This is a genomic window from Paenibacillus sp. FSL W8-0186, from assembly GCF_037969765.1.
Lineage (GTDB): Bacteria > Bacillota > Bacilli > Paenibacillales > Paenibacillaceae > Fontibacillus > Fontibacillus woosongensis.
The window spans coordinates 1,731,934-1,789,604 of the sequence record NZ_CP150207.1 but is presented as its reverse complement, the minus strand read 5'-3'; the positions used below and the strand labels follow the sequence as shown (position 1 = coordinate 1,789,604).

At 50.0% G+C, this 57,671-nt stretch carries 51 protein-coding genes, 2 tRNA genes and 1 riboswitch (2 of these 54 only partly in view); of the genes, 20 read left to right on the top strand and 33 right to left on the bottom strand.

What is annotated here, in order from left to right; all coding sequences use genetic code 11:
- From MKX50_RS07755 to MKX50_RS07745, 3 genes are all read right to left on the bottom strand, one after another.
- Positions 1-520, bottom strand: partial view of a hypothetical protein gene (locus MKX50_RS07755; protein ID WP_155609356.1) — the 5' portion only. It extends 8 nt beyond the left edge of the window; 520 of the gene's 528 nt are visible here — the first part of the coding sequence; its start codon is at positions 518-520; the stop codon falls past the left edge of the window.
- Positions 521-648: 128 nt separating this feature from the next.
- Positions 649-1,065 carry a DUF350 domain-containing protein gene (locus MKX50_RS07750; protein WP_196427048.1) on the bottom strand — a complete coding sequence of 139 codons (417 nt, stop codon included), beginning with the start codon at positions 1,063-1,065 and terminating at the stop codon, positions 649-651.
- Between the two features lie 20 nt (positions 1,066-1,085).
- Positions 1,086-3,452, bottom strand: a complete 2,367-nt coding sequence (locus MKX50_RS07745; RefSeq protein WP_213589081.1) for an endonuclease MutS2 — start codon at positions 3,450-3,452, stop codon at positions 1,086-1,088.
- Positions 3,453-3,647: 195 nt separating this feature from the next.
- On the opposite strand from MKX50_RS07745, the gene MKX50_RS07740 reads away from it, so the two are divergent.
- Both MKX50_RS07740 and MKX50_RS07735 read left to right on the top strand, forming a co-directional pair.
- The gene (locus MKX50_RS07740; RefSeq protein ID WP_213589082.1) at positions 3,648-4,010 is read left to right on the top strand and encodes a phage holin family protein; all 363 of its coding nucleotides are present in this window, start codon (positions 3,648-3,650) and stop codon (positions 4,008-4,010) included.
- A gap of 176 nt (positions 4,011-4,186) precedes the next feature.
- Positions 4,187-4,558 carry a cytochrome C oxidase subunit II gene (locus MKX50_RS07735; protein WP_213589083.1) on the top strand — a complete coding sequence of 124 codons (372 nt, stop codon included), beginning with the start codon at positions 4,187-4,189 and terminating at the stop codon, positions 4,556-4,558.
- Positions 4,559-4,606: 48 nt separating this feature from the next.
- Here MKX50_RS07735 and MKX50_RS07730 read toward each other — a convergent pair whose 3' ends face one another.
- The 3 genes from MKX50_RS07730 to pheS all read right to left on the bottom strand — a co-directional run bounded on the left by MKX50_RS07730 (position 4,607) and on the right by pheS (position 9,782).
- Positions 4,607-6,157: a hypothetical protein gene (locus MKX50_RS07730; protein WP_213589084.1), complete on the bottom strand. Its 1,551-nt coding sequence runs from the start codon at positions 6,155-6,157 to the stop codon at positions 4,607-4,609.
- A gap of 112 nt (positions 6,158-6,269) precedes the next feature.
- Positions 6,270-8,720 (bottom strand): phenylalanine--tRNA ligase subunit beta, encoded by a 2,451-nt coding sequence (pheT, locus tag MKX50_RS07725; protein WP_339159071.1) that lies wholly within the window; start codon positions 8,718-8,720, stop codon positions 6,270-6,272.
- A gap of 27 nt (positions 8,721-8,747) precedes the next feature.
- On the bottom strand, positions 8,748-9,782 hold the full coding sequence (gene pheS, locus MKX50_RS07720) for a phenylalanine--tRNA ligase subunit alpha (protein ID WP_155609362.1): 1,035 nt from the start codon (positions 9,780-9,782) through the stop codon (positions 8,748-8,750).
- A gap of 565 nt (positions 9,783-10,347) precedes the next feature.
- Between pheS and MKX50_RS07715 the strand changes: the two genes are divergently transcribed.
- Entirely contained in the window at positions 10,348-10,572 is a 225-nt protein-coding gene (locus MKX50_RS07715; RefSeq protein WP_213589086.1) for a YwbE family protein, read from the top strand.
- Positions 10,573-10,657: 85 nt separating this feature from the next.
- Here the strand turns inward: MKX50_RS07715 and MKX50_RS07710 are convergent, their stop codons facing one another.
- The 12 genes from MKX50_RS07710 to ilvB form a co-directional block, all read right to left on the bottom strand.
- Positions 10,658-11,377, bottom strand: a complete 720-nt coding sequence (locus MKX50_RS07710; RefSeq protein WP_213589087.1) for a general stress protein — start codon at positions 11,375-11,377, stop codon at positions 10,658-10,660.
- Positions 11,378-11,725: 348 nt separating this feature from the next.
- A tRNA-Gly gene (locus MKX50_RS07705) sits at positions 11,726-11,799 on the bottom strand.
- Between the two features lie 61 nt (positions 11,800-11,860).
- A tRNA-Pro gene (locus MKX50_RS07700) sits at positions 11,861-11,937 on the bottom strand.
- A gap of 131 nt (positions 11,938-12,068) precedes the next feature.
- Entirely contained in the window at positions 12,069-14,189 is a 2,121-nt protein-coding gene (locus MKX50_RS07695) for an EAL domain-containing protein (protein WP_213589088.1), read from the bottom strand.
- 176 nt (positions 14,190-14,365) lie between these two features.
- Positions 14,366-15,325 carry an aldolase catalytic domain-containing protein gene (locus tag MKX50_RS07690; RefSeq protein WP_155609366.1) on the bottom strand — a complete coding sequence of 320 codons (960 nt, stop codon included), beginning with the start codon at positions 15,323-15,325 and terminating at the stop codon, positions 14,366-14,368.
- 333 nt (positions 15,326-15,658) lie between these two features.
- Entirely contained in the window at positions 15,659-16,780 is a 1,122-nt protein-coding gene (locus tag MKX50_RS07685) for an ATP-binding protein (RefSeq protein ID WP_213589089.1), read from the bottom strand.
- Between the two features lie 287 nt (positions 16,781-17,067).
- Positions 17,068-17,475: a hypothetical protein gene (locus tag MKX50_RS07680; protein WP_155609368.1), complete on the bottom strand. Its 408-nt coding sequence runs from the start codon at positions 17,473-17,475 to the stop codon at positions 17,068-17,070.
- A gap of 282 nt (positions 17,476-17,757) precedes the next feature.
- Positions 17,758-18,837, bottom strand: a complete 1,080-nt coding sequence (gene leuB / locus MKX50_RS07675) for a 3-isopropylmalate dehydrogenase (RefSeq protein WP_155609369.1) — start codon at positions 18,835-18,837, stop codon at positions 17,758-17,760.
- Between the two features lie 190 nt (positions 18,838-19,027).
- Positions 19,028-20,134, bottom strand: a complete 1,107-nt coding sequence (locus MKX50_RS07670; RefSeq protein WP_339159066.1) for a glycerol dehydrogenase — start codon at positions 20,132-20,134, stop codon at positions 19,028-19,030.
- Between the two features lie 152 nt (positions 20,135-20,286).
- On the bottom strand, positions 20,287-21,279 hold the full coding sequence (gene ilvC, locus MKX50_RS07665) for a ketol-acid reductoisomerase (RefSeq protein ID WP_213589091.1): 993 nt from the start codon (positions 21,277-21,279) through the stop codon (positions 20,287-20,289).
- A gap of 165 nt (positions 21,280-21,444) precedes the next feature.
- Positions 21,445-21,939 carry an acetolactate synthase small subunit gene (gene ilvN / locus MKX50_RS07660; RefSeq protein WP_196427049.1) on the bottom strand — a complete coding sequence of 165 codons (495 nt, stop codon included), beginning with the start codon at positions 21,937-21,939 and terminating at the stop codon, positions 21,445-21,447.
- Positions 21,939-23,684 (bottom strand): biosynthetic-type acetolactate synthase large subunit, encoded by a 1,746-nt coding sequence (gene ilvB / locus MKX50_RS07655; protein ID WP_213589092.1) that lies wholly within the window; start codon positions 23,682-23,684, stop codon positions 21,939-21,941. The genes ilvN and ilvB overlap by 1 nt, the downstream gene beginning before the upstream one ends.
- Positions 23,685-24,370: 686 nt before the next feature.
- On the opposite strand from ilvB, the gene MKX50_RS07650 reads away from it, so the two are divergent.
- Positions 24,371-24,826 (top strand): GNAT family N-acetyltransferase, encoded by a 456-nt coding sequence (locus MKX50_RS07650; protein ID WP_213589093.1) that lies wholly within the window; start codon positions 24,371-24,373, stop codon positions 24,824-24,826.
- 21 nt (positions 24,827-24,847) lie between these two features.
- Here MKX50_RS07650 and MKX50_RS07645 read toward each other — a convergent pair whose 3' ends face one another.
- The 5 genes from MKX50_RS07645 to MKX50_RS07625 form a co-directional block, all read right to left on the bottom strand.
- The gene (locus tag MKX50_RS07645; protein WP_213589094.1) at positions 24,848-25,150 is read right to left on the bottom strand and encodes a hypothetical protein; all 303 of its coding nucleotides are present in this window, start codon (positions 25,148-25,150) and stop codon (positions 24,848-24,850) included.
- A 189-nt stretch (positions 25,151-25,339) separates the two neighbouring features.
- Positions 25,340-25,699 (bottom strand): 50S ribosomal protein L20, encoded by a 360-nt coding sequence (gene rplT, locus MKX50_RS07640; RefSeq protein WP_055109039.1) that lies wholly within the window; start codon positions 25,697-25,699, stop codon positions 25,340-25,342.
- Positions 25,700-25,729: 30 nt separating this feature from the next.
- Positions 25,730-25,930 (bottom strand): 50S ribosomal protein L35, encoded by a 201-nt coding sequence (gene rpmI, locus MKX50_RS07635; protein WP_019639356.1) that lies wholly within the window; start codon positions 25,928-25,930, stop codon positions 25,730-25,732.
- Between the two features lie 73 nt (positions 25,931-26,003).
- Positions 26,004-26,498 (bottom strand): translation initiation factor IF-3, encoded by a 495-nt coding sequence (gene infC / locus MKX50_RS07630; protein WP_213589095.1) that lies wholly within the window; start codon positions 26,496-26,498, stop codon positions 26,004-26,006.
- Between the two features lie 262 nt (positions 26,499-26,760).
- On the bottom strand, positions 26,761-27,999 hold the full coding sequence (locus MKX50_RS07625) for a glycosyltransferase family 2 protein (protein WP_155609375.1): 1,239 nt from the start codon (positions 27,997-27,999) through the stop codon (positions 26,761-26,763).
- A 559-nt stretch (positions 28,000-28,558) separates the two neighbouring features.
- On the opposite strand from MKX50_RS07625, the gene MKX50_RS07620 reads away from it, so the two are divergent.
- Both MKX50_RS07620 and MKX50_RS07615 read left to right on the top strand, forming a co-directional pair.
- Positions 28,559-29,086, top strand: coding sequence for a phosphatase PAP2 family protein (locus tag MKX50_RS07620; RefSeq protein ID WP_283927571.1), 528 nt, complete (start codon positions 28,559-28,561; stop codon positions 29,084-29,086).
- 52 nt (positions 29,087-29,138) lie between these two features.
- A complete protein-coding gene (locus MKX50_RS07615) occupies positions 29,139-30,272 on the top strand; it encodes a glycosyltransferase (protein WP_213589096.1) in 1,134 nt (377 codons plus the stop codon).
- Positions 30,273-30,398: 126 nt separating this feature from the next.
- Here the strand turns inward: MKX50_RS07615 and trmB are convergent, their stop codons facing one another.
- Positions 30,399-31,106: a tRNA (guanosine(46)-N7)-methyltransferase TrmB gene (trmB, locus tag MKX50_RS07610; RefSeq protein ID WP_155609377.1), complete on the bottom strand. Its 708-nt coding sequence runs from the start codon at positions 31,104-31,106 to the stop codon at positions 30,399-30,401.
- Between the two features lie 384 nt (positions 31,107-31,490).
- Between trmB and MKX50_RS07605 the strand changes: the two genes are divergently transcribed.
- The 4 genes from MKX50_RS07605 to MKX50_RS07590 all read left to right on the top strand — a co-directional run bounded on the left by MKX50_RS07605 (position 31,491) and on the right by MKX50_RS07590 (position 34,588).
- Positions 31,491-32,441, top strand: a complete 951-nt coding sequence (locus MKX50_RS07605; protein WP_339160048.1) for a TIGR01212 family radical SAM protein — start codon at positions 31,491-31,493, stop codon at positions 32,439-32,441.
- Position 32,442: 1 nt separating this feature from the next.
- Positions 32,443-33,024 (top strand): class I SAM-dependent methyltransferase, encoded by a 582-nt coding sequence (locus tag MKX50_RS07600; RefSeq protein ID WP_339159053.1) that lies wholly within the window; start codon positions 32,443-32,445, stop codon positions 33,022-33,024.
- A gap of 153 nt (positions 33,025-33,177) precedes the next feature.
- Positions 33,178-33,576, top strand: a complete 399-nt coding sequence (locus tag MKX50_RS07595; protein WP_213589099.1) for a VOC family protein — start codon at positions 33,178-33,180, stop codon at positions 33,574-33,576.
- A gap of 22 nt (positions 33,577-33,598) precedes the next feature.
- Complete coding sequence (locus MKX50_RS07590; RefSeq protein WP_339160047.1) at positions 33,599-34,588, top strand: lysophospholipase; 990 nt, start codon at positions 33,599-33,601, stop codon at positions 34,586-34,588.
- 885 nt (positions 34,589-35,473) lie between these two features.
- Here MKX50_RS07590 and MKX50_RS07585 read toward each other — a convergent pair.
- Both MKX50_RS07585 and recQ read right to left on the bottom strand, forming a co-directional pair.
- Positions 35,474-37,381, bottom strand: a complete 1,908-nt coding sequence (locus tag MKX50_RS07585; RefSeq protein WP_339159049.1) for a B12-binding domain-containing radical SAM protein — start codon at positions 37,379-37,381, stop codon at positions 35,474-35,476.
- Between the two features lie 12 nt (positions 37,382-37,393).
- Positions 37,394-39,229, bottom strand: a complete 1,836-nt coding sequence (gene recQ / locus MKX50_RS07580) for a DNA helicase RecQ (protein WP_339159047.1) — start codon at positions 39,227-39,229, stop codon at positions 37,394-37,396.
- Positions 39,230-39,447: 218 nt separating this feature from the next.
- Here recQ and rlmD point away from each other — a divergent pair, with 218 nt between their 5' ends.
- Entirely contained in the window at positions 39,448-41,184 is a 1,737-nt protein-coding gene (gene rlmD / locus MKX50_RS07575) for a 23S rRNA (uracil(1939)-C(5))-methyltransferase RlmD (protein ID WP_339159045.1), read from the top strand.
- Between the two features lie 457 nt (positions 41,185-41,641).
- Here rlmD and MKX50_RS07570 read toward each other — a convergent pair whose 3' ends face one another.
- Positions 41,642-42,436 carry a Cof-type HAD-IIB family hydrolase gene (locus MKX50_RS07570; protein ID WP_213589104.1) on the bottom strand — a complete coding sequence of 265 codons (795 nt, stop codon included), beginning with the start codon at positions 42,434-42,436 and terminating at the stop codon, positions 41,642-41,644.
- A gap of 1,230 nt (positions 42,437-43,666) precedes the next feature.
- Here MKX50_RS07570 and MKX50_RS07565 point away from each other — a divergent pair.
- Together MKX50_RS07565 and MKX50_RS07560 are read left to right on the top strand one after the other, a co-directional pair.
- On the top strand, positions 43,667-44,080 hold the full coding sequence (locus MKX50_RS07565) for a YkvA family protein (RefSeq protein WP_213589105.1): 414 nt from the start codon (positions 43,667-43,669) through the stop codon (positions 44,078-44,080).
- A 25-nt stretch (positions 44,081-44,105) separates the two neighbouring features.
- Entirely contained in the window at positions 44,106-44,687 is a 582-nt protein-coding gene (locus tag MKX50_RS07560; RefSeq protein ID WP_339159042.1) for a DUF4256 domain-containing protein, read from the top strand.
- Between the two features lie 138 nt (positions 44,688-44,825).
- Here the strand turns inward: MKX50_RS07560 and MKX50_RS07555 are convergent, their stop codons facing one another.
- The 4 genes from MKX50_RS07555 to MKX50_RS07540 all read right to left on the bottom strand — a co-directional run bounded on the left by MKX50_RS07555 (position 44,826) and on the right by MKX50_RS07540 (position 47,403).
- Positions 44,826-45,176: a DUF1878 family protein gene (locus MKX50_RS07555; RefSeq protein ID WP_339159040.1), complete on the bottom strand. Its 351-nt coding sequence runs from the start codon at positions 45,174-45,176 to the stop codon at positions 44,826-44,828.
- A gap of 224 nt (positions 45,177-45,400) precedes the next feature.
- Positions 45,401-46,147, bottom strand: a complete 747-nt coding sequence (locus MKX50_RS07550; RefSeq protein WP_339159038.1) for a metal-binding protein ZinT — start codon at positions 46,145-46,147, stop codon at positions 45,401-45,403.
- A gap of 281 nt (positions 46,148-46,428) precedes the next feature.
- Positions 46,429-46,854 (bottom strand): exosporium protein C, encoded by a 426-nt coding sequence (locus MKX50_RS07545; RefSeq protein ID WP_213589108.1) that lies wholly within the window; start codon positions 46,852-46,854, stop codon positions 46,429-46,431.
- Positions 46,855-46,968: 114 nt separating this feature from the next.
- Positions 46,969-47,403, bottom strand: coding sequence for a ferritin-like domain-containing protein (locus tag MKX50_RS07540; protein ID WP_213589109.1), 435 nt, complete (start codon positions 47,401-47,403; stop codon positions 46,969-46,971).
- Positions 47,404-47,554: 151 nt separating this feature from the next.
- Positions 47,555-47,637: riboswitch (ZMP/ZTP riboswitch) on the top strand.
- Between the two features lie 56 nt (positions 47,638-47,693).
- Between MKX50_RS07540 and MKX50_RS07535 the strand changes: the two genes are divergently transcribed.
- The gene (locus MKX50_RS07535) at positions 47,694-48,266 is read left to right on the top strand and encodes a DJ-1/PfpI family protein (protein WP_213589110.1); all 573 of its coding nucleotides are present in this window, start codon (positions 47,694-47,696) and stop codon (positions 48,264-48,266) included.
- Positions 48,267-48,353: 87 nt separating this feature from the next.
- Here MKX50_RS07535 and MKX50_RS07530 read toward each other — a convergent pair whose 3' ends face one another.
- The gene (locus tag MKX50_RS07530) at positions 48,354-48,734 is read right to left on the bottom strand and encodes a VOC family protein (RefSeq protein WP_213589111.1); all 381 of its coding nucleotides are present in this window, start codon (positions 48,732-48,734) and stop codon (positions 48,354-48,356) included.
- 90 nt (positions 48,735-48,824) lie between these two features.
- Here MKX50_RS07530 and MKX50_RS07525 point away from each other — a divergent pair, with 90 nt between their 5' ends.
- From MKX50_RS07525 to MKX50_RS07510, 4 genes are all read left to right on the top strand, one after another.
- A complete protein-coding gene (locus tag MKX50_RS07525) occupies positions 48,825-49,028 on the top strand; it encodes a DUF4269 domain-containing protein (protein WP_280530401.1) in 204 nt (67 codons plus the stop codon).
- Positions 49,029-49,162: 134 nt separating this feature from the next.
- Positions 49,163-49,591 carry a MarR family transcriptional regulator gene (locus tag MKX50_RS07520; protein ID WP_213589112.1) on the top strand — a complete coding sequence of 143 codons (429 nt, stop codon included), beginning with the start codon at positions 49,163-49,165 and terminating at the stop codon, positions 49,589-49,591.
- A gap of 20 nt (positions 49,592-49,611) precedes the next feature.
- The gene (locus MKX50_RS07515) at positions 49,612-50,247 is read left to right on the top strand and encodes a nitroreductase family protein (RefSeq protein WP_213589113.1); all 636 of its coding nucleotides are present in this window, start codon (positions 49,612-49,614) and stop codon (positions 50,245-50,247) included.
- Between the two features lie 25 nt (positions 50,248-50,272).
- A complete protein-coding gene (locus tag MKX50_RS07510) occupies positions 50,273-50,893 on the top strand; it encodes an SDR family oxidoreductase (RefSeq protein ID WP_339159035.1) in 621 nt (206 codons plus the stop codon).
- Positions 50,894-50,992: 99 nt separating this feature from the next.
- On the opposite strand, the gene MKX50_RS07505 is transcribed toward MKX50_RS07510, so the two are convergent.
- Positions 50,993-51,505: a hypothetical protein gene (locus tag MKX50_RS07505; RefSeq protein WP_339159033.1), complete on the bottom strand. Its 513-nt coding sequence runs from the start codon at positions 51,503-51,505 to the stop codon at positions 50,993-50,995.
- A 232-nt stretch (positions 51,506-51,737) separates the two neighbouring features.
- On the opposite strand from MKX50_RS07505, the gene MKX50_RS07500 reads away from it, so the two are divergent.
- Together MKX50_RS07500 and MKX50_RS07495 are read left to right on the top strand one after the other, a co-directional pair.
- A complete protein-coding gene (locus MKX50_RS07500; RefSeq protein ID WP_213589116.1) occupies positions 51,738-52,337 on the top strand; it encodes a metalloregulator ArsR/SmtB family transcription factor in 600 nt (199 codons plus the stop codon).
- A 343-nt stretch (positions 52,338-52,680) separates the two neighbouring features.
- Positions 52,681-57,671: the 5' portion of a DUF5979 domain-containing protein gene (locus MKX50_RS07495; protein WP_339159031.1), read on the top strand. The gene runs 1,384 nt beyond the window's last position; 4,991 of the gene's 6,375 nt are visible here — the first part of the coding sequence; the start codon lies at positions 52,681-52,683; its stop codon lies beyond the right edge, outside the window.

The window sequence follows — 57,671 nt, the reverse complement described above, 5'->3', positions numbered from 1 at the left end:
TTTCACTCACTGTGCGAATAAAGGTGTTGCGCTCTTCCTCGGCCAAAAAGCGGCTTACGCTGAAGCAGGCCGAACATACATACACGTTAAGCTTCAGCGTTCCGGACAGCAGCGGACTCTGCATCCCCTTCGGGACGACCGGTTCAAACGAGCTGCCGCTGATCTCCTGTTGCCCTGCGTGCAGCATGTACTCGCGGCAATGCGGGCATTCCGGGACTTCATCCTGGCCATCCAGCACTTTCTCTACGCCGGATTCATAAGCGAGCAGATCCCCTCCGCCGGCTACAAAGCTCTCAACCCGGCGAATCGCGTCCAGGTGCGTATCGCCCTCTTCCCAATAATCCGCCCCTTCCTCATCACCGTCAGCTTCGTCCTCGAACTCTTCTTCATCTCCAAGCTGAATGTTCAAGGTGCGGTAGCCCTTCAGCTCATTATGGCAATAAGGGCATTGCTCCTCCGCTCCAAGCTCCTCATCCCACACGATTTCCGTTTGACACCAGGGACAAATCGTCGACTCCATATACAGCCCGTCCTTTCTAACTCGATTATGACTTCCACAGAAAAACAATCCCGCCGATCAGGAACAATATGGCGGCCACAAATATGACGCTTGTCAGGTTTTTAATAAAATTTCGCATGACGCCCCCCTTATCCTATGCAGACTCCGATCAAAAAAGATACCGATACCGATACAGACATCGCAATGAATCCAACAGCGACATTGCCCTTGGCGATTTCCTCATCGATGCGGAACACCGGGGTTAAAAATTCAAACAAAATATAAGCTGCAAAGAGCAATACGGCCCCGACCAATGACCAAATCATGAATTCATAAATCGGGGAATGGACTGCAGCATAACGAATGACGTTGCTGATACCGAAGATTTTGCCGCCCGTGGCGATCGATGCCGCCAGGTTGCCCTGCTTGATTTCCTGCCAGCAGCGATACTTGGCCACCAATTCGAAGCAGGACAAAAACACGATCAATTCCATTACAGCGATGGATAGATAGCCGATCATCAGCCCGAACGGCTGCTCCAGCAACGGTTCAATGTTTCCTGTCAATTCGCCTTCGCCCCTCCCGCTTATTTCAGCTCGGCTACCGTAACTCCCGTACCGCCTTCTCCGTAATTGCCCAACCGGTAGCTTTTTATATGTTTATGCTTGCGGAGATACTCCGATATTCCCGTCCGCAAAATTCCCGTTCCTTTACCGTGAATAATGTAAATTTGCCCCAGGTTGCCGAGATATGCCTCGTCAATGAAGCGGTCCACCTCAATCAGCGCTTCCTCCAGGTTAGCGCCCCGCAGATCGAGTTCGCTGCGCACGTTCTCGTCACGAGTACGCTTGATGCTGGCTACAGCCTTTTGAGCTGCCTTCGCCGCAGACGGGGCCGAGGCTGATATAAGCTCCAGATCATCAAGGCTGACCTTCATCTTCATAATTCCGAGCTGAACAAGCGCCTCTTTTCCGGCGAGCTCCACGACATGTCCTTTCTGGTTCAGGCTGTAGACCATAACCTCGTCGCCGGCCTCGATTTTGCGCGGGGCTTTATTCCCTTGGCGAGCCGGCCCGCTCTTCTTCCGCTTCGGCTCGGCCTCCTCCAGTTCCTTCCTGGCGGCAATCAGCTTATGCTCCTTCACAGATGCGCCCTCTTCAAGGGCAAGCTTCCGTAGGTCCTCAATGATCCGCTCGGCTTCGCTGCGCGCCTTGGCTATGATAGCTCTCGCTTCTTCCTCGGCCTTGTCAATCCGCTTGTCGCGTTCACGCGTCAGCTTGTCCAGCTCGGCTTCATGCCGCTTCCGCAGCTCCTCGAGCTCTTTGCGCAGCCGCTGCGCCGTCTCCCGCTCCTGCTCGGCGCCAAGACGGTTCTCTTCCAGCGAAGCAATCATGTGCTCGACCCGCAAATCCTCTTCCTTGACTTCACCGCGGGCAAAATCGAGGATCTGCTCCGACAATCCCAGGCGTTCTGCAATCGCAAACGCGTTGCTTCGCCCAGGCACTCCAACAAGCAGCCGGTAGGTCGGACTCAGCGTGTTCACGTCAAATTCCATGCTCGCATTGATGACACCTTTGCGTTCGTACGCGTAGGCTTTGAGTTCACTGTAATGCGTGCTCGCTACCATCCGGCATCCTAGCGAATGAATATGCTCCAGAATGGCAATGGCGAGCGCCGAGCCCTCTGCCGGATCGGTTCCCGCTCCGACTTCGTCCAGCAGCACCAGGCTCTTGGCCGTCATCCGGCGTAAAATGGAAATAATATTCGTCATATGGCTGGAAAACGTACTGAGACTTTGTTCAATGCTCTGCTCATCGCCGATATCGGCATAGATTGCATCAAACACGCAGAGCTGGCTGCCATCCTCCGCCGGAACAAACAACCCCGACATCGCCATCAGGCTCAGCAGTCCGATCGTTTTCAAAGTTACCGTCTTCCCCCCGGTATTCGGGCCAGTAACGATGATCGAGGTATACTGGTTGCCCAGCTCCACATCAATAGGTACGACTTGATCCGCCGGGATAAGCGGGTGGCGCCCCTTCTTCAGCTTTAGAAAGCCGCGGTCGTTCATGCGCGGCAGCTCAGCCTTCATCTCTCTGGCCAGGCGGGCTTTCGCAAAAATGAAGTCGAGCTGGGCAAGCACGTCGCTATCGTAGCTGAGAAGCTCGGCTTGCTCGCCGACGAGCGCCGTCAGCTTCTGTAAAATCACTTCGATTTCCCGCTCTTCCTTCAGCCTCGTCTCCCGCAGCTTGTTGTTCATGGCTACGATCGATTCAGGCTCGATGAACAAGGTTGCACCGGAGCCGGACTGATCATGGACAATGCCGCCAAAATGCCCGCGGTACTCCGCTTTCACGGGAATGACAAAGCGGTCTCCACGGATTGTGATCAGCTGATCCTGCAGCATCTTCGCAACGCTAGAGGAACGAATCATCGCATCCAGCTTCTCCCGAATCCGCACTTCGCCGCCGCGCAGCTCCCGGCGTATTTGTGCCAGCTCGGGACTGGCCGAATCCAGCACCTCCGCGCTATCGTCGATACAACGTTTGATCTGATCCTCGAGCGGTTTCTGCTCACTGAGCATATCGGTTAGCGTAAACAGCAGCTCTACGGGCTCTTCCTCATGGATGTTGGCAATATACCGCTTCACGCGGCGCGAGCCCTCAAGCGTTGTCGCGATGCCCAGCAGCTCATGCGGATTCAATGTGCCGCCGATCCGCGCCCGCTTTACGGCAGGCATAATATCGACAATCCCGCCGAAGGATGGAGCCCCTTTTAGCCGATCCACCTTAAAGGCTTCGTCTGTTCCCTGCAGCAGCCGTTTGACTTCTTCAAGGTCAGAGACGGGTGCTAGGCGTTCCGCTGCCATCTTGCCCAGCGATGTCTGAGCATATTTCACAAGCATATCTATAATTTTATGATATTCCATCGTTTTCAAAATTTTCTCATCCAAAAACGATCACAACTCCCCTCGGGACTATGTTCTAATACTTTAGCGTGATCAAAATGGAGCTTTTTGAACAACTCCTATTATAGCGAAATCACACATTTTGCGCCATTTTGCAAAGTAACACACATAAGAAACGCACTTACGGAACATTATATACACGTATACGAAACGTTAACTTGACAAAGGAGGCCTTGTGCCATGAATTTCCTGGGACACGTCGTTCGCTTTATCGTATCTGCCCTGGTACTGCTCGTCGTTGGCTGGATCGTCCCGCAATTCAGCGTAGGCGGTTTCGGCAGCGCCCTTCTGCTTGCTCTAGTCATCGCGCTTCTGGGCTGGGCTATTGAAGGGATCTTCGGCAAACGGGTTACCCCTTTCGGCCGCGGTATCGTCGGATTTCTCGCCAGCGCTTTGGTCATCTGGCTTGCGCAGTTTATCATCTCGGGTGTATCCGTATCGATTCTCGGAGCGCTGCTGGCCGCTCTCGTCATTGGGATTATCGACCTGTTCATCCCGATCGGCTCGCCGTTCGATGCAGCGAAGAACAAATCAGACCGTTAGCCCTCTGGCTGCCGGTTTGCAAGCAGCTCCCTGCCTTATAAGCAGGGAGCTGCTTGCATTTAACCCGAGAGTTCATGAATATTTCAAATCCTTGGCAGTCAAGTCCATTTTTTTGCGTTATGATATAAATAAATTCGCGATTTGTCACAAAATACTTTGTATTTAGGGGGATTTTTATGAAAAAAGCCATTGCTATTATGATTAGTTCTATGCTATTGGTTCTCCTGGCTGCATGCGGCGGCGGCTCCAGCAGCGGTGCCGGGGAAAGCAATCTGACACCCGAATCGGAAATCGTCATCGAGGCGACAAACTTCAAATTCGATCAGGAGGAATATCGCGTCAAGAAGGATTCTCCGGTGAAAATTACGTTCAAGAACGTTGAAGGCAACCACGGAATCATCATTCCTGCCCTCAAGCTGGAGCTTAAAGGCAAAAGCCAATCCAAAGTCGTTGTTCCTAAAGAAACAGGAGAATTTGAAATCGCCTGCTCTATTATGTGCGGTTCCGGACACTCTGGCATGGTCTCCAAACTGATCGTCGAAGAATAAATCATAACGAAGAGCCTTCGGTCATCCGAGGGCTCTTCTCTTATGCCATCAATCACTTCCGGCCTGTTCGATCAGTTCGATCCACTCATTAAATTCTGTCTGGAGCTTCGTATAATCGTCCTTCAACCGGTCGTACTCGGCCTTCGTCTTCTCCAAGCTCTCGCGCTCCATTTCGCGAGCCGTTTGCAGCAGCCTGTATTCGTGGGATACGACCTCATAGCTGCCCGAGATTTCTTGAAGCTGCTCTTCAAGCCGCTGCTTCTGCTCCTCCAGCTCGCGATATTGTGAAGACAGATCCATCACCTGCTCTCCGCCTGCCGCGCACTGCTGCTGCCATTCCTGCAGCTGGCGCTGAAGCTCAGCTTCCGTCTCACGCCAGGAGACGAGCTCCTGCTCGGCTGAAGCGAGCTGCTGTCTCCACTCCTGCTCTCTCCGTTCGGCAGCAAGGCGAGAGTCCTCCTGCTCCTCGGCAAGGGAAACATAGCCTTGCAACTCCAGTTCCAATTCTTTCAGCTTGTCGCCAAGCTGCTGCACTTCCTCACGCAAGCGGGCATTTTCCTGTGCGGTTGTCCCCGCAGACTGCAGAGTATTCTCATGCTCCTGTCTGACCCGGTTTAATTGAGTTTTAAGAAGTTCCGCTTCCTGGGCCAGTTTTACTGCACTAGCCTGTTCGCTCTCATAGTTCTCCCGTGCAGCCGCAGCCTCCTTCTTCGCCGAATTTAATTCGGATTGCAGCTGTTCTCCCAGCTCGGAGGCCTCTAAGAGGCTGATTTCAAGCCGGCTGATCTCCTCATTTCTTTTCTCCGCCAGCCTCTGCCATGATTTCTCGTTCTGAGCCGCTTCGGATGCTTCCGCACGGAGCTTCTCCTCACGGACTTTGGCTTCCTGAAGCTGCCCCTGCTGTCGCTTCTTCTCCTCTTCAGCTGCTTGCAGCGACTGCTGGAGGCTACTCGTTTGCCGCTCCAGCTTCGCGACACTATCCTTCAAGCGCTGCTCCGCAGCCTTCGCGCTATGCTCGCGCTGCATGGCTCCCTTCAGCTGCTCGGCGAGCTTCTCACGTTCTTCCTTCTCGCGCTTGACCTCCTGTTCCGTCCCGCGCAGCTTCGCCTGCAGCTGAGACGAGCTCGCTCTCTGCTCCTTGAGCTCGCGCTCCAGGTCGCTGATACGAGCATGAAGCTTGCGGACGATCGCTTCCTGCTCCTTGAGCGACGCCTCGGCCTTGGTCAACTGCTCGGAGGACGCTTTCTTCTCGCTCTTGAGCTGGTGATGCTCCTCCTGCAACTGCTGATGCGCCTTCTCCTGCTTGGATTGGAGCGCCTGCATCACGGATATTTCCTGAGCAAGCCCCGCCTTCTCATGCTCCATCTTCTGCAGTTCTTCCTTGAGCTGCTCCGTCTTCATCGCCTCTTCGGCCATGCGGACAGCAGCGAGCACCGCTAAACGCGGGGTATCCAAATGGGAGTACATTTTGGCTATGGCTTGCATATGGTTATCGACGCGGCGCGCTACCTCTTTCATGTAATCGGCGCTGCTGCCTACGATCTTATAAGATGTACCGTAAATTTCAACATTTACACTAATACGGTCAGGGGTAGTCAAAATGTTGTGCCTCCTTCGGTCCTTACGTTTCATCTAAGGTGTCTGTCCTTGCACGAAAGTCACATCGAATCGATGCTTACACTTGATTCGATGTGACTCTGTTCAATTCCTGCTATTTTCTTAATTCAGCTGCAAAAGTTTGCTCAAGCACCGACACGACTTGGCCATGAACGGCAGCGATCTCCTCATCGGTTAGTGTGCGCTCTTTGTGACGGTATACCAAAGACAAGGCGACGCTCTTCTTGTTCTCGCCAAGCTTGCTGCCCGTATAGACGTCAAATACACTCAGTTCTTCCAGCAGTTCGCCAGCCGCATTCCGAATAGCGGCCAGAAGAGCTCCCGCCTCTACGTCCGCATCCACGACAACGGCAATGTCGCGCTGCATGGAAGGGAATCTAGGCAGCTCGCGGTATACGGCAGTATCCCCCGCATACTGGTATACCGGCTCTAGAAGCAGCTCCGCAACATAAGTATCCTCAAGATCGTGCTCACGCTGCAGTTCAGGATGAAGCTGACCAAGCGAGCCGAGATGTTGTTTGCCTGCAGGCGCATTTAAATAGACGGAAGCCGACCGCCCAGGATGGAAGCCTTCCGGCGCATCCGCTTCGTAGCTGACAAGATCGCTGATTCCAAGATATGCGAAAATGCTCTCCAGCACACCCTTGAGATCGAAGAAATCGACCTTCTCTGGACTTGCGTTCCAACGCTTCTCTTCGCGATCCCCTGCAAGCAGCAAGCCCAGCACTGGAATCTCCGCAGGCTGCTTCGTTAATTTCTCCTCGTTCGTCAGGAAGACGCTGCCCATCTCGAACAAGGCCAGATTGTCCTGCTTGCGATTACGGTTGTAGGCGGCAATCTGAATAAGGCCTGGAATAAGACTCATGCGGAGCACACTACGATCCTCGCTCATCGGCATTGCCAGCTTCACTTCGTTTCCGCCTGCCCCCAGCTTAGGAAACTGCGGGCCAAAACCTTCATGGATGAAGGAGTATCCCATGACCTCCTGCAAGCCTCCGTGTACGAGCAAACCTCTCAATGCGCGGCGAAGTGCCTGTGGTTTCGTATACCCGCCAGCCGTCGTCGGCCCTTCGATTGCTGTCGTCGGGATGTTGTCGTAGCCATACAGGCGCGCTACCTCCTCAATGAGATCCACGTCACGCGTAATATCGCCGCGGCGTGTCGGCACGCGAACCTCCAGCACATTATCCGCTGAATCCCCGCACTCGAAATGCAGTCTTGCAAAAATCGCCTTGGTCTCCAGCGTGGAAATATCCGTTCCCAAATACGCATTCAATTTCGTCAAGGAGAGACGAATGATCTTGTCCTCCGCCTCTGAGACGACGGATTCAACGATTCCCTGGTGCACCTTGCCCCCGGCATAGAGCGCCATCAATTCAGCCGCCCGATTTAGGGCAGGCAGCACCGCAGCAGAATCGACCTCCTTCTCGAAACGCAGCGAAGCCTCGGAACGCAGTCCCAGATTACGCGATGTTTTGCGTACGGAGCCCCCATCGAATTTAGCCGATTCGAGAACGATATTTACCGTGTTCTCTGTAACCTCCGTATGAAGACCGCCCATGACTCCGGCGAGGCCGACCGGCCGATCTTCTCCGTCGACGATCAACAAGGCGCCCGCTTCCAATTCCCTCTCCTGGCCATCCAGCGTGACCAGTTTCTCGCCTGCTTTTGCTTCGCGTACCCCAATTACGCCGCCTTGAAGGGTATCCGCGTCAAAAGCATGCAGCGGCTGGCCGTATTCCAGCATGACGTAATTCGTAATGTCCACAATGTTATTGATCGGACGGATGCCCGCCGCCATCAGACGATTCTGCATCCATTGCGGGGAGGAGCCGATCGTCACTCCGGAAATATATCTGACCGCATAGCGGCTGCACAGCCCTTTCGCGTCGATTCTGACGGAAATCCGTTCCTTGGCAGGCTCTCCTGCCTCGATCAGATTCTTGTCCGGCTCCGGCAGTCTCACGTCCCTGCCAAGAATCGCCGCCACCTCGTAGGCTGCTCCGAGCATGCTCAGGCAGTCCGATCTGTTCGGCGTAAGATCGAAATCAAGCACCTTATCGTCAAGCCCGAGCAGCTGCGAGATCGGTGTACCGATTTCGGTGCTCTCCGGCAGTACGAGAATGCCCTCCTGCTGCTCCTTCGGCAGCAGCTTGTCATTCAGGCCAAGCTCTTTGGCCGAGCAGATCATCCCTTGGGAGAGCACGCCCCGCAGCTTGGCCTTCTTGATGTCCAGTCCGCCCGGCAGTTTGGCGCCGACGAGCGCGACAGGCACCATTTGGCCGGCATCCACGTTTTTGGCGCCGCAGACGATCTGCAGGTCTTCCTCCTGGCCGGCATCGACGATACATACGTTCAGCTTATCCGCATCAGGATGCTTCTCCTTGCTTTTCACATAACCGGCAACTACTTTCGTAACTCCCTTGTTCCGGTCCTCAATTGCATCGATCTCAATGCCGGAGCGGGTAATTTGCTCCGCCAAATCCTCGATGTTGACTTGCTCCAGTGATACATATTCCGACAACCATCCGGTTGATACTTTCATGCCAGTTCCCTTCTTTCTTATACAGGTTTAAATTCGGGCGAACTGCCCCAAGAAGCGCAAATCATTATTAAAGAAATGACGAATATCGTCTACGCCATATTTAAGCATCGCAATCCGCTCTACGCCCATCCCGAAGGCAAAACCGCTGTATTGCTCCGGATCGTAGCCGCTCATTTCCAGGACGCGAGGATGTACCATGCCGCTGCCCAAAATCTCCAGCCATCCGGTCTGTTTACATACCCGGCAGCCGTTCCCGCCGCACTTGACGCAGGTAACATCCACTTCAACGCTAGGTTCGGTGAACGGGAAAAAGCTTGGCCGCAGCCGGATTTGCGTGTTCGGTCCGAACATCTCGCGCGTAAATTGGAGCAAGGTGCCCTTCAAGTCGCTCATCCGAATGTTTTTGCCGATCACGAGCCCTTCGATCTGGTGGAACTGGAACGAATGCGTAGCATCGTCATCATCGCGCCGGTACACGCGCCCCGGGCAGATCACCTTGACAGGGACCTCGCCCTTCATCGCCTCCATCGTCCGCACCTGAACCGGAGAAGTCTGCGTGCGCATCAGCAAATCTTCCGTCAAATAGAAAGAGTCCTGCATGTCACGAGCAGGGTGGTTCTTGGGCAGATTCAGCGCCTCAAAGTTATAGTAATCCGTCTCAACCTCTGGACCTTCCGCAATGCGATAGCCCATCCCGATGAAAATATCCTCGATATCCTGGATAACCTGGTTGAGCGGATGGATGCCTCCCTGCTTTAATGGGCGGCCAGGCAAGGTGACGTCTACCTTCTCCGCCGCAAGACGCTCTTCCGTCTCGCGTCTTTGGAAATACTGCTGCTTCTCTTCCACCAGCTCTTCGATCGCTGAGCGGACTTCATTCGCTACCTGCCCGATGACGGGACGTTCCTCCGCGCTCAACGCGCCCATGCCCCGCAAAATTTCAGTCAATGCACCCTTCTTGCCCAAATATTTGACCCGAAGGTCGTTTAATTGAGCTGCATCAGCCACGGCATTCAATTGGGCCACAGCTTCATGTTTGAGTGCTTCCAAACGTTCTTTCATGGATAATCCTCCTTAGTATTGAATAAAAGAAAAACGTCTATCGACGTACATTCTCAGCAGACAGACCGCCGATATCCAACAAAAAAAGGCCTTCTCTCCCAGAAAGGGACGAAAAGACCGTGGTACCACCCTTGTTAGAGCATAAGCAGAATTTGCACATACATGCCCGCAAAGCATCGCCGCAATTCAGGACAAACCGCTAACCTGCCAGTTGACTCTCACTCGAACGACATAACGGATCGCGGCCGGTATCCCCTACTTATCGCTGCCCAAAACATTGCTGCACGCGGGTTCAAGGAACTGCTCAGGAGCGAACTTCGGCAGTCTGTTTCCCTAGAGACGCTCTCAATCCGCGGCGGCTCTTCCCTGTTAGGAGGCTTCTGCTTACTCTTCTCCATCATTGCATTTGCTTTAATTATCGCCTCGTCTTCATAGCCTAAGGCGATGGCTTATCTGTTATTATATGAAAAGTTCGCAGCGATGGCAAGGCTGGCGCTTTATTTTATCATATGCCGTAAATATGTTAAATTAAATACACTGACCTCATGTCCAAGGAGCTGACAAAATGAACGGAAATCTCCGCAGCAATGTTAAACCTGGCCTTACCGTTGATATCGTTCTCAAAAAAGATCAGGCCACCGGCCGGCTGACCCGCGGGATCGTAAAGGACATCCTGACCAACTCGCCGAACCATCCCCATGGAATCAAAGTTCGCCTGCAGGATGGCCAAGTAGGCCGCGTTAAAACGATTATAGCCGACTCTAATAACGAAATACGGACGACAGAATAAATTTCTGGGCAGTCTATGCAAACAGAACGGACAGCATCAGCTGCCCGTTCTTCTTTATTTTCTAAACATATCAGGACTACGCTCATTACCACGAACTGCGGTCGTTCCCCGTATCCTTTGACCTGCGATAGTTCGTCCGCTCCCAATCTTCATCCCGTTCACTTATGGTTCGCTTTCCGTTTTCCGGCGGAATTTCTTGATAGAAAGTTCCCGCTGTTTCTCTCGTCTCCATTTCCGTTCCAGTACTTGGCACTCCAGTCTCTCTAGACATGGTGGCATTCGCATTCGCAGGATGAGTGTCGTCTAATCCGAAATTCCGGGAATTCATTGCCCGGTTATTGCGGAAAATCTGATAAATATCGTTCCTTTGGGCATCATTCCCGTCCACGAGTACCAAGATTCTGCCATGCTCTACGTGACTGCCGTACTCCTTAGCTTCATTCTCGGGAATGCCCAAGCCGATTAGTCCTCCGACCAGCCCCCCTGCTCCCGCGCCAACTGCCGCTCCCGTTAATGTAGCTGCAATAGGGCCGGCTGCAACGATCGGGCCGATTCCTGGTATCGCCAGCGCTCCTAGGCCTGCCAGCAGTCCTGTAAGACCGCCTACGAGGCCTCCGGCAGCCGCTCCCGAAGCGACGCCTTCCGGCGCTTTCGTTCCCGTCTCCTCGCGCATGGCATCCATGTGGTCTTTGTTTCGTCCAACCACAGAAATGTCATCGGTTGAGAAGCCGTATCGTTTCAGATCCTCTATTGCATTTGTTGCATCCTGTTCCGAAGCAAAGACGCCTACAATTTTGTGCATCATATCGCATACCTCCTCAGGAATGTCTGATCAAATACGCTACACTGGATAATTAACCATTATGACGACATTTAAACGGAGGAAGCGGATGGGTTCTCTTCCCCGCCCGCTGTATAATAAAAAAAACTGCCTACTAGGCAGTTTGTCATTTCTTATGGAGCGGGTGATGGGAATACTCAGCCACTTGATTGAAATGCGATCCTTCGGCTCGCGAATAGAGGTTTTGGCTGACGCGCGTCCTGCCCAGGTTTTTTCGAGATGCTTTCACGGACGGTCGAAGCCCTTTGTGGGTTCTCTCCCCCACCCGCCAAATCAAAAAAACTGCCTATTGGCAGTTTATCAATTGCTTTATGGAGCGGGTGATGGGAATCGAACCCACGCTACCAGCTTGGAAGGCTGGAGTTCTACCATTGAACTACACCCGCAGCTCTGCCCACAAAAGTGAAGATAAGCTTCTAGTAAACTTCTGCAAGGGCAACTATATTATGGTCGGGACGACACGATTTGAACATGCGACCCCCTGGTCCCAAACCAGGTGCTCTACCAAGCTGAGCTACGTCCCGAGGCTTCAATCGAGCAAGCTGCTCGTGAAGACAAAAATAAATATACCACTTCTGTTCCATCAATGCAACAGCTAATTTATTACAATTGGTCCGCGTACCTGAACAACTTTGTTATAACAATGAGGATTGACCTATCCGGCAATACGGGTGAGAAAACGGCGCTCAAACAATCCTGCAGGCACCGGCTTGCTGAACAAATAACCTTGCCCCTCATGGCAATTCTGCAGCTTGAGAAATTCAAGCTGCTCCTCGTTCTCGACCCCTTCAGCTGTGACTTTCAGCTGCAGATGATGCGCCATCATCGCAATGGTGGAGACAATAGCCGCTCCGCTTCCGTCCAGCATAACCTCCTTGACGAAGGAACGATCGATTTTGAGACGGTCGATCGGCAGCGTCTTCAAATAGTAAAGAGAGCTGTATCCCGTGCCGAAATCGTCAATGCTAATGTGAACACCTAGCCGCTTCAGTCTCTGAAGCTGCTCAAAAGCCGTGTCGATGTCGAATGTCATGCTTTCCGTCACTTCCAGCTCCAAATATTTTGCTTCCAGGCCGACCTCCTGCAAAATACAATCGACTTTATCGGCCAAATTGTGCTGGCGGAATTGCCGCATGGATAAGTTGACGGACACGCATATCGGGGTATAACCATCGTCCTGCCACTTCTTGTTATAGCTGCAGGCGGTACGCAGCACCCATTCCCCCAGCGGAACAATCAGTCCGCTGTCTTCAGCGACCGGAATGAACTCGCCCGGCGAAAGCACTCCCCGGCGTGGATGGTTCCAGCGCACCAGGGCCTCCATGCCAACTACCCGGCCGCTGTCGAGGCTGACCTGAGGCTGAAATTCAAGGAAAAATTCCTCCCGCTCCAAGCCTTTCCGCATATCGTTCTCCAGCTCTATTCGGGATTGGGTCTGATTCTTGATCGCAGCCGTATAGCGGACGAATTCCAGGCCCTGTTCCTTCCCATTATGTACAGCCATATCGGCATTTTGAATGATTTGCTCTACATTTTGGCCGTCAAGGGGGTATATGGAGAGCCCCATGCTCAGGGAAATATGATACTCGGTATTTTCAATCGTTACCGCCGGGTGAATCGATTTAAGCAGCTGCAATGCCCTGATCTCGATCGCCCGCGGATCCGAATATTCCGGGATCGTGACCGCAAATTCGTCTTCTCCCATACGGTAGACGCCCTCCTCTGGTAAACAGCGCCGGCTCACCCGCGCTCCCAAATCGGTTAGCAGCTTGTCGCCCGCACGATATCCAAAAGCATCATTAATCGCCTTGAAGCGATTGATGTTCAGGACAGCCACTCCCGTGTAAAGCCCCGTCCTGCCTTCTGGCACCAAATGGCCGGCCAGCCGTTCCTTCAGCCTTCGAAGATTAGGCAGATTCGTCAAATCATCGTGATAGGCCATATGCATCATTTGAGCCTCGGCAAGCTGTTGGCCGCGAAACGGCTCCTCAATCGTTAGGCGGTAGACCCCTTTTAACACGTAATAATAGGAAATAGCCGTAAACCATTCCCCGGCAACATGGGCAATTCCAATATCGAAGGGCTCCGCTGCCGTCAGTAATATATGCCCGATCATCATAAATAAAAGCGCACAGACGACTGTTAATGCCGCTGGCGGACGCTCCTTCCGGTACCGGTACAATATCGCGAATATTCCGAGCGTATACAGAAAGGGCACGACAATCCAGACCGCCTGCTTCGTTGTCCCGGGAGCCTGATTCCCGAGAAGCTGGGGAAGCTGAAACTGGTATTTGTACAGCAGTACGATACCTACTAGCAGCAACACTGACGCTCCTGAAAAAGCAGCCGCTTTATGGCGCATGGACACCTGCTTGTCCGGCACACTGAAAATAAACAGCATCCCTAACGCCCCGAGCAAATGGGACAATAGCATGAACCACGCGGAGACCGTATATCCAGGCATAAAACCAAACAAAGAAACGCCGACGAAAGTGGCGATATGAAGCACATCCAATGTACCGACGATGAAAAACAACACGGCAGAGTAAAGACGCTGCCTGGACAGTTTGTCCGTAAATAGCATCCAGCCCTGCGCAAAGACTGCGAAGGCCACCGCTCCATACATCAGCCCTGCGAGCAAATACATCGCCAGACGGGCCGAAGCAGAGATAACGGGAGTATCAATGGCTGTTGAAAGATAAACAACACCCAGCATCGCCAGCAAACCGAGCGAGCCCTGAATGATCGTAGACTTCTCTTCTTTCCTGATTTCCATAATATTCAACCCCCGGAAATGGTAAAATGCGGTGCCCAGTCATGTTGCGTTTAACGAAACTAGGTATTATCCCGATGGTTTGCAGCTATTAATATTTCAACATTTTTCGTTTATTTTCCTGCTTCTTTAGCAAAAAAAAGCGCCATGGTTTGTTTCACCATGACGCTAGAGTTCCATTATTTTTTTTCAAAGCTCACTTCAGGCGTCGTCAGCTTATCGTAGAATTCTACCGCTTTGTCCTTGTCAGCCGAAGCGCGCAAAGCCATGGCCGAACGCGGATGCTCATCCAGAGTTCCCGTAATCATGTAAGGGATAAGGTAACCCCATTCTTCCTTCTCACGGAGCGGAATCATCAGTTCTTCCAATACCCCAAGTACAGGGCGAAGATTGTATTTTGTATTTTTCAAATGAGTAACGAGCAGCTCTGTAGGGCAGTTGCCCGCCGCGCGGCCCATGCCGTATACTGAAGCATCCAGCAGCTCAACGCCCAGGTCTGCAGCGACCAGCGTATTAGAGAATGCAAGCTGCATATTGTTATGCGTATGGACCCCAAGCCGCTTATTCGGCAAATGCGTCTTAAATTTGTTGACCAAGTGCTCCATGTCTTTGTAATCCAGGCTGCCGTAGGAGTCTACAATGTAAACTACGTCTACTACGCTCTCCTTGATCATTTCGAACGCTTCGAGCAGCTCGTGCTCCATCACATTGGACAGCGCCATGATATTAATCGTCGTCTCATATCCGCGGTCATGGAATACTTGGACAAGCTGCAGAGCTTTATCTACGTCCTTAACATAGCAAGCCACGCGAATGAGGTCGAGAAGGCTCTCGCTGCGCGGCAAAATATCATTCTCGTCAACGCGGCCAATATCTACAAGCGCGGAAAGCTTAGTATGACCCTTTTGCGGGATTACTGTACGCAAAAATTCATCGTCTAGGAAGCGCCAAGGACCTGCATCATCGGCACCCTTCAACAGCTTCGGAGAATTTTTATATCCGATTTCCATATAATCAACGCCAGCTTCATTAAGTCCGGCATACAGCTTCTGCACAAACTCCACACTGAAATCCCAGTTGTTGACTAATCCGCCGTCGCGGATGGTGCAATCTACAATTTTGCTCTGATTCACTTTCATGTTACCGATTCCCTTCGTCGTATGTTTTACTATCCATCTTACTTTAATAGAATTCAAAAAGTAAAGTAATTATTGTAAGCTAACCTCTTCTTATGAATATGTTAGCAACTGGTACGGGGTAACCGGGACTGATTTACTTCCATCATTGACATCATTATTGTCATCCTAATATTAGTTATTAAAAAAGCAAAAAAGGCGCCTGCGCCTCCTGCTCCCAGAACAACTCCCGTCCGTTCAGCAGGCTGCAATAATGCCTCAGCACCTTCCTACAGCTCTAACTAATATTCGGTTATGTTCAGGAGAGCCGCGATTCTAACGCAGTTCTCCTGAAGGTTAAATGACTTTATTCGACACGATTGGAAGCGCTATCACAAAAACAGTCCCAATCCCCTTCATACTATCGACAGAAATATTGCCTTTATGATTTCTGATGATCCGGTAGCTGACGGATAACCCAAGGCCGGTTCCCTTCTCTTTCGTCGTAAAGAACGGGTCGAACAATCGACTTAATAATCCCTTATCCATGCCATTTCCGTTATCCTGTATTGAAATATGCACGTACTTATCTACCAGCTTCGCATCTAAATGTATAGTTCCGGTATACTCTGCATCGCTTACTTCCTCAATCGCATCCATCGCATTCTTGATGATGTTGAGCAGAACCTGCTTGATCTGCTTAACGTCAATAGATACGTACATTTCTCCATCCATAACCTGCAAATGGATTTCGCACCCTTTCATCAGTGCCTCGCTCTCTGTCAGCAGAACGACTTCCTTCAGCAAAGAAGAAACGCTGATGACGCTTTTTTGGGGAGCAGACGGTTTGGAAGAGTTCAGAAATTCATGGATAATGTCATTGGCCCGATCGATTTCTGTCAGAATGATTCGCGCATATTCATCGCGGCCAAGCTGAATCAAATGCGGGCGTAATAGCTGGATGAATCCACGGATTGCGGTCAAGGGATTGCGAATTTCATGGGCGATCGCCGCAGAGATTTTACCGAGCATAGCGAGCTTGTCGTTCTGGTAAGCCGTCTGCTCGATCTGCTTGTAATCCGATACATCTTTTACGCTGAGCAAATAATCTCCATCCATTTGATCCCCGTAAGTAATCGTGATCAGCCAATGACGACCGTATTCGTCAATGAGCTCATGATATTTTTTGCGGTGAAAAATAGCTTCCCTGTATATTCGCAATATTTTTCGCTTCTTGAAGCGACTAAGGTGAGGGTGACGCAGCATTTGCAGCAAGTTGCAGCCGATCAGCGACTGGCGTGGCATCTCCATAAGCTTGGCCATTTGTACATTAATAAAAGTTAATACGCCTTCGCTATCAAACAGTATAATTCCACTATCGAGATTTTCTAGGACATTCTCATACTTGTTCTTAACAAGCTGCGTCGATTGAAATGCCTTGACAGACTGCAGCAAAGTTTCCTGGAACTCACTTAACAAGTTGATTCCCCCTTTTCCCACAATGGTATCCCTGCCAATCCGACAACATTCAACCCTACTCCAAGCTGCAACCTTACCATTTCAAACTTCGGGCTCCTTAAGACAAAGGACCGATTAGATTCTCCTATTTATAATCAGACAAATATCAAATGTTATTACCCTAAATAGAGAACTTTAATCACTCTTATCATAGTAAACATTTTTATTTAACGTCAATCAGAGATACTGTCGAAAAAAGATGATAAAAAAATGAAGCAGCCCGCTTGGGGCCACTTCATACTAACGTCCTATTTATTGTATTGGAGCCGTGCTTTACGGCGGCTCATGACGGCGAGACGCTTCTTCAACTCGCTTTCCCATTTTGCGTCCTGAATGCCTTTGGCGACCGCAAGCAGATCCAGCGCCATATCAATCTGGCTCTGCACGATATCCAGAGGATCCTCATCCTCTACGTTGACGCAATTGCCAAAAATCGTCTCCTCGTCCTCCATAATAAAATCCCCGAAGTCGATTTCCGAAACGCCGTCGCCATGCGCATATTCCGCCAGTATCTCATATTCATGCTCTACTTTATAATGAACTTCCACCCGATGGCATACCGGACAAAGCAGCAGGGGAACATTATGAACCTGTGTACGATAATGCTTCAACGTCCCCTTAGTCCCGACCATGCTGGCTCCACAGCAAAAACTCATTCCCCATCACCCTTTCCCGATTTAGACTTCGGTATTTCCTTTAATTTATTCGCGACCGCTGCTTTAGATTCCTTCGAATCCTTGTAATTATACACTCCTTTTGCGATTTTTGAGCTTAAAGAACTAAATTTCTTTACTATATATAAGGGAAAAAAAGCCCCCTGCCTCTGGTCAAACAGCCAGACAGGGGACATCATTATTCCGTTCAAAAGCTCAAGTTATTATCGCTTCGTTACAGTCCACATCGGATGCCAGCGGCCTCCAGTTATAAACTTAGAAACCTTATTTGCGGATAGCCGCTACAATCAGGTCGCCCATTTCTTTCGTGCCGATGGCTTTGCTCTTGTCGACCGCAATATCCCCGGTACGGTGACCCGCGTCCAATACCTCGGCTACCGCTGCCTCGATGGCATCTGCGGCATCGGCATAACCAAAGGTCAGACGGAACATCAGAGCGACGGACAAAATCGTCGCGATCGGGTTCGCCAGGTTCTGCCCGGCAATGTCAGGCGCAGAACCGTGCACAGGCTCATACAGACCGAAGCTGCCTTCCCCAAGGGATGCGGACGAGAGCATACCGATCGAACCGGTCAGCATCGCTGCTTCATCGCTAAGAATATCGCCGAACATGTTCTCCGTGACGATAACGTCGAAGCTGGCTGGACGGCGCAGCAGCTGCATCGCGCAATTGTCTACAAGCACATGTTCCAGTTCAACATCCGGATATTCGGGAGCAACCCGGTTGACGACTTCGCGCCATAGGCGTGAAGTTTCCAGAACGTTGGCCTTATCGACAGAAGCCAGTTTCTTGCGGCGTTTCTGGGCAATCTCGAACGCCTGGCGCACGATGCGCTCCACTTCGTTTACATTGTATGCGCAAGTGTCCACGGCTTCCTGCCCGTTCTCGGTTTCGCGGCGGAATTTCTCACCGAAATAAATACCGCCTGTCAGTTCGCGAACAACCATCAAATCAGTTCCTTCAAGCACTTCCGGTTTCAGTGTGGAAGCATCCTTCAGGCAATCGAACACAACTGCCGGACGAAGGTTCGAGAACAATCCCAGCGCTTTGCGGATGCCAAGCAGCCCTGTCTCCGGACGAAGCTCCTTCGGATTGTTGTCCCATTTTGGCCCGCCAACTGCCCCAAGCAAAACAGCGTCGGCACGCTGACAAATTTCCAAGGTTTCCTGCGGCAGCGGAGTGCCTTTCTCATCAATCGCAATGCCTCCAAACAAAGCATGCTCCGTCTCAAAACGGTAACCGAACACTTCCTCCGTACGCTTGAGGACTTTTTCTGCTTCAGCTACAACCTCAGGGCCGATTCCATCTCCAGCGATGACCGCAATTTTCTTCACTTCTGTCATGACTTACAACTCCCTCTTCATCACTATACTCTTCGAACAATACTCTTCTTCTAGTTGTAACATAACGGGTAAGGATAAACAAAGATATAGAATCTATTAATGCTATAGGTTTTAGCTATAACACAAAAAGGGATTATATCCGCCTGTAGCGGATCATCCCTGAAAATTGCATTGACGTCATGGCAGAGGGTTACTCGCCGCGGTACGCTTCTGCGATCGCATTGGCCGCCACAATGGCACTATACACGTCATCCGGGGTGACCGGGAATGGCATATTTCCCATCGTATCACCTTCCGCACAGGCCGCCTCGGCCACCTGGCGCCATTCCTCCTCGACGAATTTGGTTACGCCGAGATCCTTTAAGGTTAGAGGAAGGCCGACCCCTTTCACGATGCCGATCACTGTCTCCAGCTCCTCCTTTGGAGCATTTTCCAGCACAAGCTGGGCAAGCAGCCCAAAGGTGACCTTCTCCCCATGCTGCGCCTTATGAAGCGACGGCACGGCGGTCATGCCGTTATGAATCGCATGGGCTGCGGCCAAACCGCCTGACTCGGCGCCGACGCCGCTCAGGTAAATCGTTGCCTCGATCGTATCCTCCACGGCCTTGGTCGCTACCCCCTGCTCTACGGCGCGCTGAGCCTTTACTGCATTTTCGATCAGAGTCTCGTAACACAACCGTGCTAATCCGAGTCCTGTCGTCGACGGCTTCATTAACGCCAAGTTGTCGCCAAATGACTGATAGCAGGCCCGGGCTTCGAAATATGTCGCCAAAGCATCGCCGATGCCAGCCGCAAAAAAACGCGGCGGAGCCGCGGCCAATATTCCGGTATCTGCCAACACGATGTCCGGGTTACTTGGCAGGAACAGATACTCGTCGAAGGAGCCATCCTTCTTGTATATGACCGCAAGCGCAGTGCATGGAGCATCTGTAGAGGCGATCGTAGGGAAAATAACGACCGGCAGCTTCTCATAATACGCCGTCGCCTTGGCGGTATCGAGCGTCTTACCGCCGCCGATGCCAACGATGATGTTGGCTCCTGCTTGGCGGGCCAGCTCGCGGTGGCGGTTGATTTCTTCCTTCGTGCATTCATAGTTGAATTTTTCAAATACAGCTTTATTGCCGCCCTCCTCGATGGATTTCCCGGCCTCCTGCCGAGCACGATCCAGAATAAACTCATCGCAAACGATATAGGCGCTGTCGCCAAAGAACTGCATGTATTCATTAAAGCTCGCAAGAAGTCCTTTTCCGGTAATGTATTTCTTAGGGGAGGTAATCGATTTGACGTTGTTCTTCATGCTGGTTTGATCTCCTTTGGTTAAATTTCTGCTCCGTTCCCCTTTAAGATAAGCTAATCCGGTTGGATTTAAACACATAAGCGCGATATGATCCGGCAGGCGCAAAAAAGCCGCGGAGTTAACTCCACGGCTTGATTTGTAAGTATGAATAATTACTTCTTGATCCAGTGCATCAGACCGCGAAGCTCTTCACCCACAACTTCGATCGGATGGTTGGCTTCATTGCGGCGGGTAGCCGTCAAGAAGGCACGGTTGGATTGGTTCTCCAGGATGAAGTCGCGCGCGAATTTACCTTGCTGGATGTCGGACAGCACTTCTTTCATCGCTTTCTTCGTTTCTTCGGTTACGATGCGAGGTCCTGTAACGTAGTCGCCGTATTCCGCAGTGTTGGAGATGGAATCGCGCATTGTCGCAAGACCGCCTTCATAGATCAGGTCAACGATCAATTTCAGCTCATGCAAGCACTCGAAGTAGGCCATCTCCGGAGCATAGCCAGCTTCTGTCAACGTTTCGAAACCCGCTTTGATCAGGGCGCTTACGCCACCGCACAGAACAGCTTGTTCACCGAACAGATCCGTTTCTGTCTCTTCGCGGAAGGAAGTCTCGATAACCCCTGCACGAGTACAGCCGATGCCTTTAGCATAAGCCAGGCCGATTTCTTTGGCTTTGCCAGTCGCATCTTGGTGGATAGCGATCAAGCCAGGAACGCCAAAGCCTTCAACATACGTACGGCGAACCATGTGGCCTGGCGACTTAGGAGCAACCAGAAGCACGTCGTTGTCTTTGGAAGGCACGATTTGTCCGAAATGAACGTTGAAGCCGTGAGCAAAGAGAAGCGCAGCGCCTTTTTTCAAGTTAGGAGCAATTTCGTTATGGTATACCGAAGCTTGAGTCTCGTCTGGCATCAGGATTTGCACAACGTCAGCACGGCTTGTCGCTTCAGCAACGGACAATACTTCGAAGCCGTCTTCTTTGGCTTTGTCGAAGGATTTGCCTTCGCGCAGACCGATTACTACGTTTAGTCCGCTATCACGCAAGTTTTGTGCGTGAGCATGACCTTGGCTTCCGTAGCCGATGATCGCGATCGTTTTTCCTTTCAATACGCTAAGCTCTGCATCTTTTTCATAGTACAAAGTAACTGCCATTTGTTATAGCCCTCCTAAAATTTACGGGGCCGCCATTGGCGGGCTCCCTTATATTAGATTCTATCCCCTTGATGAGCGGGTGCTTCAAAGGACCATGCGTCCCGTCCTTGCCGGGAGATCCCCTCAAGCACCCGCTCACCGAAGGAAATGATGGTAAAACTCGTCTTATGCGTTGCCGCGAATCATCGCAGTGACTCCTGTACGAGACAGCTCGCGAATACCGTAAGGATGAAGCAGCTCGATCATCGCATCAATCTTCTCTGTATCGCCGACGACCTGGACGATCATGCTGTTTGTCCCGATATCGACAACAGCGGCACGAAAAGTCTCGACTACGCCCATGATTTCCGGACGCTCCGCCGGCTCCGATTTTACTTTGATCAGTGCCAACTCACGGGCAACCATAGGCTTGGAGCTAAGGTTAACCACTTTAATAACATCGATGAGTTTATACAATTGTTTCTCAATTTGTTCCAGCGTTTTGTCGTCGCCTTGGGTCACGATGACCATCCTGGACAATCCTTCTTCCTCGGACTGGCCCACAGTGATGCTCTCGATATTAAACCCGCGCCGGCCGAACAGGCCGGAAACGCGCTGCAGGACTCCTGGCTGATCATTTACTAATACGGCTATTGTATGGCTTGTCATTGTCGTCGTCATTATTCACAGTCCCCCATCAGCATTTGATCAATGGTGGAACCCTGGGTAACCATCGGATACACGTTTTCCTCTTTGCTGACCACGAATTCCACCAGCACAGGTCCCGGCGTCTCCATCGCTTCCTTCCAGGCTTGCTTGGCTTCTTCTTTGTTCGAAGCCCGCAATCCTTTAACGCCGTATGCCTCTGCCAATTTTACAAAATCCGGGCTGCCGGCCAGATCGATATGGCTGTAACGATTCTCGTAAATGAGCTCTTGCCACTGACGAACCATGCCAAGCACCTGGTTGTTGATCACGACAACCTTGACCGGAATGTTGTTGATGGCGCAGATCGCAAGCTCTTGCGCGCACATCTGCATGCCGCCGTCACCGTTAATCGAAATAACGAGCCGGTCTGGATGAGCCATTTGCGCACCGATCGCTGACGGGAATCCGAATCCCATCGTGCCGAGTCCGCCGGAGGTAATCCACGAGCGCGGCTGGTTGAACTTGTAGTACTGTGCAGCCCACATCTGATGCTGGCCGACATCCGTCGTCACAATCGCTTCGCCCTTTGTCGTGTCATTCAGCAGCTCGATGACCCATTGCGGCTTAAGCTCCGTATCGGAATCCTTGTATTTATATGGCTTGTCAGCCATCCACTGGCTGATTTGGCTTCTCCAGGCATCCGCTTTGTCGCTGCGGCCCACTAACGGATTGAGCAGTTCGAGTACTGTCTTCACATCCCCGACGACCGGTATTTCCGTCTTCACGTTCTTGCCGATTTCCGCAGGATCGATATCGATGTGTACTACTTTAGCATGAGGAGCAAATCCGTCAAGCCGTCCGGTAACGCGATCATCGAACCGGGCCCCGATATTGATCAGCAAATCGGAATTCTGAATGGCTTGGTTAGCCGTGTACGTGCCGTGCATTCCCGGCATCCCCATCCACAGCGGATTGCCGCTCGGAAATGCGCCAAGGCCCAGAAGCGTCGTTGTGATCGGAATTTCCGTCCGGGTTACGAACTCAAGCAGCTCTTCATGCCCCCCGGAGTAGACAACCCCGCCGCCGGCAAGAATGACCGGACGCTCCGCTTCCTTGATCGCTGCCGCTACCTTCTCCAGTTGATGATGGTTCGGTACGACCTTAGGGTTGTAGCCGCGAAGGTTAATGCTCTGTACCGGTTCAAACAGAGTCTTGTCTGCGGATACGTCCTTCGGAATGTCGATCAATACCGGGCCTTTGCGTCCCGTATTAGCAATGTGGAACGCTTCGTGAATGACTCGCGGCAGCTCTTCTACACTGCGCACCAAGTAGCTGTGCTTCGTAATCGGCATTGTGATGCCGGTAATATCTGCTTCCTGGAAGGCATCCGTTCCGATCAGGCTGGATACGACGTTCCCGGTAATGACCACGAGAGGAACCGAGTCCATAAACGCCGTTGCGATTCCGGTGACTGTGTTCGTCGCCCCCGGTCCCGAAGTTGCGATACATACACCTACTTTGCCGCTTGCCCGTGCATAGCCGTCAGCCGCATGAATCGCTCCCTGCTCGTGTCTTGTCAGCAAGTGATGGAAATCCTTGAAGCCATACAACGCATCGTAGATATACAATACGGCCCCGCCCGGGTAACCGAAGACGCATTCGACACCTTCTAGCACCAAGCTCCGTAGCAATATTTCTGATCCCGTAATGACTTCTGGTTTCATCCATTTCTCACGTAATTGTTCTGTAGACCGCACTGCTGGTATTTGCGCGCTCATCAGTCATCCTCCTTCCAAAATTTAAGTATTTCTAAAGAAATACAACAAAAAAACCTTCCGCCCGCCAGAACAGTCTCCTGTTCCGAGGGACGAAAGGTTATCGCTTCCGTGGTACCACCCATTTTTACCCGGTACCTCACAGCACCGAGCCTTGACGAGTAGGGACAGCAAATTCCTTACTCGTGGCCTTTAACGCAGGCCTGACGATTTTCCCTAATAGGCTCGAAGCGGAGTGTATCATGGTATCCGCAGCTTCGCTTTTCAGGAAAACAGCTCCGAGGTGAGCTCGCATTTAAGGGATATTGGTGGGTGGTCTCAGCAAATCCATCCACTCTCTGAGCAAAGAGCCCTTAAACCTTCGTCCTCTTCATCGCCGATAAAGCTATGAACGTTAAAAATGTTTAGACACATTATATGATTAGTTCGCGCATAGAGTCAATACCCTTTTGCCATATGTTTTCAGACCCTGACCCGAAATACCTCATCACACTGCTGAATTGCAGGGATAAAAGGTTTTTGCTTTCCCCTTTTATCAAGGCCGCCCCTTTCCATATTCTTCCCCAAAAGCAATTAACCTCCTTCAGCTTTTCAACTTCGCCTCATTCGTGTCAGGAAACCATTTGCCCCGCTGCTTCATATGATATATTAAAATGCCCTTCAATCAGCTCAAGGAGGAGTGCTGGCGAATGATTCGTTATAGAAGACCCAAGCAGGATGATCCCGTCATTATCAATCTTGTGAAAAAGGAGCTTGTCCCTCATTCGAGCATGTCCCGGCCGGAGTTGGAAAAAGCAATTCGGGATATTCCCAGGCGTCTCACTCAAGGGATAACGCTGGTTGCTTCCCCTTATTATGAGGCCGATCCCGTCGCTTTTATCCATTTCGTGATCCATGGGGAGCTGCTGTTCATCGACATGATGGCCGTAGCCTCCCAGCATCAGCGGAAACGCCACGGCAAAACCCTGATGGCGCATGCCGAAAATTTAGCCGGTTCCAGAGGGTGCACCAGGGCAAAAGTTCTGGTGGACCAGGAGAATACCCGGGCCCACCTGTTTTACCAAAAGTACGGCTATGAAACCATAAGATATATCCCTGTTTCGCGATGCTTTGAGCTGGAAAAAAGGCTGCTGCTGCGGCTTTAAGCTTTAACTCCCTGTTAGGCTTTAGAAAAAGCCGTAAGGGTAACCGTAACCGTATCCTCCGAATCCGCCGTAGCCATAACCGTAAGGATATCCGCCGTAGCCATAGCCATAAGCGAAAGGAGCCGTTCCGATGGCGAGCAGGTCAAATAAAGCGAGCGGAAGGATCGCCTTCGTCTTTACCTTTTTGCCTGGCTGACGCACGATCAAGCGGTTCCCGCTGATTTTGACCAATTTTCCCGTAACGATGGTTCCATCTTTTTTTACGGCGGTTATATTTTTGCCAACATATTTTGCGGCTTCTTTACGCGTAACCGGTTTATTCACTTCATTCTCCTCCTTGAATAGAATTAGCTTGCTTCATGCCAGTGTATTCACCGGACGCTCTATTCGCTTCCACCATCGCCTTGCACGGAAAAAAACATTCTTCGCCCCCTGCCGACCCGCTTCTGGCCGCTGCAAGCACAAAAAAACAGGCGCCCCTTTGGGGTGCCTGTTTGTGTGTTAGCGCAATAATTACGCGTTGATTTTCTCTTTAGCCACTGCAGCCAAAGAGTTAAATGCGTTCAGATCATTAACGGCGAGGTCAGCCAGCATTTTGCGGTTGATGTTCACCTCAGCCAGTTTCAAGCCGTGCATCAATTTGCTGTAAGTCAGTCCGTTCAGACGAGCTGCAGCATTAATACGAACGATCCACAATCTGCGGAAATCGCGTTTTTTCGTGCGACGGTCACGGTATGCATACAGCAGGGATTTCATAACCTGCTCGTTAGCTGTTTTGAAAATGCGGTGTTTCGAGCCAAAGTAACCTTTAGCAAGCTTCAATACTTTTTTATGACGACGACGAACAACGAATCCGCCTTTTACTCTTGCCATATCAATAAACCTCCCAGAAATTTAAGTGAATTACTTCAGATTTGCAAGTTGCTGTTTCAAACGTCTAACGTCCCCAGCGTAAGCTACAGGGCTGTTCGCCAGAACGCGTTTGCGACGGTTCGACTTGTGGGACAGCAGGTGGTTGCGGTTCGCTTTGTAACGTCTAACTTTACCCGATCCTGTAATTTTGAAGCGGCCTTTCAGGCTGCTGTGGGTTTTCATTTTAGGCATTGTACTTCCCCCTCAAAGTTTGTGGGCACAGCTTCGCGAAAGCTTCCGGCGAGCGGGCTTACGCAAGCGGCTCTTAGTTTTTCGGTGCCAAAATCATAATCATGCTGCGGCCTTCCAGCTTGGGAATCCGCTCGATCGAGGAAATGTCCGCAACCTCGTCTTTGACGCGGTCCAGAATTTTCTTCCCGATATCAGCATGCGTAATTTCGCGGCCACGGAAACGCACCGAGCATTTCACTTTGTCGCCATCCTTCAAAAATTTGATCACATTGCGGAGTTTGGTCTGGAAGTCATGCTCCTCGATGTTCGCGCGGAACCATACTTCCTTGATATCCACTGTCTTTTGATTCTTACGGGCTTCCTTCTCTTTCTTCTGCTGCTCGTAACGGAATTTGCCGTAATCCATAATCCGGCATACCGGCGGCTTAGCCGTCGGCGCCACGTTCACCAAATCCAGATTCAGATCGATGGCCATTTGCAGTGCCTCACGGATCGGCTTGATGCCGATTTGTTCACCTTCAGCGCCTACCAAACGGACTTCTTTCGCCCGTATCTCATCATTGATCAAATGTTCTTTACTGATAATTCTACACCTCCACTTAGAATTTTCGGTCTGCTGCAACCTCAATTGTAAAAATTAAAAAGGGATGCAGGCATCGCCTGCATCCCAGATTGATCATCAAGTCATCATGAATATAAACATTCATAAATCATCGGATCAAAACCAGCCGACATCATCGGTCAGGTGAGAAGACAGCGCCTCTACTTACAATCCATTTATTTGTTCCATGCTCAAATAATTTACCACACGATCAAACAATAGTCAAGCATTATCCTTGCTTGCTTTGAACTTCCTCCAACCGAACGACACGTGTATGCTCGGTATGGCTCCACTGCTTATTGTTCTGCGTAAAGAACGCATAGAAAGTAATCGGCCACCACGAAATCAGATACAGCGGGAATAAGACGAGATAGGCATATACCTTCTTCGACTTGACCTCCTCCAGTACCATTGCCGCCAGAAAAATAAACACGTTGGCCGCAATCGCGATGAACGACACCCATAGCGGCAGGTATCCGTACAACGTAGCGAAATTCGGGCCGTTAAAGAACGATTGGTCGACCCATATCAAAGCGGTTAGCAGGAACGTGAGCAGCACGATATATACGTTCACACCGTACAGAGCCATGTCCAGCTTCACCATACTCCGCTCCTTGATGCTCTGCCAGAGAAGCGGGAAGAAGTAGCGGCGGGCCACCGTAAAGTGCCCCTGCATCCAGCGCAGGCGCTGGCGCGCTGACGCCTTAAAGGTCAGCGGCTTCTCGTCAAACAGCTTCGCGTCGTAATTGAACACGGGATGTACTCCCTTTTCGACGCAGCGCATTGTGAACTCGAGGTCTTCGACCAGGCTCGTTGCTCCCCACCCGATTTCCTTAAGGAGTTCGGTCTCAAAGCACATGCCCGTTCCGCCGAGGAAGTTGGCCAGGCCCAAATTATGCCGCGACAGCTGCCACAGCCGGTTGCAGTACCAGTAAGAAATGCCGTAAGCGGCGGTGATCCAGGAATCCTCCGGATTCTTCGTATCGATGTACCCTTGAATGACGCGGGCGCCGGAGCACAGATCATTATTCATTTCGCTAAGGAAATCCGGATGCGCCAGGTTATCGGCGTCGAACATGACGACCGCATCATATTGGCGCGGCATTTTCCAAAGCTGCTTCAGCATCCATTCGATCGCATAGCCCTTGCCCCGCAGGTTCTCGTTGGTGCGGACGCAAGCGGTCATGCCGTGGCTGCGCACGATATCTACCGTTCTGTCGGTACAGTTATCGCAAATGACAAACACGTCATAAAGCTCTTTCGGATAGTTCAACTGCTTCAAATTTTCCATCAAGGCCCCGACTACAGTCTCCTCGTTATGCGCTGCGACAAGCACCGCAAAAGATTTCGTCGGCGGGAAGTGTACCTTTTTCTTTTTCTTGTACATCCCGAACAATGCCAAACCAAATTGATACACCCCGACAATGGCCAGTACGATTTGCAACGATATCAAAATGGTGTCCATCATGATTTCGCATACCCCCTTACCCCTTTTGAATTTTCTTTTTTTCTCTAAGCGGTTTTTTAATTTTCTTTAAAACCATGACCCTGCGCCACCGTTTCTGGTAAAAAATTTAATTCTTCTGCAGCGCATTAAGATTTTCCATGACTTTTCATCATTTGTCAAAGCTAATCTCGCGGCATCCTTCTCGAAATACCTGCAAAGTCGCCGTATAATCGCACAGGACTCTCCCGCTACCTGCACATGAGTGCGGTTATTTCTTATTTTCATCAATTTTGGCGTTTTTTATTTCATCTGCACCTCATGAAAATGAGCGTAAGCAGCTTGGATATATAGCCCTTTGTAAACATAGACGAAAAATCAAGCATAAAAGTTTACTAAATTGCTCATTTTACTTTAAACTTTTTTGCTATGATTTGAATCATTGTATAAGCTGGATAGCGGCAAAGTCAAAATCGGGTAATCAAATTAGACAAAAAAAAAGGCCTCCATCCTTGAAATGATCACGGATTAAAAATATGATTAGTCTAACCTGAAAATGCCTTGCTGCGCGCGGAGGGATCTAATGACTCGATTTATTCAAACGTTAAAACAACTGGATCAAAAGCTTTTTATGGGAATTAATGGCCGCCTGCACGGCAGCTTTCTAAATTTCTGGCTGTATTACCTGACTCATCTGGGGGGAGCCACGTTTACGATCAGCTCCTCGCTGCTCGTGTGGATCTTCGCGCCCAAGCCTTGGAGCACTGCAGGACTTCAGTCCTGCGTAGCGCTAGCTGCCAGCCATATTCCAGTAGCGCTTGCCAAGAAGACCTACCCGCGGGTTCGCCCTTATTTGACCCTCCCGGGTACAAAAACATTCCGCAATCCGCTGACGGACCACTCGTTTCCATCCGGGCATACAACGGCCATCTTCTCCGTTACAATGCCCTTCATGCTGACCGAGCCAAGCCTCGCATTTATATTGGGACCGATCGCGCTGCTGGTTGGAATATCAAGAATATATCTGGGCTTGCATTACCCTTCGGACGTGCTGGCAGGCGCCGCCGTAGGCACGCTAACGGCCTTTGGCACAGTTGCATTATGGCCATAAAGGGGATATTGTTAAGTAGAGGGAAAACCTTCTGAGAAAAGGTGAAACTAAAGTGTCTAAACAAAGAGTCTTGCTTTTATCTGAGGGATTCGGAGCCGGTCATACCCAGGCAGCCTATGCGCTTTCCAGCAGTTTACGCAAGCTGGCACCTCACATTCAGACGAAGGTACTGGAGCTTGGCAGCTTTCTGAATCCTAAAATGGCTCCATTGATCATTACAGCATACAAAAAAACGGTATCATCGCAGCCCCGTCTCGTACGCATGATGTACCGCAGCAATTATAAGAGATCCTTGAACCGATTGACGACGGCGGCGCTCCATCGGATATTCTATACCCGCACGACCCAGATTATCCGCCAGCTCCATCCCGGTGTCATTGTATGCACACACCCGATTCCCAGCGCGGTCATCTCGCGCATGAAACGGCTTGGGCTGAACGTCCCCCTCTGTACCGTCATTACGGATTATGATGCGCACGGGACATGGGTCAGCCGAGAAGTGGACTGTTACCTGGTCTCTACCGAGCAGGTCAAAGAGAAGCTGCTTGAACGCGAGGTTGAGGAGAGCAAAATCCGAATCACCGGCATACCCGTTCACCCGAATTTCTGGGAGCGCCACAGCAAAGAGGACATCCGCCGCCAATTCGCTCTCAAAAACATGCCCACGGTCCTAGTGATGGGCGGAGGCTGGGGGTTTATGAAGGATGAGGCGGTCAACTCGCTTCTTGCAGCGCACAGCGATAAGATCCAGGTAATTTTCTGCTTCGGCAGCAATCAAAAATCGCTGGAGAAGATGAAGAAAGACCCGCGCTTCATCCATCCGAACATCCGTCTTCTCGGCTTCACCCGGGAAATCGACAAGCTGATGGAAGTATCCGATCTGCTGATTACGAAGCCGGGAGGCATGACCTGCACCGAGGGGCTGGCCAAAGGAATCCCCATGTTGTTCCACAAACCTCTTCCCGGACAGGAAGAAGAGAACTCCCACTATTTTGAATCGCAGGGATGGGGAACCTTAATGAACTCCCTCGATGATATAACCAAATGGATTCATCGCCTGACGGACCGGTACGATGAGGTTGCGCTAGCCCGCGAGAAGGTGCTGGAGCAAATCGCCAAATACCATCCGATGCAAAGCGCGCAGGCGATCATGGACTTGCTGGAAGAGAACAAAGTCCATTCCTAAGAGCAACGAAAATCAAACACCAAGCTGCTCCTCCGCTTCTTAAGAAGCGGGACATGGCTCCTCATCTCAAGCCAAACAGGCCGCCGATAATTCGGTGGCCTGTTGTTATGATTGGCGATATGCCTACTAGAACTGCTCCATTTTATGATCATGATAACGCGCCAATGCCGCTTCTCCAATGATGACCTCACAGCGGTGAATATTCACGCCCTGATTGACGAATTTCGTCTCATACTCCGTCATGACATGCTCTTCATTGATGCCCCCTTGATGCAAGTCCAGCGAAATGTCGTTCAGCTGCAGCCCGCATGCCGTAAAGGCGTTCAAAGAGAACTGGAACAGCTCGCGCGAATCCGTCTTGAAATGAATTTCCCCGTTCTCGTTAAGCAAAGAGCGGTATTTCTCCAAAAATCTCGGATGGGTCAGCCTACGGCGACCGTGCTTCTTCTTTGGCCATGGATCGCTGAAATTCAAGTATATCCGCTCAATTTCGCCCGGTGCGAAAAACTCCTCGATCGACTCGATATTCCCCAGCGCCAATCTGACGCTCTGAGGCTCCTCCTGTCCCTGCTCCTGCCATATCGCGCGCACCTTCTCGCTGGCCCTGCGAACCAGCTCATCGTACATATCCATGCCTATAAAATTAACATCCGGGTATTTCACACTCATCCCGCTGATGAATTGTCCTTTGCCCATCCCCAGTTCGATATGAATCGGACGATCGTTGCCAAAAACCTCGGACCAGCGTCCCTTGTATTCCCGTGGATCCAGGACAACAAGATGTTTCTGCTGCTCCAGGTTTTCCCGAATTCCTTTTCTGCCGCGTAAACGCATGTGTATTCCTCCGCTTTCTGTACATCCCTGCGGCTTAAGTCCGCAAAGTTTTCTGATACTGCAATTATTGTGCCGAAGTTCGTCCCTCTTGTAAAGGGGAGAAGTGAGAAAAAGGAATCTTGCGGCCGCCGGGGAGACGGTTTGCGCAGATTCCTTTTTCATATATTTGGAATTGGGGTCCAAACCATATTTGTATTACATTCAAAATAACATATTATGTAATCTATCGCAAGAAAGCAGCGGGGTTGGATTCCCATTTTTCCGCATATTTTGATACAATAAAGCAACGGCAATCCCCTGTTAATGCGGCTTAGCGGGGATTGTACCGCTCGTAATTTTTTTGTGACAATATAAAAAAAATTGCGACATTGTAAAGGAGTTATGATGAATATTGAAATGATTTCCTCTCCGAAGCTGTGGGGAGATAAACGTTTTCACACCTGGAATTACGAAATGCGCGAAGAATTTGGCGAAAAAGTGTTTAAAGTGATGCTTGATGCCGGCTTCACTTGTCCGAATCGCGACGGCTCCATTGCTAAAGGGGGTTGTACGTTCTGCAGCGCCCGAGGCTCCGGCGATTTTGCGGGAAGCAGACGCGACGACTTAGTGACACAATTCAACAAAATTTGCGACAGACAGCATTTAAAATGGCCTCAGGCCAAGTACATCGGCTATTTTCAGGCCTATACGAACACCTATGCTCCGGTCGAGGTATTGAAGGAGTACTACGAGGCCATTCTGGAGCAGCCCGGCGTCGTCGGCTTGTCGATCGCCACCCGGCCGGATTGTTTACCCGACGACGTAGTCGACTACTTGGCCGAGCTCAACGAGCGAACTTACCTATGGGTTGAAATGGGACTTCAGACCGTCCATGAATCCACGTCACAGCTCATTAACCGGGCTCACGACACGCAATGTTACCTGGATGCAGTCGAGAAGCTGCGGAAGCGGGGCATCCGCGTCTGCGCGCATATCATTTACGGGTTACCGCAGGAGACCCATGAAATGATGCTGGACACCGGCCGGGCCGTGGCAGCGATGGATGTGCAGGGGATCAAAATCCACCTGCTGCACCTGATGCGCAAGACACCGATGGTCAAGCAATACGAAGCTGGCCTGCTCCGTTTTCTGGAGAAAGACGAGTATGTGAAGCTCATCGTCGATACGCTGGAATTCCTGCCTCCAGAGATGGTCGTTCACCGTCTGACCGGCGATGCTCCAAGAGATCTTCTGATCGGCCCGACGTGGAGCCTGAGGAAGTGGGAAGTGCTGAACGGGATCGACGGCGAACTGAGACAGCGAGACACCTGGCAAGGGAAATATTGGAGGGGATAATATGGGCTTCATGTCTGTACTTAGCTTTGCCCATAAGCTGATTGGCGAGCGGCTGCAACCGGGCGAGCCGGCTATTGATGCTACGGCAGGGACTGGCCAGGATACCCTCTTCCTCGCCCGGGCCTCCGGCCGAAGGGGACAAGTCTATGCCTTGGATATTCAAGCCGAGGCGCTGGCTCTCACTCGGCTGAGGCTGGACCGGGAGCAGGACAGCAGGCTGGCCGAGGTTACGCTGCTGAAGCGGAGCCATGCCGAGATGGAAGCGGCGCTGCCTGCAGCGGTTCACGGTACGGTGGGCGCAATCATGTTCAACCTTGGTTACCTGCCGGCGGAGGGCGCCGATGCCACCGTCATCACGCTGACGCAAACAACGCTTGCAGCGCTGGAAGCCAGCCTCAGGCTGCTGCGGCCGAAAGGGATCGTGACGATCGTTCTCTATCCCGGGCATCAGGGAGGCGATGAGGAAGCAGGCGCCGTCGAGAGATGGGCGGCCTCCCTTGCTCCTTCCGCCGGGCAGGCGATCGTCTACCGGCAAATCCAGAAGCCGGCCGCTCCCTATTTGATCGCCATCGAGAAAAGGTAATGCGGTAAGGTTTCTGAGAATGATCATCTGTGAATGATAACCTGTGATATGTGATATGTGTTTAGTATTATGTGTTTAGTATTATGTGGTTAGCCACTTTGAATTACGTTTGAACCTTATTTGCCAAATTAACTAGGATTAGAGGGATTAAATATGACCATTCGGAAAATCGAGCATATTGGCATCCGCGTCACCGCGCTGGAGGATTCCATCGAGTTCTATGAGCGGGTGATCGGTCTTAAGCTGCTACATATCATCGGCGAAGTGGAGGATGAGCTGCGCCTCGCTTTTCTAGCCTTCCCCGGTCAGGAGAACGTCGAAATTGAATTGATTTACGTCCGCGGGGGCGAAGCCCTGCCAAGTGAAGGCCGGGTGCATCATATCGCATTCACCGTCAGCCATATCGAGGAGGAGTACAAACGGATCGCCGAACTCGGCCTGTCGGGCATGGATCCCGAAATCCGCTCGATCCCAAACGGCAGCCGCCTCTTCTTCTTTAACGGGCCTGACGGAGAACGGATCGAGTTCTTTGAACCAGTGCATTTAGCGTAAGTAATGATTTGAATAAGGGGTGATGCGGTTGCTGGAGCAAACTTTTACTTTCACCAATGATGCGCAAAAAGAAGTGTTCGTCTATCAGTGGTCCCCGATGGAGATGGCCGGTGTGCCTCAGGATATGGTGCAAGGCGAGCTGGATGTGCTGCAGAGCAGGCCGCAAGGCGAACTGCAAGGTGTGCTGCAAATTGCCCACGGCATGGCCGAGACGGCCAAGCGCTACGAGCGCCTGGCCGAAATGCTTACCGCGCGCGGCTGGATTGTCTTCGCAGGCGACCATAGAGGGCATGGCAAGACGGCCGGAACAGACGCTGAACTGGGGTGCATCGAGAAAGACGGCTTCGACGGCATGGTGCGGGACATGAGCACGCTCAGCGGGATTATCCGGAATCGCTACCCCGATTTGCCCCTGTTCCTACTTGGCCATAGCATGGGATCTTTTCTGACGCAAAAAATGATGTATACCGCGCCGGATCCCTACTCCGGCTTCATCCTGTCGGGAACCAACGGTCCGCGCGGGATGATCGGGTTTGGCGAGAAGCTGGCTCGGCTGCAATGCCTGGTGCAGGGCGAGCGGCATCCCAGCCTCATGCTGAACGCACTTGTCTTCGGTTCCTACAACAAACGCTTTCTGCCGCCCCGTACGCCGTTCGACTGGCTCTCCCGGGATGAAGCGGAGGTTGATAAGTACGTGAACGATCCGCATTGCGGTTTTCTGTGCAGCGCCGGTTTCTTTCAAGGCTTCTTCTCGTTATTGCAGGAAATTCATCGTCCGAAACGGATGCGAGCCATTCCAAAGGATAAGCCTATCTATATTTTTGGCGGCGACGAGGATCCTGTAGGCCTGCGGGGAGACGGCGTGAAAAAGCTGGCCACGCTGTATAACCTGCTGTTGATCCGGGACGTCGAGCTCAAGCTCTATCCAGGGGGCCGCCATGAGATGCTGAACGAGATAAACCGGGAAGAGGTCATGCGCGATCTCGCCGATTGGCTGGAGCGGCACAAATAAAAGAACCGTCCGGTAGTTTCCGGACGGTTCTTTGCAGTGCTCTTGGTTTAGCTTGCTCGCACAAACCGCTCAAAATCGGCTAAATGCTGCGCGTTGATGTATTGTTGCATGGATTCAATGTTAGATTGCTGGATTGCTGGATTGCTGGATTGCTGGATTGTTAAATTGGTACGTTGCTATTTGCCATGTTGCTTTGCTGCTATGTTGGTGATGCTACGTTGGTGATGCTACGTTGGTGATGCTATGTTGATGTGATGCTATGTTGATGTGATGCTTTGTTTGGTATGTTGCTTGTTGCTTTGTTGCCACGTGCTATGTTGCTATATGTTACAATTGCTGTGCTAAAATTACACATCGCTACGCTGCCTGAACTAAATGCATTTCTTGCATTTATTTAGCTCTTTTACGGCACTTATTTGAAGATAGCTGTATTTCATGCATCTAAAATGTTGCTTCTAGTCCTTACTCCCCTTCAGACTGCAATCTAACTGCAAGAAATCCATCTAGTCGGATGGTTCAGCAATCAACTGCTGCTTTTAGATGCATCAAATGCATTTAGTATCGCGCTTATTGCTATCGTAAGGCTTAATTCTTAATGCTTAATCCGCATTGCTAATGCCTATTGCTCAATGTTGGTGCCCAATGCTATTGCTCAATGCTAGTGTTCATCGCTAGTGCTAATCGCTGGTGCATTGCTAGTGCTCAATGCCAGTGCTCATTGCTAGTGCATTGCTAGTACTCAACGCTAATTCTCAATGCTTAACGCTTATATTCGCTTATATTCATTACTCAATGTTCACTCAATGTCCGTTGCTCAACTTCCATTGCTCAATGGTTTATGTTTATTTTAAAAATCCACCTATTTCATTCAATGTTACTGCCAGGTTAAGCCCTCGCTAGCGGCAACGAAAAATAGAGCGGCTTCTCATCCACCGTCTGCTGATACAGCACGACCAGCAGGCTCGGCTCCATGCTCTCCGCAGAAAGCTCCTTATTCTGCAGAACATCCTCTAGCTGGAATGGCATCTCCTCCAGGACAGCGAACTTCTGCAGTTCGCGCTCGCCCAAATTCCGCCCGGCTAAATGGAACAGGAGGTTCTCCTGCTGTCCGACAAGCTGTTCTGGTTGACCACTCAGCGGACGCTGGGCAAACAGCTCAGACTGCCCCCCCGGCCACCCGGCAAGCTGCTCCTGCTTACCTTCTGGCCGCCCGGCGAGCTCTCCAGACAGTTCCTTCGACTGCCAGGCAAACTGCTCAGCCAGCATGCTAAGGTACCTTCCGCGCGTATCCTTCCCAATGCGGTCTTCCCACCAGATTTTTCGCGGCTTGTACTTGTGTCCGAGGAAGTAGTCGAGCTTCATAAGGCCCAGCACGACGTCGGGCGTCTTTAGCTTGCGCTGGCCCAGGAACTCATGCAGGCGAAGGAACAAATCCTCCAACTGGTGCCCAATGCGCTGCCAGCCCTGTTCTTCCCAGTAATCGCCGAATTCCTGGAAGAAATCGAACGGGGAGTCGAATTCGACTCTCATCAAATAATTCAGCGTATGATCCATCCGGTGCGCGTTCCAGTATTTTTCCAGCACATCCTCCAGCCGTTTCAGGCGGACGACGTCGGCAAAAGACAGCACATCGTTGCTAAGCATTTCGTAAGGCGCATGCTCCATGTAAACGTAATTGTATTTCGCGGCGTCATTCCGCAGGCCGGTGCCGCGCAGCATTTTCAAGAATCCGAGCTGCAGCTCCTCGGGCCCCAGCGCAAACACGTCGTTAAATGTCTTGCGGAATGTAGCGTAATCCTCCTGCGGCAGTCCGGCGATCAGATCGAGATGCTGCGCGATTTTGCCGCTCTCCTTGACCTTCGTCACGGTGCGGGTCAGCTTCGTGAAGTTCTGCCGCCGTTTCACCAGCTCATTCGTCGGATCGTTCGTCGACTGTACCCCAATCTCGAAGCGGAATATGCCGGGCGGCGCATTCTCAGCGAGGTAATCCAGCACCTCCGGCCGCATGATGTCCGCGGTGATCTCAAACTGAAATACGCAGCCGCGATGGTTCTCGATCAGGAATTCGAACATTTCCATTGCATAGCTGCGGTTGATGTTGAACGTCCGATCGAGGAACTTGATGATTTTGGCGCCGTTGTCGATCAGGTACAGGATATCCGACTTCACACGCTCGATGTCATAGTAGCGTACCCCGACCTCGATACTGGAGAGGCAGAACTGGCAGCTGAACGGGCAGCCCCGGCTCGTCTCGAAATAGACGATGCGTTTGCTGAGATTCGGGATATCCTCGGGAAAACGATGCGGTGAAGGCAGCGTGTTCAGATCCGATTTTGGCCTTCCCGGATTGATAATCACCTCGTCTCCTTTGCGGTAGGCGGTGCCAAAAACATAATGGAACTTCCGGTCCCCGGACAGCTCCTGCAGCAGATGATGGAATGTCTCCTCCCCATCCCCCATCACGATGAAGTCCACGTTCTTAACCCGTTCCATCCAGTACTGCGTATCGTAAGACACCTCAGGCCCGCCGAGGACGATGGTCGTCTCGGGCATGACTTTTTTGAGCACGTCAATAACGCGGATTGTCTCTTCGATGTTCCAGATGTAGCAGGAGAACCCGATTACATCGGGCCTGCGCTGGAATAAGTCGGACACGATGTTCATCGTCGGGTCCTTGATCGTATATTCGGCGAGCTCGATGTCAAAATTGTTCCCGCTATAAGCCTTAAGCAGGCGGATCGCCAGAGAGGTGTGGATAAATTTTGCATTCAGCGTAGATAGAATAACCTTCATGATTTCACAGTCCTATTCCATATTTTGAAAAAATTCGAGAAATGCCCGTCCGTATTTGCGGTACTTCACTTCCCCGACCCCTTTAATGTTCAGCATCTCCGCTTCACTCGCCGGGCAAACAACGCTCATCTCGCGAAGGGTCGCATCGTTGAAAATGATGTACGACGGCACGCGCTCCTTCTCAGCCAGATCCCGGCGGATCAGACGGAGCTGCTCGAATACCGTCTCATTGACGGCAGACGGCCCGTCGTCGTAAGCTCCTCTGCGGCGCCTGCTTCCGCCTGCGGCCTGGGATGCTGCCGGCTCCGGCGCACGCATCATCACCTGATGCTGCCCCTTCAGGACGTCGACCGCCAAGGGCTGCAGCCGGACGACCGGGTACTGCCCCTCAGACAGGGCCAGATAACCTTCGGCAATAAACACATTGATGAGCTCGGAAATCTCCTTCTCGGTGCGCCTTGGCATCATGCCGTAGGTAGGCAGGCTGTCGAAGCCGTATTGCAGCACCTTCTTATTGCGCGAGCCTTTAAGTACGGAAGCAACCAGCGTGACGCCAAAGCGTTCCCTCATCCGGTGGATGCAGGAGAAGACGATTTGCGCGTCCCGGGTCATGTCCACAAGCTCGCGTTCATCCGTGCAGGAGCTACAGATGCCGCAAGGCTTGCGGTCGTGCTGCTCTCCGAAGTAGTCAAGCATCCCCCAGCGCAAGCAGCTAGTCGAGTAGCAGTATTCGATCATTTGCTGCAGCTTGCGGTATTCATTGCGCTTGCGCCCTTCGTCCTGCGGATTCTGCTCGATCAGGAATTTCTGCGTCATGATGTCCTGCGGACTGAACAGCAGGATGCATTCGCTCGGCTCCCCGTCCCGCCCGGCACGGCCGGCTTCCTGCACATAAGCCTCCATGTTCTTCGGCATATTATAGTGAATCACGTAACGGACGTTGGACTTGTCGATCCCCATGCCAAAAGCATTCGTTGCGACCATGACGCGAATGTCGTCATAGAGGAACGCCTCCTGGCTCTCCTCCCGTTCCTTGTCTGGCAGCCCGGCGTGATATCGCCCAGCCGGAATGCCGCTCAGGCGCAGCCGCTCATACAGGTCGTCGACCTCCTTGCGGGTTGCCGCATAGACAATGCCCGGCTGGTGCCCGTGAGCAGTCGCATAGTTCAGCACGAACTCGCGCTTGTTCTCGCCGCGGAGCACGGACATGGCCAGATTGTCGCGGCCGAGGCCCGTGACGAATACTTCAGGTTCGCGCAGCTGGAGCAGCCGGGTCATGTCATCCATGACTTCCGGCGTAGCCGTCGCCGTAAAGGCCGCCACGATCGGACGCTCAGGCAGGCCGTTCACAAACGGCGCCACCGCGAGGTAGCTCGTGCGGAAATCATGGCCCCACTGCGACACGCAGTGGGCCTCGTCAACGGCGACACAGGAAATCTGCAGGCTGCCCATCTCCTCGCGGAACCAATCAAGCTCCAGCCGCTCCGGCGCGACGTACAGCAGTTTCAGCTCGCCCCTTCTCGCCGCGCGGATGCGCTCGTTCACTTCCTTGCCGGACAACGTGCTGTTGATATAAGCCGCAGATACCCCGGCCGTCGTAAGCGCGTCCACCTGGTCCTTCATAAGCGAGATGAGCGGCGAAACGACGAGCGTAAGACCGGGCAGCATGAGCGCGGGAATCTGGTAGCAGATCGATTTTCCGCCGCCCGTCGGCATAATGCCGAGCGTGTCGGCGCCAGTCAGGACGCTCTCTACGATTTTACGCTGGCCCTCCCGGAAATCCGGGTAACCGTAATATTTTTGCAAATATGACTTGGCTTCTTCCATTAAAGAGGATTGCATATTCATTCGAAAATAAGCTCCTTACTTCTCACTATCATTTGTTGCATGTATTCCTTATCCAGTTTACCGGGAGTGAACGCGTTGGGCAAACGATTTTGCAATTTGCGGGAATTTTATGGGAAAGCCGAACGTTTCCGGCGCTTTTCGTCTCTGCGTGGTGGTTGTCCGTTCAGCATGGTATATTGGATTTGTACAATTCACATAAGGATGGAGCTAAATTACTCATGAAGGAATCGTCAAGATCCCATAATCAACATAAAAATAACAACAGCGCTGCAAAAAGCAAGCATACCGCAAGAGGGAGTAAGCCTGCCCCAGGTGCGTATGCAAAGGCTGGAGCTTCTCGGGACGGACAGCATCAGGCACCGCGCGACACGAAGAAGCACGAAGCACGTACAGGGGAGAAGACCTCGCCTAGAGGACAGCAGGTACCGCTTGACAGACAGCAGGATATCCGCAACGCCCGGACGCATAAACCGCGCCAGGCCAAGCCTCATGGATCAGGTGATGCCAAACGTCAGCCTCGAGATACAAAGTCGTATACGCCGCGCGATGCCAAGCAGCAAGCGCCTCGCTATTCTGGACGCGAGCATGCCGAGGAGCTGCGCATCGGCGACCAAATCGTCGTTACAATCAAACGGCTGGGCATCAATGGCGAGGGCGTGGGATACTACCGACGCAAGGCGGCTTTTATCACGGGAGCTTTGCCGGATGAAGTTGTTCACGCCAAAGTGACCCGGGTCCAGGACAAGTTCATCAACGCAGACATGGTGAAAATCGAAAAACGTTCGCCTCAGCGAGCTGATGCGCCATGCCCGGTATTCGGTATTTGCGGCGGCTGTCAAATCCAACATATCTCTTATCCAGGCCAGCTAAAGGGCAAGGAAGAAATCATACGCGAAGCGTTCTCTCGCTATGCCGGATTGCAGGAGCTCCGCATGAAGCCGATTCTCGGCATGGAGCACCCATGGGGCTACCGCAACAAGGCCCAGCTTCAGCTTGGCCTGCAGGAGGAAGGCGTCATCGCCGGACTGTATGCCGCGGATTCACATAAACTGATCGACATTACCGGCTGTCCGATCCAGCATCCGAAGGTGAACGAAGCGGTTGACAAGACACGCAACGTCCTGCAGCGGCTGGGTATTCCTGTCTATCAGGAGAAGAGCAATCAGGGAATTGTACGGACAATCGTTGTGCGCTGGGGCTTTCAGTCCGGGCAGCTGCAGGTGACGCTGGTAACCGCGAACGACCGCATCCCGAGACTGGAGCAGCTTGTGAAGGAACTGCGGCTGGCCATGCCAGAGCTAACCAGCATTGCACTGAACGTCAATCCAAAGAACACCTCGCTTGTGTTCGGCAATAAGACGACGATTCTCTGGGGTGCGGACAGCATCGAGGAAGCGCTAGGTGATCTGGAATTCACCCTCTCCCCCCGTGCCTTCTTCCAGCTCAATCCGCTGCAAACGGTCAAGCTGTATGAATCGGTTCGCACGGCGGCCGCGCTCACAGGCAAGGAAGTCGTCGTGGACGCCTACTGCGGTACGGGCACAATCGGGCTGTGGCTGGCCCCTTACGCCAGCGAGGTGCGCGGCATCGAGTCGATTCCTGAAGCGGTGGAGGACGCCAAGGCAAACGCGGCCCGCAACGGACGCGACAACACCTCTTTCTACGAGGGTAATGCCGAGGAACTGCTCCCCCGCTGGGTGAAGTCCGGCTTCAAGGCTGACGTCATCATCGCTGACCCGCCTCGCACCGGGCTTGACCCGCGCTTTATCGAGGCGGTGCTGCGCACGAAGCCAAAGCGCTTCGTATACGTTTCCTGCAATCCTTCGACCTTGGCGAAGGACTGTAAAGAACTGCTGGACGGAGGCTACTCGCTGGAATGGGTGCAGCCTGTGGACATGTTCCCGCAGACGAGCCATGTGGAGTGTACAGTGTTGCTAAAATGGGCGAGGGATTGATTTGCCTCGCTTGTTTTATGCCCCTACGAAAGCGGGGCGGGCTATATTGTAGTGAATCTTAAATGCCTAGCTTAGCTATTTTGTTTACTTGGCGTTGGAACCTTCCTCGTGCTTAGATGCCCAGAAAAGATATTATTGAAAGTTGGTTCGGTTCTTTCAATTTCTCTTTATGAGATGTTTAATGGCAGTTAAGATCGCCGTAAAAAGAAAATCCCGCGCTTGGCGGGGATTAGGTTATCTAAACAAGTTCAATGCAATTTTTTACCGGATGAATCATTAGTAGTACTCTCCTTGTAGTATGTCCTAGTTATAGATTAGACAGATACACATAGAGCTAACACTATGATTCCTGTGTACTTGCTAGCTACAGTTATAATGAAAGGCCAGTCCTATGAATTCCTTACTTGGCTCTGTTATCCATCGTGCCCGTTAAGTTGAATCATTATCAGCTTGTGATTCACAGCACAAATTTCTCAAGAGCAACAGCAACACCATCATAATCATTTGATTCTGTAATGTGTTTTGCACAATTTTTCAGCTCAATTATCGCGTTATCCATAGCAATTGGAAATCCGCAGTTATGGAATAGTCCTAAATCGTTAAAGTCATCCCCGAATACCATTACATTTTCTGACTTTACCCCGATATCATCAAGCACCCATTGTACGGCTTCTTCTTTTGAGGCTGATTTTTGCATGATTTGAACCAATACTCCTCCATCAGTTGCGATTACGTTTACATGATCACCGAATTGCTCGATAACATCCATCCATGTGCTGTAACCATGAACCAATATTTTGGTCGGGGAGAGTGAACTGATAAAATCTTTATCAACAACCAGGGGCTTAGGATCATTTGAACGGATACCGAAATGACTTAGTTGCGAGTCAGGAATTGTTGTACACGTATAGCATGAGTCATTGACCTCGTAGTTAATTATCGATTGAGGTGCCTGTAACTCGATGAAATTGTTGAGCTGTTGGCTAATCTCCATACTGATACTAATGTGCCGCTGAATTTGCTTAGACTTGCATATTGTTAGAGCACCATTGTAATAAACCAAGTAGTCTACAAAAGGAAAATTCTTTAAAAATTGATTAGCCGCTCTAGGCGGTCGCGCCGTGGCGACAATAATATGAATTCCAGTATCATAACATCTTTTAACAGTCTGATAATTTCTAGGTGATATGGATTTGTCACTTCCAAGCAATGTTCCGTCCAAGTCTAATACTATTGCCTGTATATCCGACATCTGCATCTCTCCCCACAAGTAATTCTTCCAATATTAACCTAATTTCAGGAGAGATGCTAGACTCACTATTGAATTAGTCTGCCAGTTAGTTCAATGAAATAAAATGATAATCATCAATTCAAAACTTTAATGCTTGTTCTAATGGAGTGGAAAGAAACTAAATAATGCTCCTTATTTCTTGAATTAGACCTAGCTTCGCTTCCTTTCTATTAGGTAAATGGCGGTGCTTGGTGCGTAAAATCACGTATCCTGGAATTAATGTTTCGCAGCAAGCTACATCATATTGATGATAGCAGGAATAAAGCCCCGACATATTGTCAGGACTCTATTAGTAGGTAGGCACATCGTAAATTTTGTTATCTCTGAGCACTCCACACATGTGGAGGCGGTGGCATTGCTCGTAAAAGAATGATCCAGAATGTTGGGACCTTAAAAATGCTAGGCTTTAGTCTATAGAGAACAGTATTAGCAATATCGGTAGTAAAGAGGACTGGACAGAAGTCGTCTATTGTTCAGCTCATTCTAGTTGAATATTCATATATAAACTTGCTCAGAGAGAGAAAATCTGTAATTATATATGAAGTTTCATATATGTTCAACCGTTTAGCCGTAATTTGGCTTATTATATTCGAAATATCGAATACATTCTCAGGAGAGCTATGGGATAACGCATGATTCAGCAGAATGTGATCAATCTGGACGTGAATGAGGGGTAGGAATTCCTGTTTCCAGAGTGAATTGAAAGGTGACAAAGAGGGCAGTCCGACGACCACAGTGGTGACCTCATCGCTGGCAGAAGAGGGGCGAAGCCCCCTCTTTTTTTATTGCCTAATTCAGTTTTGTAAAGTTTTTACGATATGCGCCTTTTTCTATTGAGAAACGTTCATTATATCAGTCAATGCATAAAGGCGGCCTGGGATTTTATGGAGTATAATGTACTAATCATCATCCTTCATGATGAATGCTTCATTCTCTTAATCCAACAAGGCTGTGTGTGAAGCACCAAAAAATTGCGATACAAGTAAAAAACAGCTTGGCAAACCATGGCATTTAATGTATACGATATGATAGTAAAGATTCTATCCGCAAAGCTTATGCTGTACTGAGAAATGGTGATACAGTTATTGATCCTTTAGGCCCTTGTGGCGAAAACCGTAATATTCTAGACCCGCAACTCCAGTAATTAATAAGCTAAGAAAGTTCTCCTTATATACCTCAATAATTGATAAGATGCACAAAAAAGTGTGTGGCAAAAGGGGGATTATTATCTTACAAAAACTAAAACAAATTGCAAAACAGCTCAAGTCTAATTTGATTGTACTGTATCTGTCTTACAGAGATCCTAGAGTAAATTGGTACGCAAAATGGTTTACATTGTGTGTTGTGGCTTATGCGTTCAGTCCTATCGACTTCATCCCCGATTTCATCCCGGTTCTAGGCTATGTCGACGATTTAATCATTGTCCCACTGGGCATAGTTCTAGCCCTTAAGATGATACCTTCGGATGTAATTGAAGAGAACAAAATTAAGGCACAGAAAATTCAAGGTAAGCCCAAGAATTGGTTTACAGCTACTTTGTTCATCCTTGTTTGGGTGCTGCTTGCGTTTTGGATTGCATCATATGTCTATAATAAGTTCAGTTAGACAAAACAGAAAAGGAGAAACGAACATGACAAAAAACAGTGAAATCAGCAATAAAAAAGAGCTATCACCAGAGCAACGTGAAGAATTACTCAACACATTGAAAGCCCGTTTTGACAAAAACATAGACCGCCATACAGGTCTAGAATGGGCTAATGTACAAGCAAAGCTGGAGGCTAATATAGAAAAACTGTGGTCGCTCCACGAGATGGAATATACCGGGGGCGAACCGGATGTCGTCGGTTTTGACAATAAGACGGGCGAATACATTTTTTATGATTGTTCCGCGGAAAGTCCAAAGGGCCGCCGAAGTGTCTGCTATGACCATGAGGCGCTGGAGTCAAGGAAACAACACAAACCAGAAAATAGCGCAGTAGGGATGGCAGCTGCCATGGGTATTGAGCTGTTGACGGAAGAACAATACCGGGAGCTGCAGAAGCTTGGAAATTTTGATTTGAAAACATCAAGCTGGATAATAACACCTGCCAGCATTAGAAAGCTCGGGGGAGCCCTCTTCGGCGATCGTCGCTACGACACGGTCTTTATATACCATAATGGAGCAGAATCCTACTATGCCGCAAGGGGATTCCGCGGCTCGCTAAGGGTGTAAATCTTGAACAGACACTGAAGCGGTATGTTCCAAAATGGAGAACGGTTTATTTTTTCCATATGGCTCATTTATTCATATTGAAAGGCTGCTTTTTAAAGCAGCCTTGTTTCATAAAGGTCTTTAAATAGTCAAAAACTATTATTCCTGGGTATGGTTAAGGTAGTACTGCAATGACTGGTATGGTGGCATTTTAACTGCATTTCTTAATAACTGAATTACTCCCCTAGGGTTAGCAATGTACTCGTTAGGGGATAAAACCTGAATTAATTCTGTAGAAATATCATCGAAGGTGGGTATATTAGTTTCTTCCTTTAGAGACATTACATATTTTTTTAGTACATTTTTTATTTCATTAAATTGCTTCTCATTTAAGCCATTTGCAATTATCCAATCCCAGAGACGATATTGTTCTGGCTCAAGAGTAATTTGGCGTAATAAGCTCACATATAATTCCAGACGTTGCACCTTTTCTTCTAGAGACTCCGTCAATATGTTTCACCCGCTTATTTTATAGAAATATAACGACCAGCACATTCTTCGATCGCACTCTTTCTTCTAACTCCTCACTCAGCGATGCTATAAATTCTATAATAAATGACATATTCTAACAAGACAACACCTACCGGCGCGGCAGAAACCTTGGAAAAACTGAATATGAAAACATCGGGGCGGGTGATCACGCCCGCCTTTCCATCCTCGCGCAGCCCGCTGGTTTAATGCGCAATCATTTCATTCGCGATCTCCTCTCCGCTTAAATTTGACCGATAGTAGGTCGGCCAATTTGATAACTGCTTCAACAGCGTCTCATGGTCCGCATCCCCGAAATACATATGATAATGCTCTGCCTTTGTCGGATAAATGCTATGATCGCTGAATTGGACATGCGCCGGCAAGCCGTCTGCTTCCCCGGCAAGGTCAAATAAATAGCGAACGCCTCTGTTTCCGGAATCATATGTCAATATTTCATATCCATGATATTTATATTCTCCGGTTTTTCCTTCTCCATTTTTATAAAAGGTTATCATGTTGTCCTGAATGACGATGCGTTCAACATCTGTCTCATACCCAATTGAATAATATTCCTTATATTCTTCAAAGGATTTATCTTGGTTTGTTTCAACTTTTTTATGTAAGACCGCATCTAAGCTCCCATCCAGCAAGTATGGATATACCGATTGCCAATCCCCTTCCCAGTCGGACAGTTCCCGGTCACTAATTTCCTTGTCTTCAAATTTTCCTGCATATATTTCTTTTAGCTTCTCATCGTCATGATGATGATGATTATGGTCGTGGTTGTGTTCATGGTTATGACCAAGGCTATTGTGATTTTGACGGGTACCTTCTACTAACTCAGAAGATGTAGAAGCCTCTTCGATTAGAGCACCTGTTTCTTGACAAGCAGTAAGCAGCGCAACTACTAAGAAGAACACAGCTATAGATTTGATAAATCCAAATTTCATAAAATAATCTCTCCTTTTCTCGTTTTGTGTAAATCGTAATTATTACTATTTACGCAATAGCGAATATACTATGTTTTGAATTTTATGTCAATATAAAATGTAATCATTACGATTAATATGCTGCACCAAGCAGAACACGCGACAATGCCAAGGAATGGAACGTTAATCGGAGATGTATTGACGAAGCGAGGGACTATTGCCCCTCGCTTGTATTATGCCCTTAAGGATAAGGTGACTGTTCAAAGCCAGTCGCTTTATGTTGAAAACAAGAACTACCACCGTTAGTTCCTGGTTTTAACAGCTAACCCGCTAAACGATATAGGTCCTACCACATCCACTCTTGTTTTTGCAGCAACGTTTTCTGCTGTAACTGTGTAGCCATGGGTACCTGCTTTTACATTTCTATCCTCAGCCTGGAAGGTAACTACATAATTTTGTTCTGAGCCCGCAGATTCGATGCCTTGCTGTGTGTTGTAAATTTCTTTTCCATCACGGAAAATTCTAAAGCGAATTTGCCCAACGCCTTTAACTCCCCTTACACCAACGGATACTACCAAATCTACCCGATTCGGTTGAGATTTCACTGGAATTCGTATTGGGATCGCTGCAATGCCAGATTTTGCGGGGGAACGCTGAATTGTGAATGATTTAGCCGGGTTGAAGCGGCGACGCGGCTGTACGGCTGCTTTATCAAGTATGCGTACCAAAAATATCAACTCCTTTTCTTTGATACTTCAAGATATGTAAGAGATAGAGAGATTGATTGGACAATCATTTGAGCCGGTTAACTTTGATACCCACAAAAAAAAGACCGCGTCGTATCAACGCGGACTATGTCCCGATGTAATGAAGTAAAGAAACCACACCGCATGATTTTGTTCATCGGCGGATGCGCGCTTGAAACGCTCTTTAATATAGGGGTCAGCAGCTTTATCGGCGACATCCAAATAAAAATCTACCGTTTCTTGTTCGTCTTTGAATGCAAAGTGGAGTCCGGCTGCATATTCTGAGGGGCATTTTTCAGTGATGTGCGGAACAGGCTGCCTGCCCGTTAACGAAGTATAGATCTGGGAGAAGGTTTGAAAATGCCTAATCTCATCATTACGGATCTCCAGAATTTTGTTTCGTTCCTCCGCATTCGGAGCCATCCCTGCCAGCTGCTCATAACATGCAATAGCGGAGTATTCTCCGTTAATTGCCCGTTCAATGTCTGCAACTAGTCCGGTATCCTTTCGGTAATAATTCGTGTAATACATGTTCCAACCACCCTTCCACAGTATTCTGACTTAACATATTCAAATCATTAGGCGATGGTGTATTTTTGCAAATCTTCGGAGATAGTCTCTTCGACAAGCCAAAAAAGCAATTGTAAAAATCAGGTGTATTTGATATAAACATAGTAGATTCAAATGTATGTGTAACTGGCGTAAACGTGGAGGACCACGAGGAAGCACATATGTTCATATTAGCCGTACGCCTGGGCAAAGTGTTTGGTTTAGTGACCAGATGCTTTTTTTATTTCATGAGAAAGGTCAGGTGTTGATTAATGAAAATGGCTTTCATTTTATTTGACCAGATGACTACGCTTGATTTGGTTGGCTTTTTTGATGCTGTAACCCGAATGAGAATTCTAAACGCCATGGATCATGTACAGTGGGACTTTTGTTCCAATAAAGAAGAAATCAAAGATGACCGGGGATTAACCCTCAAAATTGAACATGTATCCCCAGACCTGTCGGAGTATGATCTCATCTTTATCCCTGGAGGCTTTTCCACAAGGCAGCTTAGGTATGACTCCGCATTTATTTCATGGATTCAAACCGCAAGAGAGGTAGAATATAAAGTGTCTGTTTGTACGGGGGCTTTGATTTTAGGGGCAGCAGGGTTTCTGGAAGGCAAAAGAGCAACTACCAATCCCTCCGCTTACGAGCTGTTGGCTCCTTACTGCTCTGAAGTCGTGAAGGGACGTTTTATCAGGGACGGAAACATATTTACAGGCGGCGGAGTATCGGCTTCCATCGACTTGGGGTTATACTTAGTGGAATCGCTTACGGGCAAAGAGATTGCCCGGGAAATTCAAGAGCAGATGCATTACCCATATTACAATTCGCCACTTTGAAGCATGAGGCGGCGGATCACTTCCTTTACTGTAAGCCGCTGCCGTATGGACACCCACCGTATACTTCAATTCATCTATAGCAGATCACTAGCTTTTCTCCATGACAGCAAAGTAATTGTCTTCATCATCCGCAAAATTGAACACTCGGCCGCTAGGCATATTTACGATCTCTCCGACCTTGATATTTTTACTAATCAAGTCTTTGTGCAATTCATCGAGATTCACCGTGAAGAACATTAAGGACGGCGCACCCAGATTCAGGCCCGGTGACATCTTGGCAACGAACTCTTTATTGTGCAGAATGATGCTTGTATCTGCGTCCTGGGCTGGGGCAATTTCAATCCATCTCATCCCCTGGCCGTTATTCTCTTCCGAAATGACATGAAAGCCCAGTGCTTCTGTCCAGAAACGCACGGCTTCATCCTGGTTGTTTACATAAAGCATAATTTGACCGACTTTGCTAATCATCGATGCTCTCACTCCTTTTGGTAGGCTGTAGGACAAATTCAAGATTTGCCGACAAGTATCCTTTAGGTTTGCCAATAGAATTGTCATTCCATTCATCTCAAGCAAGGAGGTAATCTTCATATAATTGTGGAACACCATCTTCTCACTGCAAATCCTCACTACAGAGCAGCAGTCATCCGCTTAAAAGAACAAGGCATGAAGACAGAACCGGCATTCGCTCAGGTTCTTGGCTTGGTTGGCGACCCTTACAAAGAGCTTTTGATTTACGGTAGGGCATTAGGGATCATCCGCTAAAAAATCCTATTGCATTTCTTGCTGTTTTGTAATACATTCATTGAGGGGTCAATCATTGACCCCTCAATGAAATTCAGCATGTATATCCAACATCAAGGCAGGACCGTGGGTTATAGCACCTAGGAGGTCATTAAATGAGTTGCTCCGTTTCAGATCAAGAACGGGTTTTGTTTCTGCTAAGAGAGCTTTGCAATCAGTTTGGCCCAAAGTTTGAGCGCAACACCAATATGAGCTTGTCTCGATATGAGCTGCTGCATCAATTGTTTCAGACGGACGAGATGACGCAGTCCACCCTGCAGAAATCGGTCAACATCGACAATGCGGCTATCACCCGTCATTTGAAGCAGCTAGAGTCCCAGGGAATGGTGGCCAGACGGAGAAACCCTTCCGACCATCGGGAGACCTTTGTCAGCCTGACCAGTGAAGGCCGGGAGCAAATTCTAGGCTGCAGCGCGGAAAAGCGTTGTTTTGTCGATCAAATGCTGCAGGGGTTCAGCCCGGAGGAGCTCCGTGCATTAACCGGCATGTTGACGCGGATTCAAAGCAATATCAGTAAATATTAAAGAGATAGGAGAGAAATTATATGAGTACAATTACTGCTAAAGATTTTAAAGAAATCGTCCTCGGACGCCGTTCTGTAAAAAACTATGACCCTGCCGTAAAAATCAGCCGCGAGGAGATGACCGAGATTCTGGCGGAAGCGACCACCGCTCCTTCCTCGATCAATATGCAGCCTTGGCGCTTCGTTGTCATCGATACGCCAGAGGGCAAAGCGAAGTTGGCTGAACTAGCGATGTACAATACGAATCAGGTCAACACCTCAGCAGCTGTGATCGCCGTATTCGGCGACATGAAGTGCATTGAAAATGCCGATGAGATCTATGGAAAATCGGTAGAGCTTGGCTATATGCCCGAGGATGTGAAAGAGAAGCTGGTCGCTTCCTTCAAGCCGATGTATGAAAATTTGCCCGAACAGAATATGCGGGACATTGTGCTGATTGATGCCAGTCTCGTATCGATGCAGCTGATGCTCGTTGCTCGTGCCCATGGCTACGACACGAATCCGATCGGCGGATATGATAAACAGCGGATTGCCGAAGCCTTTGGTCTAGAGAAAGAGCGCTATGTTCCTATCATGCTAATTTCCATCGGCAAGGCAGCCACTGAAGGCCGTCCCTCCTACCGTCTGCCAGTTGAGGCGGTAACGACCTGGAAGTAATCATGTCCTGAAAGGTGTGCTCCCTATGAACATTTCCATATTAGGCGCAACAGGCCGCGTAGGCCGGCAGCTTGCAGCGCTTGCCCTTCAAGATGGCCATCTGGTGACCGCGCTCGTTCGCGATCCAGACAAAATAGCATTTATGGGAAAGCAGCTAACACTCGTGACGGGGAATGCACTGGATAAGGAGAATATCGTCCGCGTTTTGCATGGCCAGGATGTTGTACTCAGCGCGCTGAGCACGGATGGTACGACCACATTATCCGTCTCAATGCCGCTCATCATTGAAGCGATGTACAAGGAAGGCATCAAGCGGATTATTACGATCGGTACGGCGGGTATTCTGCAGAGCAGAGCCCAGCCCCATTTGCTGCGTTACGAGTCCGCTGAATCCAACCGCAAGCTTACTCGTGCTGCCGAAGAACATCACAAGGCATATGAATTGCTTCGGCAATCTCAGCTTGACTGGACCATCGTTTGCCCTACCTATTTGCCTGAAGGAAAACATGTAGGAACATACCGCATAGAACGTGATTTCCTGCCTGAAGGCGGATCGGAAATATCGGTTGCGGATACGGCAGAATTCGCTTACCGGCAAATCGGGGATAAGACCTATATCCGGGCACGCGCCGGAATCGCTTACTAATTTAACGAAAAAAGGATAGAGTCCTTAGCAGCTTGCTAACGGACTCTATCCTTTTCTAATTGCCCCATCCATTTTAATGGACGGGCCCCCGCTCTTCTCTTACCTAAGTAAAAGAAAAGTCAAGATAATCGCTCCGCCAATGAACAGCGTCATCAGCACAAACGGCAGCGCTGTCAGCGTAATCCCGGCAATCGCCATCCCTCGCCCTTTAGTCGAACGTCTGGCCCGAATTCCCAGGATAAAACCGACGGTATTAACGATATAAGCAAGGACAATCGTGAACATCGTGCCTGGCGAAGTTGTATACGAATACTGTGAATCCATGTTCAGCTTGATGCAGGATAATAGGAATAACAACATCCCGAAAATACCGAAAATGAGCGAAACGACGGCTTGCCCCAGCCGGTCAACAGGCTGCTTCTTCTTGCCGCCCTTCTTCCCCTTCCCCTTCCCCTGCACTTGGCCTACTGCTGCTTGGTTCCCGCTTGCTCTGTTCATGGAGCTCCCCGCTGTCCCGGATGGATTGCCGGCCATTCTGCGCGCCTGCGCCTGATTCCCTTCTGATCCTGGTTTGCGCGATGGTTGAAGCGGAGTTCTGTGGTTTGACTGCACTCCTTTAGCAACTCCTTTTCTGACTATAATGTATGTAGGATTAAAGAACTATGTTTGATTCGACAAAGCAGTTAAAAATCCTTTTTCTTCAGTAAAAATATTGATCGGCGCCCCTCGCTAAATTACTGGCGCTTTGATTTATGAATTGACATTGCCCTAATGTATCATTAAAATGTAATTTAACATATATCTAATTAGACGATCATTAAATTACGATGGAGGTGTCTTGTATTTGCAATTAGATAAAGTCGTGGCCTACCATAAGGCGCTTGCCGATCCGACCCGAATACGAATATTGATCCTGCTCGGAGACGGCGAACGAAATGGCCAGGAATTGGCCAGGAAGCTGGGGGTTACCCCGGCCACCATTACACACCATGCTGCAAAGCTGCGGGAGGCGAGCTTGATTAACGAGCGCCGGGATAAGAATACGATCTTTTTCTCGCTGAACCACTATTTTCTAAAAAACAGCGCCGACGCCACCGTCAACCTCATTTATAGGGCGTCCAAAGGAGGATTAAATATGCTGGATGATCAACAGCAGCGCATCAAAGAATCCGTCATCAAGAACTTTTTTACCGCCGAGGGCAAGTTAAAGAGCATTCCTGCCCAACTAAAGAAGAAGCTGATCGTACTCGGGCATCTGGTATCCCGGCTGGAGCTTGGCCGCAAGTACAGCGAACCGGAAATCAATGCGTTCATCAAGAACTATCACGACGATTTCGCGACGATCCGCCGGGAATTCATTATGCACCAGTTCATGTTCAGGGAGAACGATATTTATGAGCTGAATCCGCAGGAAATGTGGGCGAAATGGGAGAAGCTTTCCTGAATATGAATACAAAGCGGTGTGATGACAGCTTGTATTCGGAATAATAATTGAAGAAACGGCTCTGAGCATCGTACTCAGGGCCGTTTCCTTTTCGGCTTCAAATCATGGTTGTATAGTTTTTGTAAAGTTCTTGTGTAGTTCTTGTCTAGATCATGTTAGTAAAATTCACGGATACGCTGTGTAAATTTGGCGTATTCTGTTTTTTTATAGCGAAGATGGTCGACGGAGAGGGGGAGTTACTAAGCATTGATCAACCGCCTGCACACCCCGAGCTTGCTCGGTCATCTAGAACTCCGCAAGATTTCGAAGATGTGAAGGGCAACTGGGGTCAAGCGAATAGCAAATGACTATTCGTTTGTGCACTGCAGACGATATTGCTGTCGACAAAACTTCGGAAATGGAGGAGATTCTAGAAATGAAACGAAGACGGAGTGTAAGCAAATCTGTGCTGTCCTTCTGCCTAGCGGTTATGCTCATTTTGCAAACATTCTCCGCTCCTGCATATGCGGAGAGCGTGCTAAGCAATTCTGGGCCGGCAACAGTCAGCGTGGACGGCTCGCCGTCGGTAACTGATGCGGTGTACGATGAGCCTGTTGGGCTGCAGCCCGCCTTCCCGATGGCCTTAATGGCTGGTCCAGCGGACAAAACGGCGATGTTCATGGGAGTGAACGACCCTTTTCCGCTGGAGGTGGTGCAGAATAACCAAACAGTTGATCCCAACGGCACCATCCAGGGCAGACAGCAATTCACGCTCAAGTCGGAAGGCCTCAAGGTGCCAGTGAATGGTGATGACGCTGATCCGACTAATGCGAATCCAGACCTATATATTCAGAAGGGCGACTGGATCGAACTAAAAAGGGATGACTACTTCGAGGAAGTGGTATTGCCGACAGCTACTAAAACCTTGATGGCATCAACTGAATTTGGTCAGAAACAGCTTGGCATCGCTTATTTTACTCCGGATAGCATCAAGATCGTATTTAATGGCGACGAATCGTTTTTCAATGGTGTTGGACGAGCGGTTACTTTTGGCTTTGAAACCACCGCTAATTCGGATGTAACAGGCTTAGTGTATGGCGAGTCAAAGCCTATCTCTATTTTCGGGGGAGCTTACCAGCTGAAAAACCCAGATGTCACGCCCGCATACAGCATCACATTGGCTTCGCCGGGAATGATCAGGTGGGATCAGTATGGCTATCGCGGAATCCAACACGAGCAATTTGTTGAGGGTGCGATTACTTGGCAATCAACCGTATCTGCTTTCGATAAGTTTGATACTGCAATCAAGCTGCCTCTCGACGGGATGAAATTTTTTACAGACCCTGCATCTTATAATACTAGCAATGGTAATGTCCGCGGTATCTATATGCCTGGTTCCTTCAAGGTGAACGATATAGCGGTAAATCCGGATATCGACATCGACGGTAAGCTGAGCTACATCTTCCCGACGGGTACCGGTTTAGATCCGAAGGTTGAGTTTAAGACGTGGATTCCAAAGGAAGCTTACTATTACGAGTACAAGAATCCACCGGGGAATCTTGGTCGTAGCCATCGGGACATGAACGGCATAGTGAGATTAAAACAGAGTGATGATACTGTTTTAGTGAGTGCAGGTCAAGAGATTTCCTTTGCCCCAGACTGGATTCAGACCGCAGGCTCGCTGGACCACGAAAATCAGATCATCACATGGACCACCGATGTCAATAGTAAGTACAACAAGAAGGGACTAAAAAACTTTACCATCACTGATGTGCTGCCCACAGGCCTCGAGTTCATGTCAGCAACATATCAGACATGGGAAGACGGTATTACATCTGGTTCAAAGTCGATTACTCCGGATGCAAACGGCGTTTACTCCTTCGGGGATATTAATGGGCGTGTCCAACTGGTGATTAAGTCTAAAATTATAAGCGGAGACGACTTCACCAATGTACCACGCGCCAACTGGGATTTGGAGACCAAGGACGCGAACGGAAACGCCTTACAGAACAATGATGTTAAAACCGGTAATAGGCCAAATGCGGTAACCGACGAGGCGAGAATTATCGTTGGGGCGCACACGTTCACAAAAGCAGGCTCTATTTCGATGGCGGATTATAACCTAGGCAGCATTACATGGACCGTCAATCTAACGCCACAGTACGCCCTGCCAAATGCCGTGGTATACGATGTGCTGGTGCATGGCGGGGATTTGAACGTCTTGGACAACGCTGTGGATGAAACCGGCGAGGTGAGCGCGGAGACGATTGCGAAAATCAAAGCAAAAGTTAATTCTGCGCAGCTTTGGAAGAAGTATCAGAATGGAACTTTGAAAGGTGTGACCAATGCAGCCGGCTTGGACATGAAGGCTATTCCTTTAACTGTGAACGGTGAAGTGGTGGCCGATTTGATCAAGGTGACCGGATACAGCACCGACAAAGCAACATCCTTCAGTTTCCGTGCACTCGAAACCAACCTGGATGTCCTCTTCAGGCAGGATATTAACGCAGGGAAAACACGCTGGAACCGGGCTTTGCTCTTTGACGGTGAAAACGTAAAACAGGCAGAAAATCAGATCAACCTTCACCTGCGTATGCTGAATAAGGATATGCTTACGGCATCCTATCCTATTAAGAAGGACGGAACGGCTGACACATGGTATACCCCGAACGACGTTGGCCGCTATATCGGTTACGACAGCACATCAAGCGGCGACGAATACACCTTGGCTGGGTATGACCGTACAACCAAGGCCGTCACCTTCCGTCTAGGCGTCAATATGCCGGGCTACAACACGGTCGAAATGGCGAGAGACGGCGGAAATCGGGTTATCACCAATGTGAAGCTGGTGGATACCTTGCCGGAAGGCTGGGAATTTGTTCCTTTTGCAAATGGAAAGGACTATGAGCTTTACAAGGGCTATTCGGATAATGGCAGCGGCACCGGCTATGGGGTCCGAAACAACGCCGGGTCAATCATCGAGCCGAACGACCCTGCTCATGTGGTGAGCTTCTCCCATAGCGGCAACGTAGGAACCTTCACCTTCTCTGAACTGGAAGGCCCTTATGTCATTCTGGTAAAGGCAAGACCTTCCAATGCAGCGCTGGAGAAATATTTGGAGGAATACACTACAATCGGCACAGACAGGCAGGTGCTGTATAACAAAGCCGACCTGCATATGACCTGGGGCGGTGCGGAAAAGGTCGTCACCGAACAGCGCAAAGTTATCGTCCCTATTCAGACCCTGGACAAGTCGGTAACGAAGCCAGTTCCAGGGGTACTGGAATGGACAGTGAACTATACCCCGCCATTCAACATGAAGCAGGGCGTTTATTTGCAGGATACCCTGGGTGCAGGTATGAATCTGCGCTATGATGTAGGCGGGAATCTTGTGCTGACAGCGCCTAGCATGGCAGTTTATCCGGCTAAAATGACTGCTAGCGGTGCTCTGGAACGAGACGGCGCAGCACTGGATCTAAGCGACCCGAATGCTGAAGTTCAGGTCGAAGCTGCACCAGGCGCGGGAGGCACCACAGTTTTAAAATTCAAAATGGACGACCCTAATAAGTTTTACCAGTTTGTGTATCAATCAGAGGTTGACCCATCTAAAACAAAAGCCGGAGACAAAATGGGCAACGAGGTAAAGCTGATTGGCGATGATAAGCTAAAATCTGTCAGTGCCAGAAGCGAAAGTACGCTGGACAGCTCAGACGTAGCCGGCAGTTCAAGCTCCAATGCCCAGCTGCCCCTGAAAAAGATAGATCCTGATGGTAATCCGCTGCAGGGTGTACAGTTTACACTGTATAAGAAGAGCAATGGAACGGAAGCCACAAAAGGAACAACCGATAGCGGAGGGAAACTTAATCTGCTATTCCCAGATCCAGGGTATTATGAGCTGAAGGAAACTTATATAGACACAAATACTTGGCTGCCGATCACACATGTGTACCAGGTATATGTAGGAAATACGCCAGGAAAGCCTATCTGGGTAGACGGCATAAAGGTAGATACGAATAATCCGCTGGTTGTGCCTACACCGGCGCAAGGAAAGCTGACCATCAGCAATGAGGTGAAAGGAAACGGCAGCGATTCTTCCAAGGATTTTGAATACACCGTGACCTTCACCGGCGAAGGCCAGGACGGAGAGTATACCTATAAGAAGCCGGATAATACGTTTGGCAGGATCAAGAGCGGAGGCAAGATTACCCTCAAGCACGGGGAATCTGTGACGCTCCCGGCATTGCCTAAGGATCTGGTCTATTCCGTAACCGAGGCCGATTATACAACCCTTGACGGATATACGACCATACCAGAGACGAGAGAGCTGTTCGGCACAATCGAGAATAAAGGCGACCACAGGGCGGATTTCATCAACGAGAGATACGTTAACGATCTGACCGTCAGCAATACTGTCTCGGGGGACGGCGCAGAACCGGACAAGCCGTTTAAGTACACGGTGACCTTTGACGGTACAGGAAAGGGTCAAGAATACGATTACGAGCATTCAGACGGCACGACGGGCAAGATCAAATCCGGCGATACCTTCGAGCTCAAGCATGATGAGACCTTTAAAATCAAGGATCTTCCAGAGAATTTGAAGTATACGATTCTCCAGGAAGGTTACAAGAACGACGGCTACGCGACCATCCCTGTGGAATTGTCTGATGAGGGAGTCATGGCGCGCGCTGATCGCGAAGCGGACTTCACCAATGAACGGACCGTCAACAAGCTGACGATCAGCAACACGGTTATGGGCAACGGCGGCGATCAGACGAAGGAGTTCGAGTACACGGTGACCTTTGACGGCACAGGCAAGGATGGAAGCTACTCTTACGAGAAGTCGGACGGCGACAAAGGTACGATCAAGTCCGGCGGTACCTTCACACTCAAGCATGGAGAGGCACTGGAGATTTTAGGTCTGCCTAAGGATCTGAAATACACAGTGACTCAAAGGGACTACACAGCCGACGAATACGTGACTACCATCCCTGACAAGCATACCGGAGTCATGGAGGGCAAAGATGAAGAGGCCCCATTTACGTACGTGCGAGTCTTGGAGGGCGGCCTGATCATCAGCAACATGGTTAAAGGCAAAGACGACGACAAGAGAAAGCTGTTCAAGTATACGGTTACCTTCACAGGCGAGGGAGCGAACGAATCCTACTCCTATGAGAAGTCGGACGGCAGCAAGGGCATGATCATGAGCGGAGACACCTTCGAGCTTACAGATGGCCAGACGTTCGTTGTGCAAGGACTTCCGACGTATCTCGAATATACGGTGACCCAGGATGATTATACGAAGGGCGGCTATGTGACGGATCCTGAAGGTCTCGTTCGCACAGGCGCAATTCCGGA

Bases quoted from the DNA above. Each gene is read 5' to 3' on its own strand.
- MKX50_RS07690 (WP_155609366.1), bottom strand. From the start codon at position 15,325: ATGAAAGTGAATCAGAGCAAAATTGTAGATTGCACCATCCGCGACGGC.
- trmB (WP_155609377.1), bottom strand. From the start codon at position 31,106: ATGCGTTTACGCGGCAGAAAAGGAATTCGGGAAAACCTGGAGCAGCAG.
- ilvB (WP_213589092.1), bottom strand. From the start codon at position 23,684: ATGAGCGCGCAAATACCAGCAGTGCGGTCTACAGAACAATTACGTGAG.
- MKX50_RS07590 (WP_339160047.1), top strand. From the start codon at position 33,599: ATGCGGTTGCTGGAGCAAACTTTTACTTTCACCAATGATGCGCAAAAA.
- recQ (WP_339159047.1), bottom strand. From the start codon at position 39,229: ATGAATATGCAATCCTCTTTAATGGAAGAAGCCAAGTCATATTTGCAA.
- MKX50_RS07570 (WP_213589104.1), bottom strand. From the start codon at position 42,436: ATGTCGGATATACAGGCAATAGTATTAGACTTGGACGGAACATTGCTT.
- MKX50_RS07625 (WP_155609375.1), bottom strand. From the start codon at position 27,999: ATGATGGACACCATTTTGATATCGTTGCAAATCGTACTGGCCATTGTC.
- MKX50_RS07520 (WP_213589112.1), top strand. From the start codon at position 49,163: ATGAGTTGCTCCGTTTCAGATCAAGAACGGGTTTTGTTTCTGCTAAGA.
- MKX50_RS07680 (WP_155609368.1), bottom strand. From the start codon at position 17,475: ATGAGTTTTTGCTGTGGAGCCAGCATGGTCGGGACTAAGGGGACGTTG.
- MKX50_RS07565 (WP_213589105.1), top strand. From the start codon at position 43,667: ATGCACAAAAAAGTGTGTGGCAAAAGGGGGATTATTATCTTACAAAAA.
- pheT (WP_339159071.1), bottom strand. From the start codon at position 8,720: ATGAAAGTATCAACCGGATGGTTGTCGGAATATGTATCACTGGAGCAA.
- MKX50_RS07670 (WP_339159066.1), bottom strand. From the start codon at position 20,134: ATGAAGAACAACGTCAAATCGATTACCTCCCCTAAGAAATACATTACC.
- MKX50_RS07710 (WP_213589087.1), bottom strand. From the start codon at position 11,377: ATGATGCACAAAATTGTAGGCGTCTTTGCTTCGGAACAGGATGCAACA.
- MKX50_RS07540 (WP_213589109.1), bottom strand. From the start codon at position 47,403: ATGTATTACACGAATTATTACCGAAAGGATACCGGACTAGTTGCAGAC.
- MKX50_RS07650 (WP_213589093.1), top strand. From the start codon at position 24,371: ATGATTCGTTATAGAAGACCCAAGCAGGATGATCCCGTCATTATCAAT.
- MKX50_RS07695 (WP_213589088.1), bottom strand. From the start codon at position 14,189: ATGGAAATCAGGAAAGAAGAGAAGTCTACGATCATTCAGGGCTCGCTC.
- MKX50_RS07620 (WP_283927571.1), top strand. From the start codon at position 28,559: ATGACTCGATTTATTCAAACGTTAAAACAACTGGATCAAAAGCTTTTT.
- MKX50_RS07510 (WP_339159035.1), top strand. From the start codon at position 50,273: ATGAACATTTCCATATTAGGCGCAACAGGCCGCGTAGGCCGGCAGCTT.
- pheS (WP_155609362.1), bottom strand. From the start codon at position 9,782: ATGAAAGAACGTTTGGAAGCACTCAAACATGAAGCTGTGGCCCAATTG.
- leuB (WP_155609369.1), bottom strand. From the start codon at position 18,837: ATGACAGAAGTGAAGAAAATTGCGGTCATCGCTGGAGATGGAATCGGC.
- ilvN (WP_196427049.1), bottom strand. From the start codon at position 21,939: ATGACGACGACAATGACAAGCCATACAATAGCCGTATTAGTAAATGAT.
- MKX50_RS07585 (WP_339159049.1), bottom strand. From the start codon at position 37,381: ATGAAGGTTATTCTATCTACGCTGAATGCAAAATTTATCCACACCTCT.
- MKX50_RS07550 (WP_339159038.1), bottom strand. From the start codon at position 46,147: ATGAAATTTGGATTTATCAAATCTATAGCTGTGTTCTTCTTAGTAGTT.
- MKX50_RS07735 (WP_213589083.1), top strand. From the start codon at position 4,187: ATGAAAAAAGCCATTGCTATTATGATTAGTTCTATGCTATTGGTTCTC.
- MKX50_RS07515 (WP_213589113.1), top strand. From the start codon at position 49,612: ATGAGTACAATTACTGCTAAAGATTTTAAAGAAATCGTCCTCGGACGC.
- MKX50_RS07600 (WP_339159053.1), top strand. From the start codon at position 32,443: ATGGGCTTCATGTCTGTACTTAGCTTTGCCCATAAGCTGATTGGCGAG.
- rplT (WP_055109039.1), bottom strand. From the start codon at position 25,699: ATGGCAAGAGTAAAAGGCGGATTCGTTGTTCGTCGTCGTCATAAAAAA.
- ilvC (WP_213589091.1), bottom strand. From the start codon at position 21,279: ATGGCAGTTACTTTGTACTATGAAAAAGATGCAGAGCTTAGCGTATTG.
- MKX50_RS07740 (WP_213589082.1), top strand. From the start codon at position 3,648: ATGAATTTCCTGGGACACGTCGTTCGCTTTATCGTATCTGCCCTGGTA.
- MKX50_RS07535 (WP_213589110.1), top strand. From the start codon at position 47,694: ATGAAAATGGCTTTCATTTTATTTGACCAGATGACTACGCTTGATTTG.
- MKX50_RS07605 (WP_339160048.1), top strand. From the start codon at position 31,491: ATGAATATTGAAATGATTTCCTCTCCGAAGCTGTGGGGAGATAAACGT.
- MKX50_RS07530 (WP_213589111.1), bottom strand. From the start codon at position 48,734: ATGATTAGCAAAGTCGGTCAAATTATGCTTTATGTAAACAACCAGGAT.
- MKX50_RS07715 (WP_213589086.1), top strand. From the start codon at position 10,348: ATGAACGGAAATCTCCGCAGCAATGTTAAACCTGGCCTTACCGTTGAT.
- rlmD (WP_339159045.1), top strand. From the start codon at position 39,448: ATGAAGGAATCGTCAAGATCCCATAATCAACATAAAAATAACAACAGC.
- rpmI (WP_019639356.1), bottom strand. From the start codon at position 25,930: ATGCCTAAAATGAAAACCCACAGCAGCCTGAAAGGCCGCTTCAAAATT.
- MKX50_RS07560 (WP_339159042.1), top strand. From the start codon at position 44,106: ATGACAAAAAACAGTGAAATCAGCAATAAAAAAGAGCTATCACCAGAG.
- MKX50_RS07595 (WP_213589099.1), top strand. From the start codon at position 33,178: ATGACCATTCGGAAAATCGAGCATATTGGCATCCGCGTCACCGCGCTG.